The sequence below is a fragment of the Ruminococcus sp. AM43-6 genome (assembly GCF_003461785.1).
Taxonomy (GTDB): domain Bacteria; phylum Bacillota; class Clostridia; order Oscillospirales; family Ruminococcaceae; genus Hominimerdicola; species Hominimerdicola aceti.
This window is the reverse complement of the sequence record NZ_QTXU01000011.1, coordinates 1-57,671: the sequence shown is the minus strand read 5'-3', so window position 1 is coordinate 57,671 and position 57,671 is coordinate 1. Positions and strand designations below refer to the sequence as shown.

General features: G+C 42.9%; 46 protein-coding genes and 2 pseudogenes (1 of these 48 running past the window's edge). 17 read left to right on the top strand and 31 right to left on the bottom strand.

The genetic code is table 11. The features are described from left to right. Positions 1-1,634 carry the 3' portion of a hypothetical protein gene (locus DW938_RS07805; RefSeq protein WP_118124409.1) on the top strand. Its footprint begins 1,972 nt before the window's first position, so the window shows 1,634 of its 3,606 coding nt (coding positions 1,973-3,606); the start codon falls outside the window, past its left edge; its stop codon occupies positions 1,632-1,634. Positions 1,635-1,718: 84 nt separating this feature from the next. On the opposite strand, the gene DW938_RS07800 is transcribed toward DW938_RS07805, so the two are convergent. From DW938_RS07800 to DW938_RS07775, 6 genes are all read right to left on the bottom strand, one after another. Further along, positions 1,719-4,757, bottom strand: coding sequence for a DEAD/DEAH box helicase family protein (locus DW938_RS07800; RefSeq protein ID WP_118124408.1), 3,039 nt, complete (start codon positions 4,755-4,757; stop codon positions 1,719-1,721). Position 4,758: 1 nt separating this feature from the next. After that, positions 4,759-6,696, bottom strand: a complete 1,938-nt coding sequence (locus DW938_RS07795; RefSeq protein WP_242992449.1) for a site-specific DNA-methyltransferase — start codon at positions 6,694-6,696, stop codon at positions 4,759-4,761. A 13-nt stretch (positions 6,697-6,709) separates the two neighbouring features. Beyond that, positions 6,710-7,342, bottom strand: a complete 633-nt coding sequence (locus DW938_RS07790) for a hypothetical protein (protein ID WP_118124407.1) — start codon at positions 7,340-7,342, stop codon at positions 6,710-6,712. Beyond that, a complete protein-coding gene (locus DW938_RS07785) occupies positions 7,342-7,986 on the bottom strand; it encodes a DUF4391 domain-containing protein (protein ID WP_118124406.1) in 645 nt (214 codons plus the stop codon). The genes DW938_RS07790 and DW938_RS07785 overlap by 1 nt, the downstream gene beginning before the upstream one ends. Continuing rightward, positions 7,986-11,213 (bottom strand): helicase-related protein, encoded by a 3,228-nt coding sequence (locus DW938_RS07780; RefSeq protein ID WP_207660694.1) that lies wholly within the window; start codon positions 11,211-11,213, stop codon positions 7,986-7,988. The genes DW938_RS07785 and DW938_RS07780 overlap by 1 nt, the downstream gene beginning before the upstream one ends. Positions 11,214-11,356: 143 nt before the next feature. Beyond that, positions 11,357-12,442 (bottom strand): tyrosine-type recombinase/integrase, encoded by a 1,086-nt coding sequence (locus DW938_RS07775; protein ID WP_118124405.1) that lies wholly within the window; start codon positions 12,440-12,442, stop codon positions 11,357-11,359. A 311-nt stretch (positions 12,443-12,753) separates the two neighbouring features. On the opposite strand from DW938_RS07775, the pseudogene DW938_RS07770 reads away from it, so the two are divergent. Next, positions 12,754-13,914: pseudogene (locus DW938_RS07770) on the top strand (recombinase family protein); the annotation flags it as partial. 81 nt (positions 13,915-13,995) lie between these two features. Here DW938_RS07770 and DW938_RS07765 read toward each other — a convergent pair. The 3 genes from DW938_RS07765 to DW938_RS07755 all read right to left on the bottom strand — a co-directional run bounded on the left by DW938_RS07765 (position 13,996) and on the right by DW938_RS07755 (position 18,436). Further along, entirely contained in the window at positions 13,996-15,669 is a 1,674-nt protein-coding gene (locus DW938_RS07765) for a bifunctional diguanylate cyclase/phosphodiesterase (protein ID WP_118124404.1), read from the bottom strand. Between the two features lie 152 nt (positions 15,670-15,821). Continuing rightward, positions 15,822-16,757 (bottom strand): nucleoside kinase, encoded by a 936-nt coding sequence (locus DW938_RS07760; protein ID WP_118124403.1) that lies wholly within the window; start codon positions 16,755-16,757, stop codon positions 15,822-15,824. A 92-nt stretch (positions 16,758-16,849) separates the two neighbouring features. Next, positions 16,850-18,436 (bottom strand): MBL fold metallo-hydrolase, encoded by a 1,587-nt coding sequence (locus DW938_RS07755; RefSeq protein ID WP_118124402.1) that lies wholly within the window; start codon positions 18,434-18,436, stop codon positions 16,850-16,852. A gap of 209 nt (positions 18,437-18,645) precedes the next feature. On the opposite strand from DW938_RS07755, the gene spoIIID reads away from it, so the two are divergent. Next, a complete protein-coding gene (gene spoIIID / locus DW938_RS07750; protein ID WP_038671255.1) occupies positions 18,646-18,912 on the top strand; it encodes a sporulation transcriptional regulator SpoIIID in 267 nt (88 codons plus the stop codon). A 123-nt stretch (positions 18,913-19,035) separates the two neighbouring features. Here spoIIID and DW938_RS07745 read toward each other — a convergent pair whose 3' ends face one another. Then, positions 19,036-19,362 carry a helix-turn-helix domain-containing protein gene (locus tag DW938_RS07745; RefSeq protein WP_117877944.1) on the bottom strand — a complete coding sequence of 109 codons (327 nt, stop codon included), beginning with the start codon at positions 19,360-19,362 and terminating at the stop codon, positions 19,036-19,038. Positions 19,363-19,638: 276 nt separating this feature from the next. On the opposite strand from DW938_RS07745, the gene DW938_RS07740 reads away from it, so the two are divergent. Continuing rightward, the gene (locus DW938_RS07740) at positions 19,639-20,430 is read left to right on the top strand and encodes a hypothetical protein (RefSeq protein WP_118124401.1); all 792 of its coding nucleotides are present in this window, start codon (positions 19,639-19,641) and stop codon (positions 20,428-20,430) included. 71 nt (positions 20,431-20,501) lie between these two features. Here DW938_RS07740 and DW938_RS07735 read toward each other — a convergent pair whose 3' ends face one another. The 14 genes from DW938_RS07735 to thrH all read right to left on the bottom strand — a co-directional run bounded on the left by DW938_RS07735 (position 20,502) and on the right by thrH (position 34,289). Further along, entirely contained in the window at positions 20,502-21,971 is a 1,470-nt protein-coding gene (locus DW938_RS07735; RefSeq protein ID WP_117897684.1) for a TrkH family potassium uptake protein, read from the bottom strand. A gap of 10 nt (positions 21,972-21,981) precedes the next feature. Continuing rightward, positions 21,982-23,367, bottom strand: a complete 1,386-nt coding sequence (gene trkA, locus DW938_RS07730; protein WP_118124400.1) for a Trk system potassium transporter TrkA — start codon at positions 23,365-23,367, stop codon at positions 21,982-21,984. A gap of 294 nt (positions 23,368-23,661) precedes the next feature. Continuing rightward, the gene (locus DW938_RS07725; RefSeq protein WP_118124399.1) at positions 23,662-25,920 is read right to left on the bottom strand and encodes an ABC transporter permease; all 2,259 of its coding nucleotides are present in this window, start codon (positions 25,918-25,920) and stop codon (positions 23,662-23,664) included. 11 nt (positions 25,921-25,931) lie between these two features. After that, positions 25,932-26,630, bottom strand: coding sequence for an ABC transporter ATP-binding protein (locus DW938_RS07720; RefSeq protein ID WP_117865143.1), 699 nt, complete (start codon positions 26,628-26,630; stop codon positions 25,932-25,934). 177 nt (positions 26,631-26,807) lie between these two features. Beyond that, positions 26,808-27,185 (bottom strand): metal-dependent transcriptional regulator, encoded by a 378-nt coding sequence (locus tag DW938_RS07715; protein ID WP_022288586.1) that lies wholly within the window; start codon positions 27,183-27,185, stop codon positions 26,808-26,810. Positions 27,186-27,219: 34 nt separating this feature from the next. Next, on the bottom strand, positions 27,220-27,378 hold the full coding sequence (locus tag DW938_RS07710) for a FeoB-associated Cys-rich membrane protein (RefSeq protein WP_118124398.1): 159 nt from the start codon (positions 27,376-27,378) through the stop codon (positions 27,220-27,222). A gap of 51 nt (positions 27,379-27,429) precedes the next feature. After that, entirely contained in the window at positions 27,430-29,919 is a 2,490-nt protein-coding gene (locus tag DW938_RS07705; RefSeq protein ID WP_118124397.1) for a ferrous iron transporter B, read from the bottom strand. A 103-nt stretch (positions 29,920-30,022) separates the two neighbouring features. Then, positions 30,023-30,244 carry a ferrous iron transport protein A gene (locus DW938_RS07700; protein WP_022288589.1) on the bottom strand — a complete coding sequence of 74 codons (222 nt, stop codon included), beginning with the start codon at positions 30,242-30,244 and terminating at the stop codon, positions 30,023-30,025. Positions 30,245-30,313: 69 nt separating this feature from the next. Beyond that, a complete protein-coding gene (locus tag DW938_RS07695) occupies positions 30,314-30,526 on the bottom strand; it encodes a FeoA family protein (RefSeq protein WP_022288590.1) in 213 nt (70 codons plus the stop codon). Between the two features lie 296 nt (positions 30,527-30,822). Then, complete coding sequence (locus DW938_RS07690) at positions 30,823-31,230, bottom strand: flavodoxin (RefSeq protein ID WP_118124396.1); 408 nt, start codon at positions 31,228-31,230, stop codon at positions 30,823-30,825. Positions 31,231-31,242: 12 nt separating this feature from the next. Then, positions 31,243-31,815 carry a DUF3793 family protein gene (locus DW938_RS07685; protein WP_118124395.1) on the bottom strand — a complete coding sequence of 191 codons (573 nt, stop codon included), beginning with the start codon at positions 31,813-31,815 and terminating at the stop codon, positions 31,243-31,245. Between the two features lie 43 nt (positions 31,816-31,858). After that, entirely contained in the window at positions 31,859-32,158 is a 300-nt protein-coding gene (locus DW938_RS07680) for a DUF2325 domain-containing protein (protein ID WP_022288593.1), read from the bottom strand. Between the two features lie 257 nt (positions 32,159-32,415). Further along, positions 32,416-33,660 carry an SGNH/GDSL hydrolase family protein gene (locus tag DW938_RS07675; RefSeq protein WP_118124394.1) on the bottom strand — a complete coding sequence of 415 codons (1,245 nt, stop codon included), beginning with the start codon at positions 33,658-33,660 and terminating at the stop codon, positions 32,416-32,418. A gap of 26 nt (positions 33,661-33,686) precedes the next feature. Beyond that, complete coding sequence (gene thrH / locus DW938_RS07670; RefSeq protein ID WP_038673078.1) at positions 33,687-34,289, bottom strand: bifunctional phosphoserine phosphatase/homoserine phosphotransferase ThrH; 603 nt, start codon at positions 34,287-34,289, stop codon at positions 33,687-33,689. A gap of 240 nt (positions 34,290-34,529) precedes the next feature. Here thrH and DW938_RS07665 point away from each other — a divergent pair, with 240 nt between their 5' ends. The 4 genes from DW938_RS07665 to DW938_RS07650 all read left to right on the top strand — a co-directional run bounded on the left by DW938_RS07665 (position 34,530) and on the right by DW938_RS07650 (position 41,835). Then, positions 34,530-35,249: a TetR/AcrR family transcriptional regulator gene (locus tag DW938_RS07665; RefSeq protein ID WP_242992447.1), complete on the top strand. Its 720-nt coding sequence runs from the start codon at positions 34,530-34,532 to the stop codon at positions 35,247-35,249. After that, positions 35,246-39,823 carry an NPXTG-anchored protein gene (locus DW938_RS07660; protein ID WP_118124393.1) on the top strand — a complete coding sequence of 1,526 codons (4,578 nt, stop codon included), beginning with the start codon at positions 35,246-35,248 and terminating at the stop codon, positions 39,821-39,823. The genes DW938_RS07665 and DW938_RS07660 overlap by 4 nt, the downstream gene beginning before the upstream one ends. A 164-nt stretch (positions 39,824-39,987) precedes the next feature. After that, on the top strand, positions 39,988-40,563 hold the full coding sequence (locus DW938_RS07655) for a phosphate propanoyltransferase (protein WP_242992445.1): 576 nt from the start codon (positions 39,988-39,990) through the stop codon (positions 40,561-40,563). 255 nt (positions 40,564-40,818) lie between these two features. Next, positions 40,819-41,835, top strand: a complete 1,017-nt coding sequence (locus DW938_RS07650; protein ID WP_118124392.1) for a CPBP family intramembrane glutamic endopeptidase — start codon at positions 40,819-40,821, stop codon at positions 41,833-41,835. A 62-nt stretch (positions 41,836-41,897) separates the two neighbouring features. On the opposite strand, the gene DW938_RS07645 is transcribed toward DW938_RS07650, so the two are convergent. Continuing rightward, positions 41,898-43,316, bottom strand: coding sequence for an extracellular solute-binding protein (locus DW938_RS07645; protein WP_181982683.1), 1,419 nt, complete (start codon positions 43,314-43,316; stop codon positions 41,898-41,900). Positions 43,317-43,740: 424 nt separating this feature from the next. Here DW938_RS07645 and DW938_RS07640 point away from each other — a divergent pair, with 424 nt between their 5' ends. Together DW938_RS07640 and nrdR are read left to right on the top strand one after the other, a co-directional pair. Beyond that, positions 43,741-44,916, top strand: coding sequence for a glycosidase (locus tag DW938_RS07640; protein WP_117877916.1), 1,176 nt, complete (start codon positions 43,741-43,743; stop codon positions 44,914-44,916). 408 nt (positions 44,917-45,324) lie between these two features. Continuing rightward, positions 45,325-45,777, top strand: a complete 453-nt coding sequence (nrdR, locus tag DW938_RS07635) for a transcriptional regulator NrdR (protein ID WP_022288601.1) — start codon at positions 45,325-45,327, stop codon at positions 45,775-45,777. A 1,079-nt stretch (positions 45,778-46,856) separates the two neighbouring features. Here the strand turns inward: nrdR and DW938_RS07630 are convergent. Both DW938_RS07630 and DW938_RS07625 read right to left on the bottom strand, forming a co-directional pair. Continuing rightward, on the bottom strand, positions 46,857-48,635 hold the full coding sequence (locus DW938_RS07630) for a glycoside hydrolase family 44 protein (protein ID WP_118124390.1): 1,779 nt from the start codon (positions 48,633-48,635) through the stop codon (positions 46,857-46,859). Positions 48,636-48,651: 16 nt separating this feature from the next. Beyond that, positions 48,652-50,196 carry an alpha-amylase family glycosyl hydrolase gene (locus tag DW938_RS07625; RefSeq protein WP_118124389.1) on the bottom strand — a complete coding sequence of 515 codons (1,545 nt, stop codon included), beginning with the start codon at positions 50,194-50,196 and terminating at the stop codon, positions 48,652-48,654. 135 nt (positions 50,197-50,331) lie between these two features. On the opposite strand from DW938_RS07625, the gene DW938_RS07620 reads away from it, so the two are divergent. Further along, on the top strand, positions 50,332-51,222 hold the full coding sequence (locus DW938_RS07620; RefSeq protein WP_118124388.1) for an AraC family transcriptional regulator: 891 nt from the start codon (positions 50,332-50,334) through the stop codon (positions 51,220-51,222). Between the two features lie 42 nt (positions 51,223-51,264). After that, positions 51,265-51,720, top strand: coding sequence for a GGDEF domain-containing protein (locus DW938_RS07615; RefSeq protein WP_278278284.1), 456 nt, complete (start codon positions 51,265-51,267; stop codon positions 51,718-51,720). Between the two features lie 241 nt (positions 51,721-51,961). On the opposite strand, the gene DW938_RS07610 is transcribed toward DW938_RS07615, so the two are convergent. The 3 genes and pseudogenes from DW938_RS07610 to DW938_RS07600 all read right to left on the bottom strand — a co-directional run. Continuing rightward, positions 51,962-52,366, bottom strand: a complete 405-nt coding sequence (locus DW938_RS07610; RefSeq protein ID WP_207660693.1) for a hypothetical protein — start codon at positions 52,364-52,366, stop codon at positions 51,962-51,964. Between the two features lie 110 nt (positions 52,367-52,476). After that, a complete protein-coding gene (locus DW938_RS07605) occupies positions 52,477-52,779 on the bottom strand; it encodes a hypothetical protein (protein WP_147338325.1) in 303 nt (100 codons plus the stop codon). A gap of 55 nt (positions 52,780-52,834) precedes the next feature. Next, positions 52,835-52,966: pseudogene (locus DW938_RS07600) on the bottom strand (resolvase); the annotation flags it as partial. 2 nt (positions 52,967-52,968) lie between these two features. On the opposite strand from DW938_RS07600, the gene DW938_RS14650 reads away from it, so the two are divergent. The 4 genes from DW938_RS14650 to DW938_RS07585 all read left to right on the top strand — a co-directional run bounded on the left by DW938_RS14650 (position 52,969) and on the right by DW938_RS07585 (position 56,140). Then, positions 52,969-53,172 carry a hypothetical protein gene (locus tag DW938_RS14650; protein ID WP_147342165.1) on the top strand — a complete coding sequence of 68 codons (204 nt, stop codon included), beginning with the start codon at positions 52,969-52,971 and terminating at the stop codon, positions 53,170-53,172. 492 nt (positions 53,173-53,664) lie between these two features. Beyond that, complete coding sequence (locus DW938_RS07595; protein WP_207660692.1) at positions 53,665-54,210, top strand: DUF4367 domain-containing protein; 546 nt, start codon at positions 53,665-53,667, stop codon at positions 54,208-54,210. 337 nt (positions 54,211-54,547) lie between these two features. Continuing rightward, the gene (locus tag DW938_RS07590; protein WP_118124385.1) at positions 54,548-54,958 is read left to right on the top strand and encodes a hypothetical protein; all 411 of its coding nucleotides are present in this window, start codon (positions 54,548-54,550) and stop codon (positions 54,956-54,958) included. A 90-nt stretch (positions 54,959-55,048) separates the two neighbouring features. Further along, positions 55,049-56,140, top strand: coding sequence for a hypothetical protein (locus DW938_RS07585; protein ID WP_118124384.1), 1,092 nt, complete (start codon positions 55,049-55,051; stop codon positions 56,138-56,140). A gap of 95 nt (positions 56,141-56,235) precedes the next feature. Here DW938_RS07585 and DW938_RS07580 read toward each other — a convergent pair whose 3' ends face one another. Further along, complete coding sequence (locus tag DW938_RS07580; protein ID WP_117928528.1) at positions 56,236-56,616, bottom strand: hypothetical protein; 381 nt, start codon at positions 56,614-56,616, stop codon at positions 56,236-56,238. Between the two features lie 105 nt (positions 56,617-56,721). Between DW938_RS07580 and DW938_RS07575 the strand changes: the two genes are divergently transcribed. Continuing rightward, the coding region (locus tag DW938_RS07575; protein WP_147342367.1) for a hypothetical protein at positions 56,722-57,671 on the top strand (950 nt) is incomplete at its 3' end.

The following is a 57,671-nucleotide window of genomic DNA, read 5'->3' as shown; positions in this document are numbered from 1 at the left end:
AAGTTCATGCTTTGGATTATACAAATACACCGTACTTGAAACCTACTAATTCAGAATTGCAGCTTATTCCTGTTGAATGTGAAGATTCACTCTTGTATGAATTAGGCGATTATTTCACAAAGGTGAAACAGATTCAGAAAGGCACAAATATTCCCTCCAAAGAAAAGAATAAAATATGTAATGATGCAGTAGGTTACTTATTCAAAAAGTTGTGTGATTTTTCGCAGAATTATAAAACAGAACAACTAATATACAAACTTTGCAATGACCTTGAGACAACCTTGTTTTCAATGATGGTAAAAAGGGGCAGGTACGCATATCAGTTGAATTGCTATCCCGAAAAAACAAACGATTTTCAAGAGCAATTCAATCAAATCAATAAAGCATCACTATCTCAGAAATTTCTGCTGGAATACATATCAGCTCAGCCTCCAAAAGGAGATATAAACCTGGGTGAAATGGATTATGAGGAAATGTTGTCAATCTGTTCTGCAATTATTGATTGGGCAAATACCAGTGATTACTATAGATATAAAATTATCGATAGTGATATGTCTATCTTAAATTCAGGACGTATAGGTATAGATAAGACTGATATTGACAAACTTGCAACTGTAAACGGAACGGCTGCAATAAAGCGAATAAATGACCACTCAAATCCATATATTGATACTTATCATGCTGACATATTAGCTTTGCAACCACCTCAAGAATTAAATATTGCTTATCTTGAAGAATTTGGATTTACCTTCACAGATTTTATTAACTTCATTTATGCAATGTTAGAAATTGGAGATGAAATAGAGAGCAATGTAAAAACTATTACACATGACGAACTGCCTGATAAAATCAAAAAATATGTTAAATTAGATGTAAAGGTCATTTGGCAAGTAATGGATAGTTTGTCACTAAGTCAAAGAAACGACTATCTAACACCACCTTCAGGATTCTCGAAAAATGATATTTGGCCTTGGAAATTTAATAGGAGATTATCGGTTACAAGAAGGCCTATTGTAAATTATGACAACAAGTTTATATGGGGAAATAGGCAGTTATATCATTGTATGCTTTTTACAGTTGATTTGATAAATGATGCAAAATTACCTGTGTTTAATGAAAAAGGAAAACTAAAATCACTGCTTGGAAGAATAGCAAATTCAGGTGGAAATCATTTCAACGATGCTGTTGCCGATAAACTAAAAAAAATTGATGTGTTAATTATCGATTCCAAAGTCAAAAAAATCAATGGAATAAAAATAACGGATGATAAAAATCAAGATATAGGCGATATTGATGTCTTAATTATTTATCCCAAAAAGAAAAAAATAATTGTTGCCGAGGTGAAGGACTTTTCATTCACCAAATCTCCTTATGAAATGCATCAGGAGTATTTACGGGTTTTCTGTGATCAAAAAGGCGAATTGTGTTATATTTCAAAGCATAAACGTAGGGTTGCTTGGATTAAAAATCATATAGATGATATAATAAAGCATTATAATCTTTCACATGAAAAATGGAAAATTGATGACGTTTTAATTTTGAACGAACAGATTATAAGCAATGAATATTATCACATAAATCAAAAAACCATATTGTATGCTGATATTTCAAAGGAATCTATAAATAAGATATAGATCTTAACTCATCTATGCATTAACTAATATAACAGAAAACAACAAGCTGATACTCTATACAGGAATCAGCTTGTTGTTTTAATTTTATTTAGAAATGATTTCCCATAAAGAGCTATAGCTGTCCACCACATCATAAACAACATTATCACTGCTTATAGCCTTGAAATGCTCCTTAGCACAATGTATTTTGCCTTTTTCGATGTCACGGAGTTGCATAGAAGACATAGATCCTTTTGTTTCTGCTATGAAGTAGATATGCTTGACCTCACCCTCATAGAAAGCTATCGCCCAGTCGGGATTATACTTGCCAACCGGAGTTGAGATATAGAAACCGTTCGGCAGCTTGACATACACCGCAACAGCCTTGTTAGTATCAAGCTCCGTCGCAAAATCATGCTCATTTGTGCTGTCATATACGATATGATCGTAGAGGTGCTTCTGAGCTTTCATTGCATTGACGTTCAGCTTTCCCTTGATAGTAGGCTCAGTAAATACTTCCGTACCGTAATGATCATCAAGAGCGTGATAGGTGATATGCTCAATGATAGCTGTTACTTTCTGCTCATTGATAAGCTGAGCAGATTTGAGTATGAATTCTTCGGGGTTATACTGATACTGACCGAAAACCGCAGGCTCAATACCTGTCATGATACGGACAATGTCTTTTCTTGTAAGCCCTGTCTCTGCAACGAGTTTGCCTATAAGGTCATATTTCACGCTCTTGTTGGCGGTGAAAGTTCTTGTTTCGGTGGCGGACTCGTTTTTCTTCATAGCCTCGCCCTTTTCAAGAGCCTCCTTGGAGTCAATGCCCTCCATAGAGCCTGATTCGATCTTGTAGAATATCTTCTGCACCCTGAGTTTGCTGTTCAGTGCGTTGATAGCATTCTTGATAAGCTCATCAGTCTCAAAATCGACTACATATACCGATTTGGAATTTATTTTCTCCCATAACGCCTTAAATTCTGGCATAGCGAGCTTTTTGTCATCGACTTTAAGCTCAACATTATTCTTACGGGCATCTTCGGGCTGAATTGCTTTTTCATCATAAATGCTCTCAATGATCTCTATAACAGCAGGAGCGCTGTCAGCAACTTCCTCTGCTACCTTGATCTCATTGTTAGCCTTGTCCTCGTAGTATTTGTCGGTGAGCTGACCACGCTTGATATAGCCATTGGAGATCATATCCTCATAGATAGCCTGAGCAAGATCGTCATCAATGACCTGAGTGTTACCCTTGTCATCGCTGATCTCTCTGCCTTTGAACAACTCGGCAGTAACAGTTTTTGGTCTGTATGCGACTGCTTCTGCAATCTCACTCTGCAAGCCTTTTGCAAAGCTGTCATAGCTTTCACTTGCGATAACGGTCAGCACGTTGATATTATGCACTTCATTGCCAAGAACACCCGTATCCATTCTGTCTCCGTCCTCATTGACACAAAGTCGCAGACCTCTGCCGACTTCCTGACGCTTGCGGACTTCACTTGTGGACTGTTTCAGGGTGCAGATCTGGAACACGTTAGGATTATCCCAGCCCTCACGAAGAGCCGAGTGGGAGAATATGAAGCGCACAGGCGAACGCTTCGGATCACGGTCAAGGAGAAGCTCCTTGTTTTTCATGATAAGGTCATAAGCCGATACATCGTCCGAGGTTTTCTCTTTCTTGTCGATCTTGCCGTCTGTCAACTTGCCCTTTTTGTCTACGGAGAAGTATCCGGCATGGGTGCTGTTAGCAGAAATCGCATCAAGATAGCGGATATAATCGTCATCGCCGAACTCACGCTGATAATTCTCAATGACAGCCTTGTATTCTTCTTCAAACATATCCGCATAGATACCGTTCACAGGCTGTCCTGCTTCATCATACTGCTTGTACTTTGCGACTTCATCAATGAAGAAAAGCGACAACACTTTGATTCCCTTATGGAAAAGCTGTCTCTCACGCTCGATATGTGATACGATAGTTTCATGTATCTGGATACGGCGAATTTGCTCCTCGTCTATGCTGCCCATAATATCACCGAGGAACAGCTTTTTGCCGTTCAGGAATTCGATATGATCGTCCCTTGCGTCAATACGGGAAATGGTATAGCCGTTCTTGTATTCTTCGAGCTGTCCCGACTGATCGTAGAGGTTAAAACCCTCATTAACGGTTCGGCTGACCTGACGGACACCTGTTTTTCCCTTGACATCAAAGCGGATAGTAGCTGTCGGATTTGCACCCGAAACATTGATACTTTCAAGGAACACAAAGCCCTCTGTTGCCGTTGTTCCGCTTGCGCTGATACCCTTAACCGCAATCTTTTTAACGAGCTTTTTGTTATAGGCTTCCAGTGCGTCAAGGCGGTAGATCATGTTATAAATGCTGTCGGATTTATGCGTTGCGGAATAGCGGAGTGTCAGTATCGGGTGAAACTCTTTCAGACGTTCCTTTGTCTGCTTACCCTCAACCGACTGCGGTTCATCTATAATAAGCACGGGGTTTGTCTTTGCGATAATGTCGATAGGACGGCGGCTGCGGAACTCATCGAGCTTCATATAGATACGGCGAGCATCTTTGCCCTTTGCGTTGAACGCCTGCGAATTGATTATCATGACATTGATATTGCTGTCAGATGCAAAGCGGTCTATCTCGGTGAGCCTTGCAGAGTTGTATATGAAAAAGCGAATCTTCTTGCCGTATTCCTCTGCAAAATGCTCCTGCGTGATCTGGAATGACTTGAACACGCCCTCACGGATAGCAACGCTCGGCACGACAACAATAAACTTGCTCCAGCCGTAAGCCTTGTTCAGCTCGTACATGGTCTTGATGTAGGTGTAGGTCTTGCCGACACCCGTTTCCATTTCGATAGTGAGGTTATACCGCCCCTCCAGCTTGTCCGAGGGCTTTATCTGATTTGCACGCTGTATCTTACGGATACGCTCCAGTATCATATCATCGGTCAGGGCAGGGATAAGCTTCTGATTTGCCCAGCCTGTAAATTCCTCGTCTGTATCGGTCAGGCGAGTTTCAGAGCCTCTGTCGATCATGTATGTAGGCGTGAGATATGGCTGACCTGCGAACACATCAACAACAGCTTTTGCCGCATCAGCCTGGAATTTCTGGTGTTTGAATTGCAGTTTCATATCATATCACCTTAACCCTTGTATCCGGCGAGAGCATCTTGAATATCTCGCTGACATTGATCTTCGACGGGCTGTCTGCAAAGCTGTCGTCACGGAACACAACTCTCAGCGGCTGACGTTTTGCAATGGTCTTTATGACGCTTTCGGGGATAGCCTTGTCAAAGCAGGCGATAAGGTCGCCGTCATTGTAGGTATGCACCGTCACGCCCTCTATCTGCTCGGAACTGTACGGCATGGAAAGCGGCAGACCCCAGTCAAGCAGACAGCCGAACAGCAGGTCAAGGTCGGTGCGGTCGGGCTTGATGTTGCTCTCAAAGCCTAAAAGCATCTGCTGATCTGTTTCGGCAGGGGTGTAATAAACTTCCTGCATATTGGTGTCATCGAGTTTCAGCACACGGAAACCGTAATCAATATCCGCACCTGTTTCGGATTTTATCTTTGCGCCTGCCCTGCGGATTCGCTCTTTGCCTATCTCGCAGATATTCTTATAGCCTGCCTTGTATGCTTCGCTGCTCTCGTCAGTCTTTTCGGGGAGCTGAACCATGACAAACTTGCGGTGTCCGCCGTCCTCTGCGTTTAACTGCATTACGGCGTGTGCGGTTGTCGCACTGCCGCTGAAAAAGTCGAGGATAATAGAATCTTTATCTGTACTCATAAGTAAAGCTAAATGTGGTATTTCTATTGGCTTTGGGTAATCAAAAATGCCTTTACCTCCCATTATATCTCTAACTTGAACGGAACCATTTTCTGTACGAAATTTTTTATCAGTCCATGTATTTTTCACCATCACATTTTCATCTCTGTATTTTTCAACAATCATGTATGTTCCGTCCTGTTTCTTTTTTCCTTTAACATTTATGTTGAGATTTGGGCGTGATTTTTCATTCTTTCCCCAACGCCATACTGTTTGTATTCCATTGGAAACCAAAGGCATAACCTTAATAGAATGATTTTCATCAGGCTCTAATGCAAGATGATATAATCCAAATTCATCAACATTATTAGGGTCAAGATAAAACGGATAACACAGATTAGGTCTGTTCTTATCATTAAAAACGGTATTACGATTTCTTAACTCTCTCAATTCAAATGGTCCGATTTCGTCTTTCATTTCAAAAATATGGTTCTCGTCAGGTACTTTCTGTAAAACAGTGCTTTCAGACTTTGAATAGATCATAATATATTCTGTTGTTTTTGCTATTCCACCATAATCTCTTCCACCTGGATTCGCTATAACAGTTACCATACTTCTAAAATCTGTTAATCCAAATACTTCGTCACATATTTTTTTCAAATTATCATATTCATTATCATCAATCGAAATAAAAATAACCCCGTCATCACTCAGCAGATTTCTCGCCAGCATCAGCCTTGAATAGATCATACTGCACCAATCGGAATGGAATCTGCCGTTTGAATCGGTGTTCTTGAAAAGGCGGTTGCCGTCCTCGTCGAGCTGTCCGCTTCCCTCTGCGTAATCGTCAGCAGACACGGCGAAATCATCACGGTAAATGAAGTCGTTGCCCGTGTTGTAGGGCGGGTCGATATATATCATCTTCACCTTGCCGAGATAGCTTTCCTGCAACAGTTTCAGCACTTCAAGGTTATCGCCCTCGATGTAGAGGTTTTCGGTGGTGTCCCAGTTCACGCTTTCCTCCACGCACGGGCGCAGCGTCTTGCGGATAGGGCGGTTAGCTTCGGCAATAGCCGCCTTTTTGCCCACCCAAGTAAATTCATAGGCTTCATCGCCCTCGGCAATATCCTCGCTCAGCATTGCACGGAGCATTTCAAAGTTAATTGCCTTTTTCAGTTTGCCGTTCTCGTCAGCCGTTTCCGTAATGCAGTTCGGGAACAGTGCGGCAATCTTATCTATGTTCATATCCGTAATGTTTGCGGATTCCATTTTCATTTTTTCCATTATGAGATTCCTCTTTTCCATTATGAGATTCCTCCTAATCAATAACCTCTAATTTTGAGATATATTCTCGGACGCAATTATTCAATTCAAGCCATTTTTCTTTGATTGTTGTGGTTCGCTCATATTCTTTATCTGTATAGCTCTCTTTTTTCTCTTGTGAAGCGAAATACAATACATTGTACCTTCTTTGAAATGCATTAAGCTGTTGACCGCACAATGCTAATATCTCATTATATTTGTTATACAAGTCTTCCGAGATAAATGCTCCATTTGCATATAAAGCATCTTGTGCCATAACAATAGCGTTATTAGCATTCACATAATTATTGTTTTCATATTCTTTTCTTTTGTCTTTATCTGCTGGAAAATATGCCTTTCCGTCAGGAATCATTAAAATGATGTTTTTAACAGCCGTACTAAATCCTTTGCTTAATGTTCTATATATTTCAAATTCTGCATCAAATTTTACTTGGCTCACATACTCTTTTTTGCTCAATTCTGTTTTATATTTTTCTAAAGCCCGTTCTAACTTATTTTCATACTTAACAGATATTCTTTCAGCTATGATATTTGATGAAAATTTTATAACTGCAATAGCTATGCCTCCAACACCGCCAGCACTAACAATGCAGGCTGTCGCAATAGACAATACTTGGGATAAATCCATTATAGTTCCTCCAGTTGTTTCAAGAGTGTTTTCAGTTGCTTGTTCAACTCCACCTGTCGGTTGAACTGCTTTTCCTTGCGTATCTTCGCACGGAGCTTTTCAATCTCTTTTGTGAGCTTTTCCCGTTCCAGTTGCCGTTCAACAGTCTCTTTCAGGCTCTCGCTGTTTTCCTGTGCCAGCGTATCGCCTGCAATCTGACGAACAAGGTTCTCATAGACAGTATCCATGTTCAGACCGTCTATCCGCAGGGAGAAAGTATCTTCTGTAACCCAATCGGTGTGATAATAATTCCCGACCTTGAAAGCAGCATTTGTGCTTTCTTCCTTGTAGCCTGTCCAAAGTTGATACTGTTCCTCAAATTCCAGTATGAATATCAGATGATAGTGGAGCTGCCTGTCCATTTGCCGAAGCACATTCAGGTCAAGCTCGCTTGTTTTCAGCTTTATCAGAAAGACTTCGACTTCTTCAACAGTACCGCCTTTCTCCACATTCAGTGTATCGACGGACAGCTTATGCACCCAGCGTATCGAGTTTATCTGATCTATGAAACTGCGCTCCAGTTTCTTATCGATAGCGAGCTTGTCATAAAACTTATTCTTCGGAACGAGCTTTCCGAAATAGGTGCTTTCGGGCAGTCCAAACATTATTTGTCACCATCCTTTACCACAAGGAAACATATCAGTTCAAAGTCCGACAGTCCCGAAATGTCCGACACAAGCGCACTTGTGCCACCCGAACCGAACAAGCTGTCAATGTCGCTTTCAGCTTTCGTGTCGATGATAGAGTCGATAGCCATACTCAGCAGTTCGCTCATCTGCGACATATTCCTGCCGTCATCTGTCTCCTTATTGAACACCGCACACAGTTCCTTTATCGGCTTTGACTTGCCCCTGCACAGCAGACGCACATCGTCAAGCAGTTTCTTCGGATTGAGATAATCGCAGATCACTTCGCCGTCAATGCCGATATAAACCATATAGAACGGGTGTATGCGGTTCTGATTGCCGATATTCACGCTGTCATTCACATTCCGCAGAACGAATATCACACCCTCACCGAGTTCATCTGTTGCAGGCACAACAGCGTGAAGTCCCTTCGGCTTCTTTTCAATATCCTTATGTGTCTTAACATATTCCAGCAGGTCAAGGCGGTATTCGTTCAGCCCCAAGTCCATAATAGAAATACCATCGTTCATGTCTTCCATATCAACAACTTCATTCATCATCTTTCGGAGCTGAGAGCTGCGGTATTCCAAATCGCCCTTTTCTTCTGCATTGATAAGGTCATCATCACCCGTAGAGGTCATGACCGAGATTTTCATTCTTGTTTCAACTCTTGATTTCAGGTTCAGATAATCATCAAGGTTCATATCAGGCCAGAAGTTCACAAGCTGAATGACTTCGTTTTTACTGCCGATACGGTCGATTCGTCCGAAACGTTGGGTTATGCGGACGGGATTCCAGTGAATGTCATAGTTTACAAGGTAGTCGCAGTCCTGCAAGTTCTGACCTTCGGAAATACAGTCTGTTGCGATAAGAATATCTATCTCCTGCGTACTTCCGGGCATAAGCACATCTCTGCCTTTGGATATGGGCGAAAACAGCGTCAGCACATTATTGAGTGTGGCTCTTTTTAGCTTTATGGTTGTCCTGCCGTCCTCGCTGCCTGTAATCATAGCAGTATCAAGCCCGAATTGTTGCTTGACATATACGCTGACATTCTCATAGAGATACTCCGCCGTATCTGAGAAAGCAGTAAAGATAATCATTTTCTTATTGCCTGCGTTGATATGAGCATTCTGTTTTTTTGTGATAAGCTCAAACAGCGCCTGCAATTTGCTGTCATGCTCAGGTGTAATATCTCTTATCATCAAAATCAGCAGTTCGAGGGTGTCCTTATCCTTTTGCAGATCATCACGCCATGAGCGATAGTCCATATCCGCAAGGTCTATCTTGACTTTTTTGCCGACAGTAAAGTCGGTGTTGCTGTCATCAATGTCGAAATCATCGTCGGTCATTTCATACATATCGAGATTAGCGGCACCGTGCTTTTCAAAAGCATTGATAGCATTTATCGTAGTGGTTATAAGGTCTAAAATTCGCTGTAATGTAAGCGAGAACGAGTTGACCGAGCTTTCCAGTCTTTTCAGCAGATTTATCGCCATGAGCCTGCGGATACCAAGCTCACGGTTAGACTGTCTGAAATTATCGCTGGTGTCCATATATTTTGAGAGTTTGCTCTCAAAGATATAATGTGACGGCATATAGATACATAGTGATAATTCTATCAGACTGCTGTATATCTCATTGTAATTAATAGCATTGCTGAGGTCTGTAAGACACGGAGTAAGCGAGATAGGTTTCAACCTTTCGGGAAATTTGCCTATCTTTTCACTGTTATAATATTTCTGTATGTGCTTTCTTGAACGTGCAATAGTAACACTATCGAGCAGCTCAAAGAAATCAAAATCAAGCATACGCAGCAGCGAATCGGTAGTACGCTGTTCCTTCGGATAATCGCTCCATTCGTTGAATACTCTCTGCGCCTGACGGAATATTTCTTCTATGGTTTTCTTTGTATTCAGCTTTTCGCTCAGGTTCTCAGAACAGCCCTCATAAGCAAGTGCAAGCTGGTTTCGCAGATCGGTAAAACGGTTATTGACAGGCGTTGCCGACAACATAAGCACCTTAGTTTTAACGCCTGCACGGATAACCTTTTCCATTAACCTTTGGTATCTGTTTTCCCTTGTATTGGAATGTGTGCCGATACCGTTTCTGAAATTATGGGACTCATCTATAACGATAAGATCATAGTTACCCCAGTTCAATCTTTCAAGATCAAGCCCGTTGGAATAACCGCCGTCACGGGACAAATCGGTATGGAACAACACATCATAATTCAGGCGGTCGGAGGCGATAGGATTATTTACATAATTGTCCTTGTATGTATTCCAGTTTTCAGCGAGCTTTTTCGGGCATAATACAAGTACGGTCTTGTTGCGGTTCTCATAATACTTGATGATCGCCAGTGCCGTAAACGTCTTGCCAAGACCTACGCTGTCCGCAAGAATACAACCGTTATATTTTTCGAGCTTGTTGATGATAGCAAGGACAGCATCACGCTGAAAGTCGTAGAGCATATCCCATATCTTGCTCTGCTTGAAGCCTGTTGCTTCGTTTGGCAGTTCATCTTCGGAAATATCTTCAAGAAATTCGCTGAACACATGATACAGCGTCATGAAGTATATAAACTCCGGAGCATTTTCATTATAGGCGGTACTGATGCTCTCAATAACAGTTTCTGTTACATCTTCAAGTTTGGATTTATCATTCCAAAGATTATTAAAAAGTGAAATATACTGCTGAGCAAATGGTGTATCGAGACATTGAACCATATTATAGGCATTATTGCCACGATCACAACCTATATCGGTTGTAGTAAATCCAACAATAGGCGAATAAGCCGATGACTCAGTCTGATTATCGACAGTAACAAAACCAATCATTCCGTCACCGCTGACATTGGAACGGAATTTCACCTTAGCTTTGATCCAGTCGGCGCACTCCTTAGCAATAGCCTTCTGTGTCATTTCATTGCGAAGCTTTATCTCAAATTCCGTACCGTATAGTCCCGACTCTCTGTCCATACGGGGAATAAAGAACTCACGCTTCTCTTTTTTCGCTGATTCCTTTACAAACGTCGGTGAGGTGAATATGAAGCGGAGTTCCTCTATATTGTCGAGCTGTTTTTTTAGCTCTTTGTATGCGTACATGGAAAAGCAGGAGGCGGCGATCGTCATCTTACTGCCTTTCTTTATGTTTTCTATCAGTTCATCTTTTAACAGAGTGCTGATATTATCAATTACCTTCAAGCTGTTACCTCCCTTACTGCAAAGTAAGTACATAGGTCTGATTTTTCGCAAAATTATTGATTTGACGAGAAAAGCGTAATTTGTCCCGATAATATGCAGTTTTCAAGATGCTGACTGACGATACTTTTACGTTCCGCTGACGTTCACGCACACTTTGACAGCAGACTCATGCAAGTACGCTTGCGCTCCATATCGGAATGAATGTAGCGGTTGAGAGTGACTTCTACGGAACTGTGACCTAAAATCTCAGAGAGCGTTTTCACATCAAAGCCCAGCTCGACACAGCGAGTTGCAAATAAATGGCGCAGGCTGTGATAATGAAATGACGGCAAATTTGCGTTATGCAGTATCTTGACAAAGCGGTACTGCATAGTCCTCGGTTCAACGGGCTTCTTTCTGCCCGATACCACATACACCTCACCGTTATCCATAAACTGCCTGAGCAGAGGGAGCAGACAATCGGGAATGGGAATCGTCCTCTTGGAGCTTTCGCTTTTAGGCTCGGTGATGATGAGCTTGGTGTGCCTTGCTCCCGTCCTGCACTGTACACGCTGAATTGTCTTGCTGACGGTCAATGTCCGTTTTTCAAGGTCTATGTCCTTCCATTGAAGGGCGCAGACCTCGCCTATACGCAAGCCCATATACATCGAGATGGATATGCCCACGCTTGTGACAGACGGATGCTTATCAAGATATTTTTCAATCCTGAGCTGCTGTTCCTTATTCATGACAGCAATTTCAGGCTTATTCTTTTTCGGGAGAACGATACCATCAAGTACGTTACGGATACGATACTCACGGCTTGCATAGCGGAACACGGACTTGAACAGCACCATAATATCCGACAGATACCGCACCGACAATCCCTCTTTCAGCTTTCTTTCGATAAATGCGTATATATCTTTGGCTTTCAGCAAACAGCACTTTATCTCTCCAAAGGCAGGGATAAGGTGCTTTTCTGCTTTCATGGCATAGTTGGCGGCGGTTGACTCCTTGATGCGAGATGCTGTAACGTGAAGCCACTCGGTCACAAGTTCCCTGACCGTCATTTCCGTTACAGCGTACTCGTCCTCGCTGTGATCCAGTGCTATCATAGCCTTGTATTCTGCTTCCTCACGGCTCTTGCCGTAGAAAGACTTGAATACTCGCTTTCCGTTATCGTCTTTCCCCATAGAAATACGGCACTCCCAGCGCCCATCCCTGCGTTTATATACCGTTCCTTTGCTCATAATAATACCTCCGATATAGTCTTTATGATTATTTTACCAAACTGACAAAATCGCTTGATCTTTCCTTGACATACGGAGGGATTTTTGGTATAATTTATAATGTATAGGTATATCCCGCTACGGCATTTTTGCCCGTATCGTCAAATCAATAATTTTGCGAAAAGTTGTAGTGTTGGTTTTTTCTTAAGTTTGACTTATTTGTTTTTAAGCCATCTTGTTTTGACCATAGAAGATACTAAAACTTACTCTTTTAGTTGTTATTTTGTTTTGGGCGGTAAAGGTCACTTATGGGTTATCCATCTGTGACACTTAATATTTTTAATGACTGGTACGCCCGTGATACGAGTAAGAAGATCAGAGCCGTTTTTAAGGCTAAGGGGCAGTCGGGGAAGCCTTTATCTCTCCCGATTTACAGTTATAAAAAGTCCGAAGCTAACAAAAATTTGTGGCTCGTTGACGATGAAGCTGCTGAGGTTGTCCGAAGGATATTCAAGCTCTGCATTGAGGGCTACAGTCCGGTGCAGATTGCCCGCATTCTCACGCAGGAAGGTATCCCGACTCCTACAGCCTACGCTCTGTCAAAGGGTAGGGATAACGGTCACAAGAACGCTAAGCTGCACCGCTGGAGCGGAAAAACTATCAGTCACATTCTTGATCGACCCGAATACATCGGGCATACAGTCAATTTCAGAACACACAAGAAGTCCTACAAGAACAAGAAAACCGTGAAAAATCCGCAGGAAGAATGGCTCATCTTTGAGAATACTCATGAGCCTATCGTAACTCAGCAGGAGTTTGATTTAGTGCAGGAGCTTCGCAAGAACAAACGCCGTCCCACCAAACATGAGGAAGTCAATCCATTTTCGGGTATGGTCTACTGTGCCGACTGTGGAAAAAAGATGTATCTGTGCCGTGCGACAAGTCTGACCGCAGATCAGGAGCATTTGAAGTGTTCCACATATTCCTCAGACAAGGACGCTTGTTCTGCTCACTTCATCAGAACTATTGTACTGAATGAGATCGTGCTGAACGAGCTGAACAAACTGCTTGTCAGGGTTAAGGAACATGAGGACGAGTTTGTGCAGGCGGCTATGGACAATTCCGTTCAGAAACAGACCTCGGAGCTTTCCAAAGCAAAGAAAGCCATGAAACAGGCTGAAAAGCGTATTGCTGAACTGGACAGGCTGTTTACAAGGCTTTATGAGGACAATGTATCAGGGAAAATTTCCGATGAGCGATTTACTGTTATGTCATCAGGATATGAGGACGAGCAGAAGAAACTGAGGGATAGCGCTTCAGAGCTTACTCCTGAGATCATGCACGAACTGATCGAGAAGATTGTTGTTCATGCTCCCGATAAGAGCAGTGGGCACCGCACACAGCAGATCGACATTTATTATCGCTTCGATGTCGCAGTATCGACTGCGGTCGCTGACAGTATGAAGTACGACAAAAAGAGAAAGGTTGCGTAACCAAGGCGGTTACGCAACCTTATCTTCAAATCATAAAAACTTCTTTATTGGCGCTCCTCTAAATGTTCGTCCTTTTATTTATCAGTTATAACCGCAGGCAAGACGTTTCTCAAACTCAGCCGCAGGCAGAGGCTTGTCAAACACAAAGCCCTGAACAGCGTCACAGCCAACTTCTCTGAGATAGTCAAGCTGCTGCTCAGTTTCAACTCCCTCGGCGATAGTTTCCTTGCCAAGCTTTTTAACCATTTTTATAATGTAATAGAACATTATAAGATCTTTATCCTTGCCCTCATAATCCTTTTCAAGAGGAATAAAGGACTTGTCTATCTTTATTACCTGCAGATCAACATTCTTTATCATATTGAGCGATGAAAAACCGGTGCCAAAATCGTCCATAGATGTGACGATACCATTAGCTCTCAGACCATTCACGATCTCTGTGATAAGCTCAAAATTCTGATAATCCTCGCTTTCAGTAAGCTCTATTTCTATAAGCTGGTGATCAAGCTCGTATTTGTCGATCAAGGCAACTATATTACCTATCATATTTTTTTCTTCCAGGTGCTTCCTCGAAAAATTCACTGATATCCTCAAAGGTTCAAAACCCATATCTATGCGTTTTCTCAGCCATTTGCAAACTTCTTCAAGCACATAGTAGTCAAGCTTTATTATGCTTCCGTCATTGGTAAGAAGCGGAACAAACTCCACCGGTGCTGTTAACCTTCCCTTTCTATGCCAACGTACAAGGGCTTCTGCACCAAATATCTCCTTGGTTTCGATGCGTACCTTTGGCTGATAATACACCTCGAACTCACCTGCCATAAGCCCAGCCATGAAGTTTGACAGCACTCCCTGAATTTTCATCAGTTCTTGTTTTATATTTTCGGAATACTCCATTACATGGCCTGCACCAACTCGTCTTGCAGCAGCATATGCAATGCTTGCACGAGCCATTACTTCTCTTGGATATCTTATACCCACAGTTGACGAATATCCGATGGTTGCACTAAAAATAAAATCCTTTGATACTTTGCCATCATTATACCTTATGTTCATAAAGCTGAGCATATCAATATATTCTCTGAGCGATTCGTTCTTTACAAGCATAACGAAATTATCGCCGCCAAGTCTTGCGATCATCTCACCATCTGAAAGATTTCGGTATATTGTCTTTGTATAATTACGCAAAACAACGTCGCCCTGTTCGTAATTTAATGCCTTATTTACATATTTGAAGTTATGTATATTGAAAAAGATTATACTGAAATCCTCTATCCTGTTTTGCGCTATAAGCATACCGGCGTAATTTATCAAAGCGTCTAAAGTTGCTGCACCTGTTTCGATATCCGTTTTTATAACATGAGTAACAAGCTCCTGCATAACTACCCTGTTAAATTGGATAAAAACAGTGTTTGCGATTATCTCTACGATATTCCTTTGCTCGTTATCAAAGCCATTGGAATTACCAGAATAAAAGGTCACTGTTATAAAGCCGCCTTCAAACAAAGGAAAACTTGCCTCAAAAGGCTCGTTTTCCACGTCCTTCTCTCTGTCATAAAGCACCATGAGCATATCTGCACCATCCTCACAAAGCTTTGTTGCAGGCATTTTCACTGCAAGCTCCGCTCTGACGATGTCAAGCTTGTCTGCCACAGCAGCCACAGCATTTTTCACCTTGGCACTGCATTCGTCCATATCCGCCGAATCTTCATATATCGTTCGGAAGAAAAGCATCAAATCATTATCAAAATTCATTTTTATCCCCACTAATTTTTATTCATTTATCACGTTCAGGAAAACGTTTTCAAAAATACCTACACTTACCTTATTTCATTTTACTACTTTTTATAAAAAAAGTCAAGCAAGCATAGCAAAACGCCGTCCTTTTCCGACGGCGTTTTATCGTCTTAGTATCTATAGCTGCTCTCACCTACAAACTCCCTTGCAAGGGAATTTACAGGCACACTTTCGAGCATCACCGGCTCTATCTCCTCAAGGGCTTTTAGCATAGGCAAAAAGCGTTCAAAATCCTTATAGCTCCTGCTCTCACGTCGCAGTGTATCCAAAAGATAGTTCTTATACAAGGCGGGCTCATAAGCGTGAAAAGTATCCACTGAAAACTCAGCCCTGTGCTTGTATGGCATTATATACTTGTTCTCGCCAGCCTCAACGCTGTCGAACATATCTAGTGTTTCCGCTGTACTTCTGCCACGGAAAAATCCGTCCCTTATAAGTCTGCGCATAAGCCTGATATAGCAAGGATGCAGAAGCTCACCGTCTTTCAATTCAAGTCTGCTTCTTACACTGACGTACATACATCTTGCATAATCCCCAGCCGCACCTGTGACCTCTGGATTAAGGGCATGGATACCCTCAAAAACAACTATGTCGTTTTTGTTTCGTCTGAGTTTTTCTCCATCACGCCTGCATTGTTCTGAAAATTCAAACTTCGGCAGAACGACTTCCTCACCGCTGTTTATCTTTTCCATATGCTCATAAAGAAGCTTTCGGTCTATTCTGTCAGGAGATTCATAGTCAGGCTTGCCGTCCTCTCCTATAACAGCGGTGAAGCTGTCAGCAGGCAGAAAATAATCGTCCATAGAGATAGTGTGGGTGTGTATTCCCCTGCTGTCAAGTATTTCCTCTATTTTCAACGCTGTTGTGGTCTTGCCCGCCCCTGACGGACCAGCCAAAAGCAATATAGGCTTCTCCTTTTGATGCTCCTCGATGCTGTCTGCAATGGCAACGAGCTTTTCATTATATTTTCTGTCGCACTCTTCAACAAAAAGCTTTTCGTCATCTCTGACCTTTCTGTTTATAGCACTGACGTGTATCTTTTTCATTGTGTGGTTTGTTCCTTTCGTATGCATCAGGCAACACCACACATAAAGCGTGCAGTGTTGCCCTGTATCTCATATTATATGTGCAGCAAAAGCTAATCGTTCCACTTTGCACAGATATTATTTATGGTATCAGTGAGCTTTGCAAGGTCTTTATTCGTAAGACCTGAGCTTTTGTTCACCAAAGCCGTCAGCCTGTCAAGAGCGCTGAGCAGACGCTGATAGTTAGGCGACGCACCTGTCTTCTTGACTATCTTTATAGGGGTCGTGTTTTTGAACTCGCCGCTTATAAGGTCAAGTTCCGCACCGCTGTATGGTGCAAAGGCGTTTAGTCCGAAATCGTTACGCAAATGCTCCTTATACGCCTCGGCAACAGAATCCTCGCCGTGGTTGACAAAGACTTTCTTAGGCGGCTTTTCATAGCTTTTTATCCACCTGTCCAGACCGTCAACGTCAGCATGACCGCTCACGCCTGGCAGCACCAGTATCTCAGCCCTGACAACGACTTCCTCGCCGAAAAGCTTTGCCGTTTTTGCACCCTCCACAAGACTTCTTCCAAGGGTATTCATAGCCTGATAGCCCACAAAAAGTATGGTGTTTTCAGGTTTCCACAAATTGTGCTTGAGGTGGTGTTTTATTCTGCCTGCCTCGCACATACCGCTTGCGGAAATTATTATCTTAGGTGTGTCAATAAAGTTTATGGCTCTTGACTCGTCACTTGTGACAGCAATATTAAGTCCGCTGAAAGTGATAGGATTTATGCCCTTGTTCACATAGGACATTGCCTCTTCATCGAAACAGGAATTTTTGTTCTTGTTGAATATCTGCGTTGCCTCGATAGCAAGTGGAGAATCCACATACACAGGAAAATCCCCATGACCCGTCACCATATTCTCCGCCTTGATATGCCTTATAAAATAAAGCAGTTCCTGAGTTCTGCCCACTGCAAAGGACGGTATAACAAGGTTTCCTCCCCTATCAAAGGTCTTTTGAATGACCTCTGCAAGACTCTTTGCATAGTCCTTCGGCTTATCATGGCGACGGTTACCGTATGTGGACTCCATTACAACATAATCTGCCTCTGTTATATACTGCGGATCTCTGATAAGAGGCTGGTCAAGGTTTCCTATATCTCCCGAAAATACGATCTTACGTTCTTCACCGTTCTCTGTGAGCCATATCTCGATGCTTGATGAGCCAAGCAGGTGACCTGCGTCGATAAAGCGCACCTTTATGCCCTCGGATATCTCCGTCACCTCATTATATGGGTGTGGGCAAAGGCAGGCAATAGCCGCCTCTGCGTCTGCCATAGTATAGAGTGGCGACACCTCGCCTGTACCCTTACGTTTGCCCTTTCTGCTTCTCCACTCTGCTTCAAACTCCTGAATATGCGCTGAATCTCTCAGCATTATCTCACATAAATTACAAGTGGCCTCCGTTGCGTGTATCTGTCCAGCAAAGCCGCCTGCCGCCAACAGTGGAAGCAGACCTGAATGATCTATATGAGCATGAGTCAGCAATACAAAATCTATATTTCCAGGAGGACAAGGTATCTTCGCATTTTCAAAATAGTCAACGCCCTGCTCCATTCCGAAATCCACCAGAAATCTCTTTCCGCAGGCTTCTATATATGTACAGCTTCCCGTTACCTCATGTGTTGCACCGATAAAATTAAGTTTCATTGCCCTTATCCCCTCGTTTCGTTCATATTCTGTGACAGTATCTCTATCACACTTACATTATAGCACATTCCAAGTGTGATTTCAAGCATTTTGCATAAAAATATTTGATTATCGGCAATTATTTTGTAAAGTCTGAAAGAACGTCAAGTAATAATGAGGTAAGCAACAGCATATAGATTACTACAGAAAAATTTAATGGGGTGTGAACAATGAATGGATCCGAAAAGGAACGATGTGTGCTGCTTGGAGAATATGTTGCGGCACACAGAGCCACGGTACGCTGTGCGGCAAAGGAATTTGGCATAAGCAAATCCACAGTACATAAGGATCTGACAGAACGTCTGCCGAAAATCTCTCCTCAGCTTTTCAAAAGCGTAAAAGAGGTCCTTGAGGAAAACAAACGTGAAAGACATATAAGAGGCGGAATAGCGACCAAGCATAAATATGAACAGCAGTTCAAAAAGGCTGTAAAATAACAGGCGTAAAAAGCTAGCATTTTTAAATTTACAATTTGATCTTACAACAAAAGACTGCATTACGACCATTTTCAGGTCGATATGCAGTCTTTTGCATTTACTTATTCTGTATATTATTATAATTCAATTAAATGATGCCTTATATTCATTTCCCCACTTCTCCATAGCGTCTAAAATAGGACGCATGGTCTCGCCAAGGTCGCTTAGCGAATACTCTACTCTCGGCGGCACTTCTGCATAAACAGTGCGAACGATTATCCCGTCTGATTCCATTGCACGGAGATTTTCCGTAAGCACCTTCTGACTTATACCTGTCAGTGACTTTTGAAGCTCATTAAACCGCCATGGACGCATACGCAAATTGCGCAGGATAAGCAGTTTCCACTTGTTGCCGATAAGCTGCACAGTTGTTGCTATAGGACATTCAGGCAGATCTTCTTTTCTCAGCATATTATCACCTCAATAGTTTCATTTAGAATGTTACATTCATTATAGCATATTACAAGTCAAAAAGCAACATTAGTTTTATTCATATAATGTTTACAATTTTATTTTTACATAAAAACAGCGTTTTTGCGCAAAACTTACTTTTTGGTAACTACCTTACAAAAAAGTGCGTACTTTTCAAGGTAAAAACTTTGTGATATGATAAAGTCAAGGAAAGAGATCAAGCGCTTGTTCTTCCGAAAGTCAAATCCAAACGCAAAACTTTAGGAGGAATATATTATGAACAAAAATACATTTACATCTGTTAAGCTCGCAAAAGGCGAAGTGAACGTTTACGATTTCGGTGGCATAAAGCTTCACGCTTACAAGACCAACGATTTTCTCGACAACGAAGTTTTTATCGTCGAGAAAAACGGCAAGGCTGTCGTTATCGAGTCACCTTGCTTCTTTGACAACAATATCGAGCTTGCAGACTATCTCAAGGACGTTGAGGTAGAAGGTATGCTGGTGGCATATCACGGCGCAGGCGCAACGTTCCTGCCTGACGTGCCTAAGTATGCAACACAGAACGCTGTGGAATATTCAGAAAACGGTGGTGGAAAGGCTCTTATCAACAACTTCACAGGCGCATTCGGCGATATTTTCGACAAGTCAGTTCACAAGATAACGAACGTTATCAGCGAGGGCAAGATCGCTATCGGCGGCATTGATTTTGTTATCAAGCAGACTTCTGAGGCATTTGACGTTGAGATACCTGAGATAAATGCAGTTTACACTCATATGCTCGGTCACGATTGCCACTCTATCGTTGCAGGGGCAGGTCACGCTGACGCAATAATTGCACAGCTTCGTGACTATATCGCAAAGGGCTATGACCTTATACTCACTTCCCACTACACACCTGAGGATCTTAAAGACGCTCAGACAAAGATAGACTATCTTGAAAACCTTAAATCCATTGCTGCAAACTGCACAAGCGCAGAAAGCTTCAAGGCAGAAGTCGAGAAGCAGTATCCAAACTACAGCGGCGGAAATTATCTTGACATGACAGCAGGGTTTTTCTTTAAATAACATACCTTATAGAAAATCAAAAGACTGCACATCGTCCCTGAATGGGTCGAGATGCAGTCATTTTTATGTTATCAGAATTTTCTTGCTTCCGCCCTTTTAGAAATAAGATCTTTCCATGCAGAGGGGTGGAAAAGTATCAGCAGAGGGAAAAGCTCCAATCTGCCTGCAAGCATATCGAACATGAAAACGAACTTTGAAAAAACAGAGAAGTTTGAAAAGTTGCCTGTTGGACCTACCTCCGCAAGACCAGGTCCCATGTTATTGATGGTTGTCAGCACAGCAGTAAAGTTTGTTACAAGATCTTTACCATCAAATGCCACCATAAAAACTGATGAAGCAAAAATTATCACGAATGTTACGATATAAACATTTATAGAACGCACTATCTCATGCTCAACAGGTTTGCCGTCAAGGTTTACCTTTCGTATGCTCTTTGGGTGTATATATGAGTGAAGCTCCTTTATCATTGTCTTGAAAAGCACGATCACTCTTGATACCTTTATACCTCCGCCCGTACTGCCTGCGCAAGCTCCTATGAACATTATAAGTACAAGCACCGTCCGGCATATCTGAGGCCACAGATTAAAGTCAGTGCTTGAAAAGCCCGTACTTGTAATGAGCGACGCCACCTGAAATACTGATTTTGTAAGTGCGTCAAAAATGCTAACACAGCGGTCGAGGATATTTGCGAATATTATAGCTGTGGCAATGAGGATTATAGCAAAATAACACCGTACTTCCTCCATTTTGAATGCCTTTTTAAAGTGCCTGTATATAATATAATAGTATGCGTTAAAATTCACGCCAAACAGTATCATGAAAATGGCAACCACCCACTGCAAATATGGCGAATAGCTTCCTAAGCTGTCGTTCTTGACTCCAAAACCACCCGTGCCTGCCGTTCCAACGGCTGTACAAATGCTGTCAAACACAGGCATTTTGCCGATAATAAGGAAAATAAATTCCAATATGGTCATGCCAAAATAGATTATATAAAGTATCCTTGCGGTATATTTCATCTTTGGAACAAGCTTGCCCACTGATGGTCCAGGGCTTTCCGCCCTCATAAGATTTATATTTGAGCCACCGCTCAGCGGTATGATAGCAAGCAGGAAAACTAAAACTCCCATACCGCCTATCCAGTGCGTGAAGCTTCGCCAAAAAAGTGCAGTATGAGAAAGCGCCTCAACATTGGTAAGGATCGAAGCACCGGTTGTTGTAAAGCCGGAAACTGTTTCAAACATAGCATCCGTGAAGCTTGGTATCTCTCCGCTTATCCAAAAAGGCATACACCCAACAAGGCTCATAACTATCCAGCTCAAAGATGTTGCTATACAACCCTCTTTGAGATAAAACACATAGTTTTTAGGCTTTTTCCAAGCCATTACCACACCAATAGCAAGGCACACAATGGCTGTTCCAAGATAATAAAGTCCCACGCCTTCCCCATAAACCAGCGACACTATGCAAGGCAGCAGCAAAAAGCAGGCTTCCATTCGCATAACGTTTCCTAAAATATATCGAATGATCGAGCTGTTCATATTTCCTCCGCTATTTCAGAATATCAGTGATATCGTTAAATCCCGTATGAGTAGTGACGACCATTACAGTGTCGCCCCTCTCTATAGTATCCTGACCGCTCGGGATAATGATCTTGCCGTTTCGGTTTATGAATGCCACAAGCAAATGTCTTTTTAAATCAAGAGCCTGAAGCTGTGTACCTGTGACCTCTGACTCCTGATCCACCTTGAACTCGATAGCTTCTACTCTATGATCGAACAAATGATACAGCGTTTCGATATTGCTATCTCCCGATTCGTTCTTCGCACGGACGTAGGCTATTATCGCCTCAGAGGTGATATATCTTGGATATACTACGCTTCCAAGGTCCAGTCTGCTTATAACGTCCTTGAAGTTTATCCTGTTTATCTTTGTGATAGTCTTAGCATTTGACACCTGTCTGGCATGAAGAGTGAGCAGGATATTTTCTTCGTCTATTCCCGTGAGAGCCACAAATGACTCTGCATACTCTATGCCCTCTTCCTTCAGAAGTTCCTCGTCAGTGCCATCACCGTTTATTATTATCGCCTTTGGCAAAAGCACGCTGAGATCCTCACAGCGTTGTCTGTCATTCTCGATTATCTTGACGTTGATCCCCATGCCAATAAGACGTTTTGCAAGATAATAAGCCGCCTTGCCACCGCCTATTATCATTGTGTTCTTCACCTGATTTGTCTTCACACTGAGATCCTCAAAGAACGTTCTTGAAAAATTTCTTTGGGTGCAAAATGAGATAACATCATTCTTTTTCATTGTGAAATCGCCGGATGGAATATATATTTCCCCTTCTCTCTCAACAGCGCATATAAGCAGGTTTGTTGCCGTTTTACGGCTAAGCTCAGCGATCGTAGTGCCGACAAGAGGATTGCCCTCAGGTATCTTATACTTTATAAGCTCCGCCTGACCATTCGCAAAGGTGTTTACCTCAAGAGCTGTTGGCAGACAAAGTATTCTTGACGCTTCTCTTGAAGCCTCAAGCTCAGGATTTATGACCATTGCAAGGCCAAGCTTCTCTCTCAGATAGACTATCTCCTTGCTGTAATCAGGTGTTCTTACTCTTGCTATAGCCGAACACTTTGCTACTCTCTTGGCAAGTGTACAACAAAGCAGGTTAAGCTCATCAGACTCTGTGACAGCAATTATAAGGTCGGCATTCTCTATGCCGGCGTCCTGCTGAACGCTAAAGCTTGCACCGTTTCCTACGATGCCCATAATGTCATAAAGACTACTGAGTTCCTGTATTTTCTTTGCATTCTTGTCAACTATCGTGATATCGTGACCCTCTTTCACAAGCTGTTCAACAAGGGTCGTGCCTACTTTTCCGCAGCCCACAATGATAATATTCAAACCGCCTGCAGGCTTCTTTTGTTTACTCATATTTTTCCTCCCACCGAATGACATACTGCCATTCACAGCAGTTCTCTGCACTTCTTCTCTTCATTAAGCAGAGCCTTTTTATAAAAGCGTATAATTCCATATCATATAATGTATCACTATGCTGTTAATAATATGTTAAAGTATAGTAAAGATATTAATAAAATTTACGACGATTGCCTAACTCATTTTTCCAAATTAGCGATTTTCAAAAAAAGTTATAAAAAAGCACAAAAAACTGTGCCGCCGATACATACCGACAGCACAGCTCAATTAAGAAAGAATGATTTGGAAGAATTACTCTACATTTTTGAGTGCCTCATCAAGAGGTACTTTCTTTACACGTCTTGTAAGGATAAATGCTATCACCGCATATGAAACGATACCGAGCAACGGCACTTCAACAAATATTTTTGCTGGCACATAATATGGCATCCAGCCTGAATACTGAGCGAAAGCAACTTTGAATATATACTTCAAAGTGACATTTACTATAGGAACAGTCAGCAGCATTGAGGCTATAACGACTATGGTCGTAGTCGTTATATAAAGGCTGTTTATTTCCCTGTTGTTGTAACCCAGTATCTTTGTCATAGAAATAGACTGGCTGTTCTTTTCTATTATGACCTTTGAAAGAAGATAAACAATTAGCATGAACATTATAACACCCGCTGTCGCAAACATACTTATCATAGAGCCCATAGACAGTATGAGCTGTCGTGATGTTTTTGTCAGGTCGTCTTTCGTTATAGTTGTCGCAATATACAGATCGTCTATATCCTTTATCTTTGTATTGGAGAAATAACCATTAAAATACCCGTCCTCAAGTCCAAAGGTCTTTATGAAGTCGCTGTCTGTCAGATAAACTGCTATAGTTGCAGGATCGTCATAGATACCCTCTACCTTAAAATTGTATTTTTTATCTCCGTAAGACTCTTTCAGCGTCACTTCATCGCCGACCTCTATGTTATACTTCTGAGAATAACCATCAGAGATAAACGCTCCGCCGTCTTTTATATCTGCATGAACGAACTTGCTGTTTTCTTTAACTCCGTAAATTGTTGCCGTTTCCTCTTTTAGCTTGTCATCGACAGTTTTAAGAGAGCCTGAACAGTATTTCTCTACACCCTCTGTTTTAGTTTCAACAGGCATTTTCAGCACATACTGATATTTGCTTATCATATTATCTTCTATTATATCCTGATAATGAAGAAGCATAGGCTTCATGCCAAGGCCAAAGAAGATGATAACATTAGCAAAAAGAATGCCAACAAACACTGTAATATAGTTAGGAATGTTCTGGAAGATGACTCTAAGTCTGAAACGCTTTAATATGCCTATCCTTGTGTTGAGCTTAAAAGCCTTTTTCTTCTGACGCTTTTTAAGATCACGCCTTAAAAATTTAAGCGGTGAAAGACTTAGTTTATTTACAAGCATTACAAGGTTTATTACGAAAAGTATTATAAGAGGAACTACTGTCGTCTTTATAAACGCATCTGCGTTCCAGATCGTTTTGTATGTTGGCAGACTGTAGCTTCCATAGTACGCTTTGACCGCAAAATCCTTAAAGCAGGTGTAACCAAGTATGTTGCCTACAATGGCAGATACAAGCACGACTATCATAGGCGTTGCAAGATAATGTCTTACAAGCTCGCCCTTGGTGTAACCTGAGGCTCTGAGCGTACCTATAACGTTTGCTTCTTTTGCAATGGTGTTTCCCGTTGTTATAGCAAAAACAAATGCGATTATGACCATAACAAGATAAAGAAAAACTGTTATCATTGTGTTATCGCCCTTAATATCGTCGCCTGTAAAATGTATCGCCTGATTTGAGTATTCAGGAATAAACTGAGTGAGCATTGAGATTCCATTTATATGCTTCATGACCTTCTCAGCCATATTCTGAGCTTCCTCGTCGTTTGCCGGGGTTTTATCATATTTCCATGAGTAGCTGTAATGAAGATCAGCCTCACCATAATCGTCAAAAAGCGTATCGGTAACGATAGCTACACCGAACTTCAAAGCGTCAAACATCATATCAGACGGATTAGAATACAGTGCGCTGTAATCTGAAAGTGCAATAAGACCTGTTATCTTAAGCTTCTTGCCACCGACCGTCAGGCTGTCGCCAACTTTAAGCTTGTTATTGTCAGCATACATTCTGTCAATAGCGATCTCGTCATCAGCAGAAGGAAGCTCACCGTCCATTATACATATCTTGTCGATATCCTTACGATTTTTGAAAAGCCTGATAGTGCTGTCAACTTCTTTTGTTTCTTTGTCAAGATAAAAATTTTCGTATACCTTTATCTTCTCCTCACCGTCCTCTATCTTCTTGATAGCATCATCATCGGCTTTTTGAAGAAGTTCAAAATTTCCGCTTTCGATATTGTATTTCTCAAAGCTTTCGTCATAAGCAACAGACATACTGCCTGCCGCAACAAGAAAGCCTGATACTATGCCTATCATCATTGTGATGAACAAAAACAGAACGATGTATTTTCCTATTTCGCCCTTAAGTTCTCTGGGCAAACGCTTGATAAGAGGGTTTTTCATGCTGCCCCTCCTTACCAATCAAGCTCTGCGGCTGTGAGCTTAGTTTCATTAAGATAATTCTTTCTTATCATACCATCTCTGAGCTTTACAACTCTGTCAGCCATTTGCTTGATAGCGTCATTATGTGTTACCATTATGATAGTGTTGCCATACTTCTTGTTTACGTCCTCTATAAGCTGTAATATCTCCTTGGAGGTATTGTAGTCAAGCGCACCTGTGGGCTCGTCGCAGAGCAGGATATCAGGGTTCTTGACGATGGCTCTGCCAATAGCAGTTCTCTGCTGCTGACCTCCCGAAAGCTGATTAGGAAGCTTGTGACGATGCTCGTAAAGCCCAAGGGTTTTAAGCAGGTCGTCAACGTCAAGAGGGTTGTCGCTAAGATATGCGCCTACCTCGATATTCTCCTTGATATTCAGGTTAGGTATAAGGTTGTACATCTGGAAGATATAACCCAAGTGCTTTCTTCTGTAAAGGGTCAATGCCTTTTCGTTCATGTCGGCTGTTTTTTCGCCGTTTATTGAGATATACCCCTCGTCAGCGGCGTCAATTCCTCCTATAATGTTCAAAAGTGTTGATTTACCTGAGCCTGACGGTCCGAGAAGCACGCAGAACTCTCCTTTTTCTATTTCGATATCAATGCCCTTAAGCACTTCAACTCTGCTCTCGCCCTCGCCAAAATGCTTTTTTATGTTCTTTATTTCAAGAAACACATTCATTCCCCTTTCCAACTATTTATTTTAATAATATATCTTTGCCGTCTTTAAACGTCATATCATACATATTTGTATGCCATAACTTACTTTACATTGTGGTTAATTACAACTAACTGATATATCTGATAAATCCCGCCGAAAAAGGCGGGATCTAACGATATAAATATTACTGATTTAGCCGTTTGTCGTGCTTTGCAAAGCAAAGCTTACAAGCTTGTCGAGAGCGTCATCAGATATCTGAGAAACAATAGCCACCGAGTCATTCTCGGCATTTTTTCTCTCAACGCCCACACGGTTTTCAAGAAAATCCTGAAGTATCACACTTGGAGTATAAAGCTCATTAGCTGCCTTTATGCCCTCAGATGTCAGTGTGATCTCACGGTAAGGCTCTTTGATTATATAGCCCTCGTCTATAAGCTTCTGAGTCATCTTGACGGTGCTTGCCTTTGTCACGCCCAGAACAGAAGCTACCTCTGTGGACTTGACAGGTCTGCCGTTCTGACCCAGTCTGTATATGGCAAATAAATACCTTTTCTGTGATTTAGTCAGCATTCAGATGACCTCCCCGAAGTTTATTACTGTTTTATCATGATCTGTGACAGCGAGAAGAATTTGGACAACAGCCGCAGCTGCCACCGCAAGAGCTTTTGCCCTGTTTCTTATCCTTTACGAGCTTGTAAATTATAGCTGCCACGATAGCAATGAGAATCACTGCAATCAGAATCGTACCGCCTACTGTGTCCATAATTATCCTCCCAACTGTTTATGCAAGATCAGTGATGATATTTGCTTTTTATTATGCGTTTGCGCCTACCTTAACGTCCTTTTCAAGCTTTGTGCTTTCCTTATAAGGTCTAACGAGCATATAGATGATAAGAGCGATAAGAGCTATTGCAAAGATAAGACCAATAACATTCACATTACCAGTGAAGAGGTTGCCAAGCTGATTTACGATAAGTGCGATAACATAAGCAAAACCACACTCGTAGCCAATAGCGAACCAGAACCACTTTCTGCTGTTCATCTCACGCTTGATAGCTCCCATTGCTGCGAAACAAGGTGCGCAGAGGAGGTTGAAGATAAGGAATGACATACCTGTGATGCCAGTGAATGCAGCACCGATAGCAGAGTAAACTGAACCATCTCCGCCGCCGTAAAGGATACCCATTGTACCAACGATGTTCTCCTTAGCAACAAGACCTGTAACAGCTGCAACAGTTGCCTGCCAGTTGCCCCAGCCAAGAGGTGCGAAGATCCAGCAGATAGCCTTACCAATGTGAGCCAGAATACTGTATTCCATCTGGTCTTCTGTGAGCATACCGAACGAACCGTCTACCCAGCCGAAGTATGAAGTGAACCATACGAAGATAGTTGACAGTGTGATGATAGTACCAGCCTTCTTGATGAATGACCAGCCACGCTCCCACATTGATCTGAGTACGTTGCCTACTGTAGGGATATGGTAAGCAGGAAGCTCCATAACGAATGGTGCAGGATCTCCTGCGAACATCTTTGTCTTTTTCAGCATGATACCTGAAATGATGATAGCTGCGATACCGATGAAGTATGCGCCTGTTGCTACCCAAGCAGAGCCGCCGAAGATAGCGCCTGCGATCATTGCAATAAATGGCGTCTTAGCACCGCAAGGGATAAATGTTGTTGTCATGACAGTCATACGTCTGTCACGCTCGTTCTCGATAGTTCTTGAAGCCATGATACCAGGGATACCGCAACCAGTACCGATAAGGATAGGAATAAATGACTTTCCTGAAAGACCGAACTTTCTGAAGATCCTGTCCATTACGAATGCGATACGAGCCATGTAACCGCAAGCCTCAAGGATAGCAAGAAGAATGAAGAGTACGAGCATCTGTGGTACAAATCCAAGAACCGCACCAACACCGGCAACGATACCGTCAAGGATAAGACCCTTGAGCCAATCTGCGCAGTTTACTGCGTCAAGACCGCTTTCGATAAGTACAGGGATACCTGGTACCCATACGCCGTAATCAGCAGGATCCGGATCAGCGAAGTTATACTTCTCAGCGGCTGCAACTGCAGCTTCCAGATCAGCATACTTAGCTGTTTTTGTTGTTTCTTCAAGTGTTTCCTCGTCCTCTACTGTATAATCAGCAGTTGCGGACTTATCTACTGTAGCAAGCAGATTGTCTGCTGTTGTCTTTGCAGCGGCAGCATCAAAGTCATCAGCCTCGTTGTCGATAGCCTCGCCGCCCTGCTGCTCGATAAATGCGTTGATTATGTCAAGCGAGCTGCCATATTCGTCAGCAGCGTCCTCAGCGTCAGATGAACCGATACCGAACAGATGCCAACCGTCACCAAAGAGTCCGTCGTTTGCCCAGTCAGTTGCGGCTGAACCTACTGTTACCATTGAGATATAGTAAACAAGGAACATAACTACTGCAAAGATAGGAAGACCGAGCCAACGGTTCGTTACGATCTTATCGATCTTATCTGATGTTGTAAGACCACCCTGATTTTTCTTTTTATAGCAATCCTTGATTATTGAAGCTATGTAAATGTATCTCTCGTTTGTTATGATACTCTCCGAGTCGTCGTCCATTTCTTTTTCAGCAGCGCAGATATCCTTTTCGATATGAGCCTTTACCTGCTCAGACATACCGAGCTGTTCAATGACCTTCTCATCTCTCTCGAATATCTTTATAGCGTACCATCTCTGCTGTTCTTCAGCAACATCATGAAGAAATGCTTCCTCAATATGAGCAATAGCGTGTTCAACAACGCCGTTGAATGAATGCTGAGGTACCATTGGAACTTTTGACTCAGCAGCCTTTACTGCAAGCTCAGCAGCTTCCTTGATACCAGTGCCTTTAAGTGCGGATATCTCACAGACCTGACAGCCAAGCTCCTTAGCAAGCTGATCTGTATTTATCTTGTCGCCATTCTTTTTAACAACGTCCATCATGTTGATAGCAACAACAACAGGGATACCAAGCTCAACAAGCTGTGTTGTAAGATAAAGGTTTCTTTCGAGGTTTGTACCGTCGATGATATTGAGGATAGCGTCCGGACGCTCGCTTATAAGATAGTTTCTTGCAACTACTTCCTCAAGTGTGTAAGGTGAAAGTGAGTAGATACCGGGAAGGTCCATGATAACTACGTCCTTATGACCCTTGAGCTTACCCTCTTTCTTTTCAACTGTTACGCCCGGCCAGTTACCTACGAACTGGTTTGAACCTGTAAGAGCGTTGAAAAGAGTTGTTTTACCGCAGTTAGGGTTACCTGCGAGAGCAATTTTGATCTCCATACAATTTGATCCTTTCAGAATTTCGGCACTCTGATATATCCTCATCTTCTAAGTACACATCAGCTCTGCCGATGAAATTTTTGCTGTTTGCCTGAACTATGTATCAGACCGTTTCGATCATCTCAGCGTCAGCCTTTCTGAGCGAAAGCTCATAGCCTCTGACTGTTACTTCGATAGGGTCGCCCAAAGGTGCGACCTTTCTTACATGGACTTCAACACCCTTTGTGATGCCCATATCCATGATCCTTCTCTTTACAGCACCAGTGCCGTTGAGCTTCTTCACGGTAACTGTTGAACCGATCTTAGCTTCTTTCAATGTTGCCATAACCTGTTCCTCCTAACTATACAAAATATCTTCAAACATATTTATCATGGCTTGACCGCCAAATGTTTCCTATACCATTATCTTCGCAGCCATTTCCTTTGAAACAGCTACTCTTGATTCTTTGACCTTAACGATAACGTTTCCTCCGATAGTGCTTACTACCGTTACCGTTCCACCTGCGACAAAACCAAGATTTTCAAGAAACTTTCTTGTTTCAGGTTTTCCGCCTACTTTCTTTATCATGTTTTCTTCCCCTACGTTTGCAAATGTCAGCGGCATCATTCAGACCCTCCTGTTCTTTTGTCAGTATCCAAAGTTAGATTCATCTAACTTTCAGGCTTATTAAAAAGGTTAGCATTTTCTAACCCGTAATATAGTTTAGCACGGCTAACCGAATTTGTCAAGACTAAATGTGCCGTTTTTTCAATTTTGTAAGCTTGCACAAAAACATAAGTTAGTTAAGTATAACTTTAGTTAGTTTTTAATAACTCGATTACTGCACAAACGCAGACAGAAAAGCAAAACTGCCTTTTTCCGCCTGCGTTTGCAGTTGACATTATTACATTAGAGATATATGCTTACTTAGCAAGAGCCTCGCCCAAAGTCTTGCAGCTTGCGAGAGCGTCGTCGTCAGGAGTTTCGTTTACAATAAGTCCCTCGCCATTTACAAGCGTTGCACCATCGTCCGTAACTCTGTCCTGCCACTGACGCATCCACTCGCCGTCACCCCAGCCGTACGAGCCGAAGAGTGCTACCTTTTTGCCTGAGAGCTTGCCCTCGATACCTGCGAAAAATGGCTCGAACTCACTGTCCTCAAGCTCCTCTGCTCCCATTGCAGGGCATCCAAGAGCTATTGCGTCATAATCCTCAACATTGCCGCTGAACTCAGAAACTGCGAAGCACTCTGCGCCTGCACCCTCTGCAACTGCCTTTGCCATAGCCTCTGTGTTGCCTGTACCGCTCCAATAAATTACTGCTGTTTTCATTATGATTACCTCCTAAGAAATTTTCAGGGCTTGGTAAATGCTTTCGCCCTGAGCAAGTTTATTACACAGATAATTTCTGCACTTGTCATAGTTATTAAAAATACGTCTTGCTCTGTTCTCGTCAGAATAGACTTTCCAATATCCGCAGAGAAGATAGTTTCTTCCCTTGTTCCGTATGAACCCTGTCACATCATCAACAGGATAGCCAAGAAACAGACCTATCTCATGAGGAAAATCCTCACTTGCGGATATTCTTCCAGACAGCCTTTCAAGCTGCTGTTCAAGGGTCATACGGCTGTCATAGCCAAAGCTTTCAAGAAGCTTTCTTACTCTGTTGTCTGCAAGTCTGTCAGATAAAAGCTTTTCGTTATAGAGAAAAAGCAGCTTTCTGCTTTTGCACTCGCAAAGCACTGTTAGCTTCATGCCCTTTGTATATGCCCTGCTGTTGAAAAGCTCGACATTCTCTTCAAGCCCATCCTTGTTCTTTTCCATTGACATAAGACAGGCAGGCTTTATTCCAAGCATTGCAGGGGCAAGATGATAAGCCATGCTTTTTTCAAAATTTCTCAGCTCAGACTGTGACATAGTCCCTCCTTTGGTTAGAAATTCCTAACCTATACATATAGATCTATGCGTTTACAACGCCTTTAGTACAATATTTTTCAAGCACGTTCTTCAAAGCCGAACAGCTTGATGAATGGCATATAGCCACGGGAAAATCAAGTTTGCTTGCTCTTTGGTTAAGACCATTGAGCATTTTATGTGACACTGTATCAGTAAACACCACTGCCAGATCAGGACTGCCTATCTTCTTATCAAAACCTGTAGGATATTTGATGAACACCTTAGCCTTGCAATCATATGATTTGCAGATATCCTTATAGCGTGTTGCCATACGGTCATTTCCGCCTACTATTATAACGCTCATACTTTTCTTAACTCCTCCTTTACAATAATTTAGGTTAGTATTTACTAACCATATTCATATTAGCATAAACTAACCACGTTTGTCAAGGGAAACTTATGTCAGAAGTATAAACTTTTCACATGATAAAATATTCACGGCAAAAGCGAAGATACTATATATAATATGCGTTAAATATCGCAGATTATGTTTGGTATTATTTTGCAAAAAAAAAAAAAACGGCGAAGTGTCAAAAGACACAACGCCGTAAAAAACAAATATTATTTGCTTAAAAGCTCTGCGAATTGTTTCATGAATGCCTCGCACACAACCTTGCCGCCTTCGCCATTTGGGTGTCCGCCATAGAGCGCACCCGCTGGGTTTTCAGGTGTTGAAAGCTGTGACGCAAAGTCAAAATACTCTGCGCCGTATTTGTCAGCCGTCTGCTTTTCAGTATCGTTAAGTGCGGTTCTCACCGCTTCGTGTTCCTCGTCATAATCCTGTGGAGGAGCATTGAACAAGATAGTCTTACAGCCTGCCGCCTGAGATTGTTCAAGGATAGTGCTTATATAGCCATTCACCTCGTCGGCATTGTTTCCGCCGTCGCCGCCGTATTCGCCCGAAACGATGTCATTTGTGCCGAACGCAACTATCATGATGTCACTGTTGAGCGCTCTTCCGAGCCAATTGCCTTTCTGTGAGCAATCGCTCGCTCTCGCCCAGCCAAGACCGCAGTTCCAGAAAGCATAATCAGAACCAAGCTCTTTTGCAATGCGTGCCGCCCAGAACTCATACGCCATGAAGTCTGTCATACAGCCCTGTGTGATAGAGTCGCCGATAGCCGTAACACGATATTTCACATCACGCTTTGCTCCTATAAGAAGCGGCAGTGGCACATCGTCACAATAAGTGAAATCGCTGCCGTTTTTCGATGATGTGGTAGACGTGAGGTTTGACATCTTGTTGCATGGAATATCTCTTCCCGTCACCGTCCATTCCCACACGAGATAATGATCCTCAGGGATATTCAGGGTAACAGGGTCGCTCCAAAAAGTTTCCGCAGGTGCGACTTTCTTTGAGCCTGCACCGTCAAATGTTACCTCAGTGCGTGAGGTTATCTCGTCATCCGGACCTGTTCCGCCGTCACAGACATAAGCCGAGGAAATCTCATACTCTCCGCCCTCTTTGCCTGCAAAAGCCTGCTTTCCGTCAGCGTTGTATGTAGAATCCACAGTATTTGAAAAATAGAAAGCGTATTCAAGCTCTCCGTATTCCTCCAGTGGAAAATATGCTCTGTATGTTACCTCGTTAGCTTTCTTTACCACAAAATTGTTTCCCGTGGCAACGTAAGTGTTCGACACATATGTATCGAACTTATCATCAGCTATCTTACAGCTTTCCACCGCAGGCTTTTCATCAGCCTTTGAGCTTGACTTATCAACCACGCTGCTGTCAGCGCTTTGACCGCAGGCTGCCGCAGACAGTGACAAAGCCGCTGCCATTATAAGTGATATTACCTTTTTCATCTATGTTTTTCCTTTATTAAAGACTATTAGTCCATAGCAGCCTTTATTGCAGCCATAAGCTCATCATATGTTTCATAAGCAGGAAGCTCAGGATATTCAGCCTTTATGCTGTCGGTACTTCTGAAAAGGAAGCCTGCCTTGCTCGCCTGAATCATGCCAAGGTCATTGTGGCTGTCACCGCTTGCGATAGTTTCAAAGCCGATAGACTGGAGAGCCTTTACAGTTGTGAGCTTTGACTTTTCACATCTCATCTTGAAGCCTGTGATCTCGCCGTTGTCAGCAACTTCAAGTGTGTTGCAGAAGATAGTAGGATAACCAAGCTTCTTCATAAGAGGACCTGCGAACTGCGAAAATGTGTCGCTGATGATTATTACCTGAGTGAAGCTTCTCAGCTCGTCAAGAAACTCCTTTGCGCCTGGCATTGGGTCGATAGTTGCGATAGTATCCTGAATTTCCTTAAGACCAAGACCATGCTCCTTAAGAATGTTGATACGGTATTTCATAAGCTTGTCATAGTCTGGCTCATCTCTTGTTGTTCTTTTAAGCTCAGGGATACCTGTAGCCTCAGCAAAAGCTATCCATATCTCAGGAACGAGAACTCCCTCAAGGTCAAGACAAGTGATATACATACTCATAATTATTTCCTCCTTAGAAATATACAAAAAATTCGTAATTTGATTATACCATACTTTTTATAATAATACAAGAGTTTTGCTTTAAATCATTAAGGCAAAAATAATACAAAAAAATCGTTGCCCATTGTAAAATTGCGCTGTTACCCCTTTCTGACACTTGACAAATTGTGTTACATATGCTGTAACTAATACATATACTAATTATAAATCATTATTAATAAACAATGAAAAGAGGTGATACATATTTCTACAAGAAAAGACGGTATCGAAACGAAAAAAAAGATACTCACTGTATGCGTCCAACTGTTTCTGGAACAGGGGTATAAACAGACAACTATCTCACAGATAGTGAAAAAAGCTGGCGTTGCAAGAGGAAGCTTTCAGAATTTATTCTCCACAAAAGACGCTATTCTAATGGAACTTGTGGGCACGATGTTCAGCGGACAATTTGGAGTGGCAAAGAACATTGTTGGTGATAATATGTCGCCGATATACACATATGCTGTGGAAACTGCCATACAGATAACCCTCACTGAGCTGAATGAAAATCTCCGAGAGATCTACATTGAGGCTTATACTATGCCTGAAACGGCTGAGTATATCTATGTTCACACTACGTCGGAACTGAAGCAGATATTCGGTTCGAATTTTCCGGGCTATACCGAAAGCGATTTCTATGAAATGGAAATCGGAACATCAGGAATAATGCGCAACTATATGGCAAGAAAATGCGATATCCATTTCCCGCTTGACCACAAGCTTAGACGTTTTCTTACGGCGGCAATGCGAGTGTATAAAGTACCGGAGGAAGAACAGGCAAAAGTGCTTGCATTTATCAGATTGCTTGATATTAGAGCTATCGCCACAGAGGTCATGTATAAGCTGTTTGCAATGCTGGAAATGACATTCGATTTTAAACTTTCAAAAGATGATGAAGAGGGGGAAACAAGATGAAAAAACGGTTATTGAGCATCATACTTACTCTATGTATGGTAATGTCCATTACACCATTGAACGCATTTGCGGTCACAGAATATGGCATATGGATAGGCGAAGAACAGGTAACATCTGATAAAACATGGAGCAAACAGGGCTGGAAATACGATATACAAAGCAAGACCCTGACGCTTCTTGGTTACAATATGGCGACTATAGGCAAACGTATAAACGGCAACAGCGAAAGACCCAGCCGATTTGGTCTTATATACGTTGAAGGCGAACAAGATCTGACCATAAAGCTTGTCGGCAGCATTGATCTTGGCGACAGCCCATTTTCAAGCCAAGCCGCAACAAAATACAATGAGAGCTACAGCGGAATTTACGCTCCTGACAGTAATATCACTATCATTGGCGACGGAACATTTTCAGCAGTAACACATGACGCAGCAATATACTGCTCAAATCTTACTATCGGCGACGGAACTGAACAAAATGCTACTAATGTATCGTGCGAAAGCTTCGGCGCTTGCATTATCGTAAAGTATAATATGATAGTTAATGACTACAGCACTGTCTGGGCTTGCGCAAACGGACCAACTGTGGGCATGAACGGCATTTATGTTGAGGGTTCGCTTTATGTAAACGGCACTAATACCACCGTAGAGGGTCGTGCTACATACAGACCTGTTAAGGGAGAGTGCACCAATTACACACACTACAGACCAAAAAATCTCACTTCAGGCGGATATTTCAACAATGCAGGTTCAACTATTGCAGGAATAATGGTATATGGAATTTTGACAGTTGACGGCAGTAAGGTCGAAGGTAACGTCTTTAAAGAGATATACAAACCACAAGAGTATGATTCAGAATACACCTCAGGCCTTGAAGCAGGCGGTATCGTAATAAAGAACAACGCCACAGTAGAAGGCAGAAACATTAATCCGTCCACGCCGGGATTCATGGAATATGGCGTACAAGTTCACCATTACGCCATAAAATTTTTAGGAAAAGGACGTGTCCGTGCCGGAACAGAGTATGTGGATTATGAAAGCGTCAATCGTGGTTTCCGTAAATCAGGCGGCAACGAAATAACAGTTTCGGGACGGCTGAAACTCTATGAAAGCGATACTTGTCCCGCTGACTTCAAGAAGTTTGCGCAGTATGGCTTCGGAGGGTATACAGAGTATTATACAGAAAACATGGATGACATCTATATAAAAGATGATAATGGCCGTGGTAAAATGTCATATTTCAAGGATATGCATGATTATGAAACATTTTATTTAGCAAGCGGAATAGATCTAAAAGATATATATGAAATCGATCTGGACACCAACGTTCCATTTGATGTAAACATACTTTCAGGCGATATCAAAATGAACATAGATATCAAAAGCGGTTTTGAGCTTCCGAAGATCATTGTCTATGACGGCGCAACTTTAAAATTAAAGACCTCCCCTGATAAAACATATAATTTCACTTATCCTATCGAGCTGAAAGGCGGCACGATAGAATTTACAAACAGTGCGATCGTGCGAGGACTTAACATTGTAGGAGAGGGCAAGGTCATCATTGATAGCGGAAACTACTCTGGAACGCTTGGTGACAACGTAATCTTGCAGATATCAGGCGGAAGCGCTGACTTCAATGACAACGGCAAGGCTGTGGACGCAAAAGGAAACTCGGTACACAAGTACACCTATGTTGCAAGGGGTGCAGATGGCAATGAGTTTATAGGCAGTGCTAACACACGTCAGCCGCCATATGACGATTTTTATGGCTATAACCGCTCAGAAATATTCCATGACGGAAACAAGCTTCATCTCTGGCTCAAGTCACAGGATTCCATTTATGGCGTGAATGCTTTTAAAATAAAAGCTGACGGCACTCTTGAAGATGAGAACACCTATTTTAATCTGCGTTATGGAACGAATATCTTAGAGCATAGGATACCTTTTGATCCTATAACATTAAAATACTTTGTTGTGAAAAAGAACGACGTCGTTACGCTGAAAACAATGGAAAACGAGCCGTCCTCACTGCAAGACAGTGATATCCGAGTAGAATGGTACAGTGTTGAAAACGACAAGCGCACAAAAATAAATGCCCATGGCACAAGCATGTATGTGGGGCGTATGGGCAACAGTGACAATGGTACGCATTATCAGGCAGATGTATATTATTTAGGCTGGGATTCCAAGCTCAATCATTCATATACCTATGACGCATATATCTTCATTGACGAACCGGTATTTACTGCTCCTGACAAATTCCACTTGGATAAAAAGGCAAAATTCGAGGTCACAAACAATACGCCAAATGGCGCAGTAAGGCTCAAATATCTATGGGAAGTGAGCAAGGACGGCGGAAAGACTTTCACCGCCATTGACGGAGAAACTTCTTCTGTTTACGAGCCTACTATAGAAAGCCAAATGAACGGCTGGCAGATAAGATGCAAAACATGGGTATCAACAGGCGACGGACAAAAAACTGAGCCGACCGTTTTCGGCCCTGTTACGATAAACTTCTCCGAAAAAGCACCGGTCATAGTAAAACACCCGCAAAGCGGTGCAACAAACGCTCCTAGCCAGCCTAAACCTGTTAAGCCCGGAGAAATAACTATCGTAATTGAACGTTACTATTTCTTCAATGTAGAAGCAACAGGCAGTGAACCGCTCCAATATCAGTGGCAGGAAAGCAGCGATAATGGAGAAACTTTCGTTGATATCCCACATACCAACGACAATTCACATTCATTAAAAGTGCGAAAAGAAAACAACGGAAAGCTTGTGCGCTGTGTTGTATCAAATGAATACGGCTCTGTAGTTTCAAATGCGGCAAAGCTTACAATATATTATTCTCCTGAGTTTACAGCCTCACTCGGCAATAAGACCATAAACAGCGGAGAAAAGGCTACATTCACACTTCCTATCGCTCAGGGAAATCCTTACGGAGCTGAGGTGATATGGCAGGTGAGCAAGGACGATGGAAAGACTTTTGCAGACGTTACCGAAGCTGACGGAACGTTCTCTCTTGATTCAAAAGTCGTGGACGGCAAAGAAAAATGGTCGACTACATTCACCACCTGTGCAACGAACATAAGCTTTAACGGATATATGTACAGATGTACGGTCAAGAACGCTGAAAATGCGGACTATGTGGGTACTTGGGTATCGGAAAAAGCAACGCTTACAGTAATAAGAAACTGCGCAGTAGACGGACATATATTTGACGAGGAAACGATAATCTCCGAGCCGACTTGCATCGATAAGGGTGTGAAGAGGTTTAATTGCTCCGAATGTTCACAGTACAAAGATGAGCCTATAAACCCATTGGGACATGATTGGAAAGAAGCGACCTGCACAGCTCCAAAGACCTGCAAACGCTGTCAGGCTACTGAGGGCGAGCCTATCGAACACAGCTTCGGCGATTATATATCCGACGAAAACGGACATTGGAAGCAGTGCAGTGAGTGCGGAACTGACAGCCAAAAGGAACTTCACGCCTACAAGTGGAATACGGAAGACGGCGAATATTGGCAGAAATGTACAATTTGCGGATATGAAACGAAAAAATCAACTATTTTGAAGATATCCATAAACGGAACTGACGAGACCTGTCCTTTAGGTGATTATGAATTTACATTTGCTCTGCCTGAGGGCTGTACTGACGTGACAGCAGGCTTCAGATTTGCAGGCGACGGTACGGAATTGGCGTTTACCGCAAAAGACGATCTTTACACCGCAAAGGTAAGTGCGTCAGATCTTGAGAGCGGAACAATGACGGTTTACGCTTCGGCAAAACTCAAAGACGGTTTTGTCATCTCAGGTGAAAAAGAAGTAACCGTGCTCGAAAACCATGTGGGCGGCACTGCGACTTGTACTGAAAAAGCAAAGTGCAAATTCTGTAATAAAGAATACGGCGACCTCGACCCGACAAATCACACAGGCAAACCTGTTTGGGACTTTGACAGTAAAGAACATGAAAAAAAATATGATTGCTGCGGCGAGGTGACTATCGAGAGAGAACCCCACGAATGGAACGCAGGCGAATGTACAGAGTGTGGATACAAGTGTACACATTCCGGCGGCAAGGCGACCTGCACAAAGAAAGCCACCTGCGATATCTGCGGCAGTGAATACGGCGATATCGACCCGAACGATCATGGAAAGCTCACACATATAGATAAAGTTGACGCAACACATGACAAAGAGGGAAATATCGAGTATTGGTACTGCGAAGAATGCGGCAAGTATTTTGGTGACAAGGACGGCACAAAGGAGATACAAAAGGCAGACACTATTACAGATAAGCTGAAAGACACTCCAAGTGATGACAAAAAAGATAACTCAAAGCCAGATAAAACGAAAGGCGATACTAACGAGAGCAAGACAGACAGCTCTACAGCAGAAAAGCCGAAAAACGATTCAAGCGAAATCAAGGCAGACAGCTCCACGGCTGATAAGCCTAAGAGCGAGCAGAAAAATCCACAGACCGGAAGCGGCAGTGGTATGAGCCTTTGGCTTGCAATGCTGTTGATAAGCGGCGGTGCGGCAATGGGAATAAAGAAAAAACACAAGAAATAACTGATCTCTTAACTGCACACAGCGGTTGTCTCAAACGGCAGCCGCTGTTTTTTTGATCAACATGACAAAAAATTTGTTACCCAAAGTTAAATTACCCCTTGACCTGTGGCGAAAATAGTAGTAAAATAGAAATGTAAATACAATAATTGAAAGGAATGTTCATCATGCCAAAGTTTATCGTTGAAACATCTGCACGTCACGTTCACGTTACTCAGGAAACTCTTGAGATACTGTTCGGAAAGGGTGCAACACTTACAAAGAAGAAAGATCTTTCACAGCCTGGTCAGTTTGCTTGCGAGGAGAGAGTTACAGTTGTAGGTCCTAAGAGAGAGCTTGCAAACGTATCTATCCTCGGTCCTGTAAGAAAAGCAGACCAGATCGAGCTTTCAGCTACAGACGCACGTTCTATCGGCGTTACCGCTCCTATCAGAGAGTCAGGCGACACAGCAGGCTCAGGCGCTTGCAAGCTTGTTGGCCCATGTGGCGAAGTTGAGTGTTCTGAAGGCGTTATCGTTGCTAAAAGACATATCCATATGACACCTGCTGACGCTGAAACATTCGGCGTAAAGGATAAGGATATCGTTGCAGTAAAGATAGAGTCTGCAGAAAGAACAGCTATCCTCTGCGACACTGTTATCAGAGTAAGCGACAAGTTCGCTCTTGCTATGCACATTGATACAGACGAGTCAAACGCTGTAGGCGCAGGCAGAGAGCAGTACGGCGAGATAGTAAAGCTCTAATATCGCAGTACATACAACTGTTGATTTGTAGGGGCGAACAGTGTTCGTCCACCTTTTAAAAACTTTCAACCAAAAGACCGCTCATCATAGGGCGGTCTTTTTTTCATATAAAAAAATCATCGCCGCAGGCGATACCATAATTCCTCACTCCTCACTCCTAATTCCTCATTGACAACAACGTTTCGATTGACACAAAACTCCACCTGTGATATAATTTTCTTGTAAAACACATAACGCAAATATGGAGATCATAAAATGAATAACGATACAATAAAACTTATACGGAAAACCTCAAACGTAAACTCACTTATGGTGATAATTTTCTATATGCTTGATATCGCACTTATAAGACTTGGCGACTTGTCGGTGTACCATATCGCAGGAAAGTCAGCCTACTATGAGGATATCGCTCAGCTTGTGAGCTACTGCATACAGTATCTCGTGGTTGTGCCAATAGTTCTTGTCGTATTCAGACTTGTGAGTGGCAAAAAAGAGGGGCTTAAAATAACAGCCTGTTTCAGAAAGCCCTCAATGCCTGCAAAATGGGTCGCAAAATGGATCGTCATATCATTCGGTCTTATCTATGCCTCAAATTATATCAACACATTTATTTTCTCATATGTGCAGAAAGCTTCGGGAACGAGCCTTAAAGGCGTTGACTTCACTTCAAGCGGCACTGCCCTGGGCGGCGTAACGAGTGTGCTGGCAATGTCAGTGCTTGCACCGTTTTTTGAGGAGCTTATGTTCAGAGGTACGCTTTTCAGAAATGCTGAAAAATGCGGTCAGCTCACAGGCATTATAATGGTGGGGCTGACATTCGGTCTTTGGCATGGAAGCTATCAGCAGATACTCTATGCGGCTGTTATGGGAATGTGTGCCTGCTTTATGGTTGCAAAAACAGGATCTATCTTCCCGTCTTTGATACTTCACTTCACCATGAACACTATCGGAGCAGTCCAGAGCGTCGCACTTGGTTCGATAGACTTTGACAAGTTTGCCGCAGACCTTGAAAAAGGTCAGATCACAGGCACAGCACCAATGATAATAATTTCTGTCGCACTGCTTTCATTCGGACTTATGATAGCTGGTCTTGTACTTTTTGTAAAAGAGCTTAGATATCATCGTGAAAGTTTCAGGCTCATAAACTTCTGCCCTGACGTTTCACAAGGCAAAAAGATAGTCATCTATCTCACCGCACCTGTTACCATACTCGCCTTTGCCGGTCTTATCTTCATCACAGTCCGCACAGCTTTAGGTCTTGGGCTATTCTAAAATACGCATAAAAATAACGCAGACTTTTTACAGCCTGCGTTATTTTTATCAGGAGTTATTTATTATGATTTAAGGCTTGCGATCTTCTGGTTTAGTTCCTTGATCTCGGAATCTACAGTTGCAGAATACTTCTCACGAACCTGCGTCCATGTGGACTGTACACCCTCTTCATTAACATTTGAAGCATCACTGTAGAGTGCGTCAACCAGGCACTGGTTTCCGTCAAACTGCTTTCTGTCGCCGAGAGCGGAAGATATACCGTAAGCATAGTCGAAGAGCATAAGGTAATCGTCAGAAACAACGTCCATTTTCACATCATACATCTCGTCTGTCCAATTAGGGTTGTTCTCCATGAACTTGTCCTTGTTTGTCTGCTCATACTTAGGATCTGTCTTTGAAGCTCTTACGCACTCGAACCAGCACTTAACAGCTTCGCTTCTTGTTGAACCTTTTACCCACATGAAAGCTGTCATATCAGACGTTGTTATCTTCTGCTGATTATCGTCATACTGAGGAATAGGAACAACGCCCCAGTTCTCGCCCTCCTTTGGAGTTTGGTTGCCTGTGTAAGCCCACTCGCCCATTGCATAGAACAAGCAGTTCTGATTGAAGCAATCTCTTGCAGAGCCTACCCAGCCGTTGAGGATAAGTCCGTCCTTCATCATATTATAAAGGAAGTTCTGAGCCTTTTCGATATCAGGGTCGTTAAGATTGCTTGAAAACTCGTTTGTTGCAGGATCATAGTTTACAAGACGCTTGCCCGTCTGCTGAACAACGTGCGCTCTGAAGAAGCCGTTTACACCGTAACGCTCAGTATCAGCCGGTGCGTTGCCAACATATGAGGACATGATATCCTCCCAATTCTTCCAAGTCCACTCATTGTTTACATAAAGCTCATATGGATCGTCAAGACCCTCTGCGTCAATGATATCCTTATCATAGCAGAGCATAGCAGAAGCAGAATAGCCAAGAGGCGCAACATAGTGCTTTCCATTGAGCATGAACTGATCTGCTGTATCCTTTGTTGCAGACCACAAAGGCTGGCTGAAATCAACTATGCTGTCGATAGGCTGATACATATCCTTTACTACCTGTGAAGGGAATGCAAGCCACTCATACTTGAATATATCAGGAATATCCTTGTTAGCTGTGATAGCAGCAGCAAGATTATCAAACCTGTCCTCATTTGAAGTCTGCTGGAATCTTATCTTTCCGCCCTTGCTCTCAAAAAGCTGAAGCTCTGTGCTCTTCTCAGGACTGCCCTTAGTAGGGTTAAGGTCGCCCTCACCGAGATAAAGTATCTCTTTTTCAGCACCCTCAGGGATAGCCTCGATAGATTCCGTGTCAGCTACCGCAACGTTCTCTGTTGCAGAAAAATCGTCCTCCGCCTTGCTTGAAGAGTTTGATGAGCTTCCGCAACCCGCTACTCCTGTTGCCATTGACAAAGCCATTACAGCCGCTATGTACTTTTTGTAATTCATAAAATATTCCTCCATAATTAAATATTTTAGCATCAAAGCTGTCCGTGTGTAGTTGATGAGTTCATATATTAAATCTTGCTATAATTATACAACACATATAAAGCTATTGTCAATCACCATTATAGCACAATTATCAGCAATTTCATTGTACACTTTGCACAATGAAATCCATGTGTATTGTTAAAACACAATATTACAATCAATATCGTATAAAATATGCATATAAAGTTCAAATATTTAATGTGCAGTTTGAAAGCCTTTTGTAGAAAACATTAACACAGGCGGTAAAAAATGCACCGTATTTATGCAGTTCGTAAAACTTTTTTCATGTAATCGTTTGATGTTTTCAGAGGTACTTGTAATTGTCGGAGCATTATAGTATACTTGTTTAAGAAGATTTTTTACCGAAAGGAAATTGCTTGATATGACAGATTTTGAAAGAAACAAAGCAAGGGTGACAGCCAAATATGAGGCTCTCATCAACAGAAAAAACATTGTGTCAGACAGCTACAACGGAATTTATGACAGATACGTTTACCCTGTTCTGACAGCCGCACACGCACCTATTATCTGGAAATATGACATGAACCCTGAAACAAATCCATACTTCATGGAGAGATTGGGCATAAACGCAGTACTGAACTCAGGCGCTATTTATCTCAACGGCAAGTATTACCTTGTTGCAAGAGTTGAGGGCAATGACAGAAAGTCATTTTTTGCAGTAGCAGAAAGCGACAGCCCTGTTGACGGCTTCCGTTTCTGGGACTTCCCTGTTCAGCTTCCTGACACTGAACCGGAGGAAACAAACGTATACGATATGAGACTTACTCAACATGAGGACGGCTGGATATACGGTGTATTCTGCTCAGAGAGCAAGGACAAGACTTCAAACGATCTTTCTGCCGCTACAGCTCAGGCTGGAATCGTAAGGACAAAGGATCTTAAGACATGGGAAAGACTTCCTAATCTCAAATCCAAGTCACCACAGCAGAGAAACGTTGTGCTTCACCCTGAGTTCGTTGACGGAAAGTACGCTTTCTACACACGTCCACAGGACGATTTTATCGAAACCGGCTCAGGCGGAGGAGTATGCTTCGGTCTTTGCGAAGACATCACAAACCCTGTTATCTGCACAGATGAAGTTGTTATCTCACCAAGGCAGTATCACACAATCACAGAGGTAAAGAACGGTGCAGGCGCAGTGCCTATCAAGACACCAAAGGGTTGGATACACATTGCACACGGCGTAAGAAACACAGCCGCAGGTCTTAGATACGTAATTTATGTATTTGCAACTGACCTTAAAGACCCTTCCAAGCTAATCGCTTCGCCGTCAGGACTTTTCATTGCACCACACGGCAGTGAAAGAGTGGGCGACGTATCAAACGTTGCATTCACAAACGGCGCGATCGTTCGTGAAAACGGTGACGTGTATATTTACTACGCTTCATCAGACACAAGACTTCACGTTGCGGCAACAACGATCGACAAGCTTATGGATTACACATTCAACACTCCGTCAGACCCACTGCGTTCTGTTGACTGCGTCAAGCAGAGATGCGAGCTTATCAAAAAAAATCTCGAATATCTTAACAAGTAACATATCAAACACAAACAGACGGCTTCTGCTGTCTGTTTTTTTGTACACTAAAACTTCCTTTAAGTCTGCCATATCCGTGCATAAATATTGCACTACCCATGTAGGGGACGTCGTCCTCGACGTCCCCTGGTTGTTTGCCCGACGAACTATACGTTATCCGCATGGCATGTCTACACAAATCTGTGACAAAGCCAAAACTTTGACGCTACCAGAAACGGGACGTCGAAGGCGCCGTCCCCTACAATTATGCTATGGTTTGTCTGCCGCAAAACTGCTGAATCCCTTTACCGCAACTTTTTTTATATACCCTCTTGCAATCGTCCACAATCTATGGTATAATTAATTAATAAAAGCACAATATATGCAATATCACGCACAAAATTTTCTCTTAACTAAGGAGTGTTTATAATGAGATGTCCTTTTTGCAACTATGAAGATACAAGAGTAATAGATTCACGTCCAAGCGAGGGAAAAAAGCGTCGCCGCCGTGAGTGTCCGAAATGTGGAAAGCGTTTCACTACTTACGAGGTGGTCGAAAAGCCACAGCTTATGGTATACAAGCGTGACGGCTCATTTGAGCCTTTTGACAGACAGAAGCTTATAAAAGGCATTCAGAACGCTATCAAAAAGCGTCCTGTCAGTGTTGATGATATGAAAAACCTTGTTGACGATATAGAGAACACCTTTGCAAACAAAATGCAGACTGAAACTACTACAAGTGAGATAGGCGATATGGTGCTTATGGGTCTGAAAAAGCTTGACCACGTTGCATATGTGCGTTTTGCTTCCGTTTACAAAGACTTCTCTGACGTTGATTCGTTCATTCAGATAATCACTGAGCTTTCTGACAAAAAGAAATAAAAAAAGAGCGTTCCGATATTTTTCGGGACGCTCAGCCTGTCGCAAAACCCCTAGATTCATCTCGAATCAGGGGTTTTGCTTTTATGCAATCAATAAACCAACAATAAATGTAATCATTTTTCGTAAAAAGTGTCAAAACAAAGCGATCTACACTCCGTGGAGAGATTCATATTGTAAAAGATCTGGTTGAATCTGTTCCGAGCAATATAAAACAGCAAGTAAAAAAATGAAATTTGGTCAAAAGAGCCAGCCTGCTCTAACTGAATACACGTTTCACATATATAGGACAGAACTCGGGTGAAATTTGCACTCGTTTACAAAAGATTCAAAAAGAATCTGCAAGCTGCATGATCAGGCATAGGCGATATATTGCCCTGTCCGTTAAAATGACAATGGGCAGCATAGTGATGATCTTACGCCTGTGATCGACACCAAACAGCCGAACCTGATGACAGATGTGCTGACTGCTCTCATTTTTAAGTATAACTGAAAAAATATCGCTGTGACGTATATTCCAAAATCAGAATTATCTTTGCTTTCAGCTCTGGAAATTTCATATTTAAAATAGAGTTCTAACAGACATTATCTGTCTTATGAAAGCAGAAAGGACTCCGTAACCGTTTGGTTACTGAGTCCTTATTCTTCTTATTGTATTTTTCATACAGCAGTCTGTTGCCGAGAAGGAAATGACGGAGATGATTTTAGAAAGAGGATATTAGCACGCATAGTTAAAGTGACTTTTTATAATCATTACCACCACAAAAGTGGTGGGTTGCTCTGCTCCAAAAAGGAACTGTTACTGGCTTTGCCCCTCAAGAGACTCCGAGGGTTCAGCACCGCATTACATTCACTGGCAGCCCTTATATGTTAGGTGCTTAATTTCATTTGTTTATAACCTCGGTGTATTTTAATTTAGTAATGCAGTCGCCAAATTACTACTATTTTATCATATTCGGAGGTTATTTTAAAGCGTTCGCTAAAGCTTTTTTATGTCCCCGGTAGAACCGGACGTTTAATTACGCTAAAGCGCCCAAAAGAGCCCTCGAAAACGCTTTCAGGGCGTTTCCGAGAACCTGCGATCAGTGTTGATTTTTCTTTATCCTGAATACAGCAAACACTATAGCTGCCACAAGAGCCGCTGCCCCTCCGACTATCCCCAAGATAAGCGGGAGACTGCTTTTTCCCTCTCCCTTTTCGGCAGCGGAGGAAACAGCTTCTCTTGTATCAAGAGCTTCCTTATCCTTGGCAATTACCAGAAGCGATACCGTCCTTGGCTCCATTTCAAGAGTCAGGCTGCTGCCGTTCAGTGTCACAGCCGGGTTTGAATCGGTCATATCAAATAACTGTGCTGACATACTGTTTATCCCGTAAAGGTGAGCGTACTTGTACTCGTTTCCAAGCTCGATATTTGCGGTCGTTTTGTCGTCAAACGCCTTGTTTGTCACTACGAGGGTGATGACGTCCTCGTTATCTCCGTTAATTGCAGCATAGGCGGTCGAGGTCTCGATATCGTCCGTGGTACAGGACACAAGCGTATCGCCAAAGCCGCTTCCGCTGCCGTCATAGTTGGTGTACAGATTGATCGCGGCAAGCTGATACTGTGCGTCCATTGTAAACAGGTTGGCAGCATAGACCCCGTTCTGTGCAAAAATGCCGAGGGTGTCCGCCTCCATTATAGCACCGCAGACATCGTAAGCTCCCTGAAAATCATATTCAGTGATGGCAAGCTTTGTGCCGGGGTAATAGGTATCTATTGACTCCTTAAGTGCCGGAAGTATCGGCAGGAACTCTGCGCCTGCGTCGGTTATCCAGCTGTCCTCGGTGTAGGTATCGTCCCAGAAGCTTCGGGTCGAGTTCAGCTTATTGTAAACACAGTCGGGATCGCCATAATGCTCGCAATAGCGCTTTCCGCAGGCGCCCTTTGCCTCGGTGTAAAAATGCACATCGAGCACATCGAGCAGTCGCCTGCCGTTCTCGTCCTCTGCCTTCTTCATTTCGTCAAGATAGTAATCTATAAACCATTTGTACTCGGGGTTGTCGTTTTTTATCTCTTTCCAGTCAGGCGCATCAGCGAAATTCGTAAACGCCCCGTAGCCGAAAAGCGCAGGACCGAATATCTCGGCATTCGGGTCAATATCCTTTACTGCCTTAGACATAGTTACCGACTTTTCAACGATCTCAGCGCAGGTGGTTTTTTCGGGATGAACGAGTGAGTGAGTGCTGCTCCACAGCCCCGGCTCATTGTCGAGAGAATAGCCCCTGATGCCGCCGTTCTGTGAGTCGCCAAGGGTGTTCACAAGGTAGTTTACAAACTCGTCCATATAAACAGTGCCGTCATTCAGATCGGGCGTCAGGCTGAATTCATCGCCCTTTACAAGTTCAACCTTTTTCCAGCGGTCAGAGGGCGCTCTCTCAGCCTTGCTGACCTCGCCGTTCATGTCGGCAGAAACGTAGCCCGCAAGCTGCAGCGTCATAAGAGGGTATGCGCCCTTTGCGGTGCAGACCTCATTCAGCTTCAGAGCGGCACAGCCCGGCTTGTCCTTCATATCCTCCGGAACATTCTGCTGAAAATATCCGTCGGAGATGTTTTTCCAGTCAGCTCCTGCATTTGAAGCGTTCGTTTCCCAGTTGTAAGCGCTGTAGCGGTTGCCGCCCGCACGCACCGCCTTATAGGAAACGTCATTTTCCATAAGCTCCGCATTAACGCCGTAAATATAGGGAGAGATCGCTTTTCTGTCCTTGCCCGTATCAACGGTTATGTTCACTGTTCTGCCCGATGAAGTGCCGCTCACCGAAAGCGTGCAGCTGAGCATTATGGACATTGCTGCCATAAAAGCCGCAAGATTTCTTATTCGCATAGTATCACTGTCCTTTTTAATCAAGCTTCACAAACGCTGCCGAGCCTGCTTCGATAACGCAGCTGTTGCCGCTTATCTCTGCACCGCTCCCGAAGCTGTATATAACCTCTCCAAGTGAGCCGCCGACCGTCAGCTCATAGGCGGAATCGGTAGGGTTTACTGCAACGAGTATTCTCTCGCCGTCAAAGCTTCTGACATATGCAAGAGGTCTGCCCTTTGCGCCGTCGCAGACAAACTCGATATCTCCAAGGCTTTGCAGAGCTTTGTGCGCCTGTCTTACTGCAATTAGCTTTTTGACCTCGCTGCGCAGCGAATTATTGACGGCAATCTGCTTCTCCGCAGTCGGTCTGTCGGGGTCGGGGTCAAGGGGGATATAGAGCTTCTCTGCCGGAGCGGAAGAAAATCCTGCATTCTCCGAGCTGTCCCACTGCATAGGTGAGCGCGAGCCGGTCCTGCCGTAACCGCCCTCAACAGAGTTCAGCCCCTCAACGTAATTCATGCCGATCTCATCGCCGTAGTAGATGTAGGGTGCTCCCGGCATCGACAGCAGGAAGGCAAAGGCAAGCTTTCTGCGCTCTCCTTTGATGTGACGGGCGAGTCTGTCCATATCGTGATTGCCCGAGGGTATGCAAATCAGTCCCTTACGCTCCGAACGCTCATAGCTGTCCATATATTTGGACACAAACGCCGATGCGTCACCCTCTCCGCTGAAGAAGGGCTTTTCATTTCTGAACAGGTCGTTGTAGTGGGAAGACCCGAAGTGCAGCAGGAAGTCCATATGAAAGCCACCTGCAAGACTCTGGTAAGGCTCTCCCCACTCGGAGACCATTGCGGCCTCGGGGTATTCCTCGTCAAGAAATGCCCTTATGTTCTGCCAGAGGGCGATGTTGCCCTTCTGATCCTCATCGTTTTTGACAAGTGAACCTGCCATGTCCACACGAAAGCCGTCACAGCCCCGTGAAAGCCAGAAGCGCATGACGTCCTTGAGCGCCTCCCGGGTAGCTACAGCGCCCTCGGAATCCATAGACTGCTGCCAAGGAGCGTTCGGCTTGTAGAAGCCGTAATTAAGAGCAGGCTGGTGGGTGAAGAAATTGACCGCACAGCTGCCGTCACGTTCGGATATGCCCCTTATTGACGGGTAGCCCGCAGGCTCCTCCCAAACGCTGTCCGTCCAGACATAGCGGTCGGTGAACTCGTTGCGGTCGGCCTTCATGCTTTCTTTGAACCAGGGGTGCTCCCATGAGGTGTGCCCCGGCACGAGGTCAAGCAGAACGTGCATACCCAGCTTGTGAGCCTCCTCGAACAGACGGACGAGGTCGTCATTTGTGCCGTATCTGGGGGCTACCCTGCAATAGTCCGAAACATCGTAGCCTGCATCCAAAAAGGGCGATTCAAAGCAGGGGTTTATCCATATCGCCGTACAGCCCAGCTCCTTGATATAGGGCAGCTTTTCGGTGATGCCGTTTATATTTCCGATGCCGTCACCGTCCGTGTCCTTGAAGGACTGGGGATAGATCTCATAAAATACTGCGTCATCGAGCCAGTCAGGTCTTTTTGCCATAATAATTACCTCCGTATAAATATTCGTCAAGGGGTTGATTTGCTTGCTTCTGTATGATATAATACTACATATTGGAGAAAAAATCTACGCCGATAATATCATAAACCGATACTATAATACTTTTATGGTGATAATATGGAAAAAGCCGCATTAAAGGAACACCGCCGGCACAGCACAGCCGACAAGCCGTTTTCTTACTATATCTCGAATATTTCCGAATACTTTCCCAATGTTCCGCTGCACTGGCATAAGGAATTTGAGCTTAATGTCATTCTGGAGGGTAAGGGTGATTTTGTAACGGGCGATAAACACTTTACAGCTTACAAGGGCGATATTGTGCTGACGCCGCCTGACATGCTCCATGCTGTTTATCAGCATGATGACAAGAGATGTGTCTACGATACCCTTGATCTTGACGGCTCCATGCTGGGCAGCCGTGACAATGACCGTGCCGCAGACGCGTTTATCGCACCTCTCATTTCAGGAGCGTACAGTATAGAAACTCACATTACCCCCGAGCATTGCTATTACAGCGAGCTTCTAACCACGGCGGAAAATATGATAAGCGCTGCCAAGGGTGACACGCCCCTTCTTGATATGCTGATAAAAAGCGAGCTGCTGCGGTTCATGTTCCTGCTCTATGAGAGCGGCAGCATTTCAAGGAACGGTTTTGTAAAAAAAAGCTCACTGATGCGCCCCGCGATAGAGTACATCAATGAGCATTTTACTGAACCCCTCACCATAGACCAGCTTGCGGGCGTTGTTCACCTGAGCAAAAGCTATTTCATGGGTGCATTCAAGAGGGAAACCGGCGTCGGAGCAATGGAATATATAGCCCAGCTGCGCCTGAAGCTTGCAAGAGAGCTTTTGAGAGACACCGACAAAAGCGTTGCAGATATAGCTTTTGAATGCGGATATCATAACCTCTCGAACTTCAACAGGCAGTTCAGATCCGCCGGCGGCTGCTCTCCCAAGGAGTACCGCTCACGCTGCACAGACTCAGATCAGACAGTACAGAATGATTGAAAGGTTATCATTAAGCTGTACAGCCGTGTTTTCACTGTAGGTTTGTCAGACCGCTGCGGCATGAAAAGCTGGCTGCACGAAAAGGCTCAGAATGCCGCCCCTGACGATACTGCAATGGTACTTAGAACAGATATGGGCGGCTTGAAGGCGATAAATGACACCTTTGGCCATGCTGAAGGAGACTATGGGATCAGAACCGTCTCGAATGTTGTTCAGAGCATTGCCAGTAATGAAGAGATATGTGTACGCACAGGCGGTGATGAGTTTTGTCTTATAGGGATAGGAAAATACGCTGATGATGAACCGCAAAGACGGACAGAACGCTTTTTAAGAACACTCGAAGCTGTGGGCCGAAGTTCCGACAAGCCCTACGAGATAACAGCGAGCATAGGGTGGGCAAGTGCTCCTTACAGTGAAAATGTTGTAAGCGAGCTGCTCAAGACCGCTGATGAGCGAATGTATGAAAATAAGCTGATGAGAAAGAAAAACAGGATATGACATACAGTCATATCACTGCTTAGGGGTAAAAAATCTGATATCATTTGCGTACTTATAATACCTACCTTAGCTGCCGAATACACTCAGACACGGATAACCGTCCTGCTTCAGACGGCTATCCGTGTCTTATTATTACAGCTTTTCCAAATAGAAAATTCAGCCCTCAAAAGTTGGATCGCCGACCCCTCCGTGATATTATTTCTTGAATTTGCTGCTTATCTCGGCAAACTGTGATGCGATCTTACTCCTGCGCTCTTGCAGCTTCATCGACCTCTGCTGCTACCTCAGCCGCATCGCTCCAGTCCACAGCACTGCCGATCAAGGCACCATAGCCGCCCATGATCATCATTCCAAGCGGTCCGCCTGCGATACTGAGGAGGAAACCGATAAGACCACCGACAGCGGTATCATTCGATGTTTGCGCACCCGTGTCGAAGCCGTCAAGTGTCTTGATCGAGCCCTCGGTATTCTTTGCGATGATAGCCTGAGATACGACATAATCATTTGTCACTGACCTTGCTTTAAGCTCTGAAAGCGCTTGAAAGCCCTCGCTTTCAACGCAAAATTTACGATAATGATGTTTTCCATAAAATATCCTCCTTGTTAAAACTAAAATCGCCTTTGCACCGCAACTGATCGTAAGCATTACGTTCATTCGGCTTACTATCATCATAGCACAAAAGCGATAAATTTACCACTACAGAAATGCAAAAAGTGTTCGGACTTTAGAGTATCTCAACAATATTATCCATGACCTCAAAGATGATCTCTTTCAGGTCTTTGGTGCTGACCTTGTCCGGTGAGGACAGCCAGAAAGGTGTATGCACCGTTTACAGCTGAAGCCACCATTTCAGCGATAAGGACATAGTTTTTTATTGTGACCTTTTCGGGATAACGCAGTTTGAATTTGAGCTTGGTACAGCTTTTCCATTTTTCAATAAAGCATAGATCCGGCTGAGTTATCATAAAAGCATGAAAGACGCTCCAATGCTCCTTGAGTAAAAGCTCTATATCTTCAAGAGCTTTATCCATATCTGCCATTGACAAAGGTCTGTTCAAATTTCCGCCGACAACATTCATAAGTCCACGGATCAGCTCATCCTAGATCTCAGCTCTTACCCTCCTCGATGTCCGTCATCATTGCTTTGAATCCGTCACGCTCGAAAGTTGTTCCCAAAACCACGTCATCGACATAGTAAACGGTATTACTAAAACCATTATCCGCTGCATACATCTTGAGGATAGCCATTGACGGATTTTGAAATCTTTGGTATAGTGAATATGGGGAATCGCAGGAGCGACGATGAGAGGGAACCAGAAGAAGTCGCACAGCGACTTTCACATGATACAAGGCTTGGCAGAGGGCGCTGCCACTACGATCCCGAATTGAGAAAAACAGAAAAAGGAAAACTGAAAAGATCAAAAACGAGAACAAGCGTGATCTGTACCTGAAATGTCTTTTTGACGCTTTTTTACTACCTTTGGTTCAAATGCCTTTGCTGTCTTAATATCATACATCTAAAAAATCAACCTCCTGTGTTATTTCTATTTTACCGCAGCTTGCTGACTTTTTACAGCTTTTTCAGAGTGGCGATCTTGGCCGCTTTTGTTATGCAGGTTTAAGTCGGCATCCGACAGAAGTAAAATGTTAGAGAACCTTGTTGCACGGTGTATGAAAACATGATATACTTAATTTGGAAACGGATAATATTCTGAAATGGAGATAGGAAGGGAGTGACTGTATGCTGCCGATATATATGGCATTGATCGATGATGAGGAAGATAAAAGCGATTTTGAAAATATAGTAAATAAATATGAACGAAAATGAAAATTTCTGCAAAGCGATCGAACAAGCAGTTGTGCTGCCATGTGCAAAAGAAATGCAGCTGATATCTGATGAAAAATGTGATTTTTCATCAGCATACAGAAGAAGGATCCGCAGATTGACCAAAGATCAAGATAAAACACCCCATTCATTGATAAAGACGACCTTGCAAAAGATGATATTCATAATTGCCGCAGTGCTTATGATCGGATCGATAACAGTAGCTGCTGTTCCGCCGTTAAGAGAATGGTTTGTTGGTTTGTTTACAAGCAGCAATGATAATAATACTGATGTCTGGAATGTACATGTGGATATTCCTGCCGATGATCTTACAGATGCGTTTGTGTATTGTGAGCCAACATATATCCCGAATGGATTTGCTGAACAGGGCCGAACTCAAGAAGAAACTATGCTTATCATTGATTATTCTTCTAATAATGAATTTATCGAGTACACTCAAAGCAGTATATTAACGAATAATCAGATAGATACGCAAAACAGGACAACTGAAAAGGTATCGATAAATGACAATGACGCTCTGCTGTCTTACGATGCCTATACATCAACTATTGTATGGACTGATGGCAGATATTCTTATACAATAACCGGAGATTTGTGCAAAAGTGACATAATTAAGATGGCTGATTCGGTAAACTCTACATAATAAAATATTTTTCTGAAAAAGTGTGTACATATTCACTCAAGCTTGTATTTTACTATATGAGGAGGTAAAATCTTGAGGATAGGAGTGCACATTTTTTATGCAATAACAATAAAAACAAGTACGTGCAATTATGGAAACATACAAACTTTTATTTTGCAACCAGCCATTTTTATCGTTTTTTCAGTTTATATAATTGAAAGCTGCTGATTCCAATGAAGATATGAATATTTATTATGCACAATTCTCCGTTGCAATAATTGTGTGATATGATGAAGTTAAATTACTCTGCAACAAAACTTAAAGAAAATTACACTTACATTGAGAAAGGACGTTTAATATGAAAAAGATCGTTAAGAGAATCGCAGCTATGGGTGCTGCTGTTATGATGATGAGCTCTATGGCTATTGGGGCTAGTGCGGCAGATAGTAAAGCATTTAGTCTTCGCAACACGCCGGGAGCACCTTCAAGCGATAACGTGACTTCAAAAACACTTAATTTTAAAACAACACAATCTGGTAAATACACTACATATACCAAATTGACTGCAAGTAAAAATACTACAGTTACGACCAAGGGTTATGTTTGGAAAAACAACACTTGGAATTTGATCACAACATCTACGGGTACACAGAAGACTACAGGCTCGTGGTATCAGATAATAGTTGGCATGAATGCTAAAAACGTTGTTTCTATAACTAAAAATGCTTCAAAAGCAACATCTGATTCTGGAAGTACTTCTGGTTATTAATATATGCACTTAAAATAACATATGAGCGACATATTGTCTGAAATTTATCAGCCGATAGTCGCTCATAATATTAGTAAAGGTCGTGAAATAATGAAAAAAAATTATGGCGTTGTTATATCTCTGCTTTTTCTTTTCCTTTTTGGTTGTTCATCTCAGGACAACAAATCCAATAACCACAGTACAGATGATGCAAGGCTTGAGCCTGTGGAACAGGCTTATGACGGCTGTGATAAGTTGCTTGGCAGCGATCACGGCAGTTTTAAGCTGCCAGAAAAGATAAGCAAAGTGGACTTTAATAAGGTATATTCTTTGTCCTGCAATACTTTGAAAAATGATGATATGACCAATGCTGAAAAGTTATTCAAGACTTTTTATGGTGACGATTTCGACGAAAGTGCACTTTCAACTGACAATGGCGGAATAGTTTATCAGGCTGGAATGAACACCTCTGCATACTGGGGTATGGATATTGCACTTTATTCCGCTGACTATGAGTTTCAAGAAAACAGTAGCGGACAGACTTATGTTGTGGGGCTTGACGAGGGCGGCATTACTTTGGGTGGCAAAGCCATTGATGTGACTGATATCGACAGTGGATTAAACAATTATCTTGCTGATTTTTATAAGGATTTTACGATCAATACCAAAGAGTTTTCGGTGAATGACACTGTGGGCAGAATTGATTTTGCGGCAAGTCTTGACTATGAAAATGTGCCTTTTCAGTATTCGCCCTCTGCATACAGTCGGGCAGACAACGAGAATAATATGAGTTACTGGACGTTTTTGCAGGTGACAGGCTCTATTGGGGCGGACGGCAAATTTGATTTTATCAACGCAAATGCGCCACTTAACATACTTGATAAGACGGAGAAAACTAAGATGATACCATTTGACGAGGCGGTGAAAATTCTTGAGACGGAGCTTGCAAAAGGGTCTTATTATGAGTTTTCAAATGTTGAGCTTATGTACTGCTGTCTTGCAAATCAGCCAGCATTGGATATGACCGAAGAGGACAATGTTGCTAAGGCTGAACAGTTGGCGGAGGAATACAACAAGACACCAAAAACCTTTGAGCCTATGTGGTGTTTCGAGATAAATGGCGGCGATGGCGCAAGCGAAGGCGCAAAGGAATATATCAAAGTCAATGCGCTGGACGGCGAGGTCTTTGTTGATGTTTCGTAGTTTCATAGTGCGGAGCTTTTGGGAGGAAAATCGGGCATAAAAAATCACAGCATTCGTTTGAGTGCTGTGAAAAATAAGTGTAGATAAACGGGAATTTAGGCTGTTGTACCCCAATTATAAAATATATAATTACTCTTAGTTTCTATTATAACAGTTATATCATTCCATCTCGGTTTAACAAGATATTCCGCTCTTATAAACGGCTCTAAAATTATGTTTACTGAATTATTCATATCAGAAAAGCGAGATCTCAAAAAATTCAATTCTATGTCTGGAACTGGCTCATAAATACGTTTTTTATAGATTTCATCATAGTTATCTGCAAATTCAGGATCTGTGTTCATAAATTCAAATACTGCATCAACAAAATGATCTAAAGACTGGTAGTTTTGTTTTGGTGCGATCACAAATTCAATGCCTTGTTCTCTATCGGCGCTTCTATTAAAACATAAGTTTCCAAAACTAATCGCAAACATTTTAACACCTCTAAATTCCGATCTGTCGAGCAGAAAGCTCAACATATTTTTCCCATTATACCATATCTACATAAATAAATCAACAAAAACCGAAAGGACAGTTGTATGAAAATAAACAAAAATACAGACAAAATCACAAAGCGGCTTTTTGGTATTGCTGTGATAGGCGGAATCATCTGTCTGACGGCTTGTGGAAATAGTAATAATAACAGCGGGAATAATTCATCTGCGGTGGTGGTATCGGCTGAGGAAAGCAGGGCTGGCAGCCTTTTGGAGAGCAGAGTGACATTGCAGGCTGAGGCTGTGGGTTATGATAACGGACAGCTCACCTTTGTTTATGACGGCAAGGAATACACGCTTGCAATGGACAGCGAGCTTTTTGAGCACGATGAAAAATATGTGAATGGAAAAAGCTTGTCGCAAGCCATAATAAACAATAACATTTGTGAGGACATTTCGGCGGAGATAGTAGCAAGCGAGGGCATAACCAAAATATACAGCTGTGATGTTGTAAGTCCTAACGGCGAAAAATACGCTTCGGGAATGTATGAGGATATCAAGGCGGACGTGCCTGCGGAGGAGTATGACTACAAGCTTTGCCACAAGAGCGGCTCTGTCTATGAGCTCAGCAATGCGAATAAGACTATCACGGCTGACTTCAACGATCTTGAGGAGTGGCAGAAAGGAAAATATCCCGAAAGTGCTGATGATGTTATGTTCGGCGGCTATCTTTTTACCGACGGCAAGTTTATTATTGAGGATATCAACTTACTTGTTGCGGTAAATGATGACGGCTCAAAGACGTATGAGCCGCTCACGACCAGTGACCTCCCCAGCTTTTTCGGCACAGTACAGACCATAGGCGACAACATGGCCGAAATTAAGCTCACAGACAAAAAGACAGTATGCACAGTGCCTACATATTATTGCGACGGTGAGCTTAACGAGGGGCTTGAAGTCATGGTGATACTCGACAGCTCCACAGATCTTTTCGGGAGCGGAAAGTCGGAGAGTTTTGATTACGCCGTTATCTGCACAGACCCTGCGGAGTATGA

Excerpts from the sequence above, each read along its gene's own strand:
- DW938_RS07800 (WP_118124408.1), bottom strand. The coding sequence starts at position 4,757 with ATGAAACTGCAATTCAAACACCAGAAATTCCAGGCTGATGCGGCAAAA.
- DW938_RS07795 (WP_242992449.1), bottom strand. The coding sequence starts at position 6,696 with ATGGAAAAGAGGAATCTCATAATGGAAAAAATGAAAATGGAATCCGCA.
- DW938_RS07790 (WP_118124407.1), bottom strand. The coding sequence starts at position 7,342 with ATGGATTTATCCCAAGTATTGTCTATTGCGACAGCCTGCATTGTTAGT.
- DW938_RS07785 (WP_118124406.1), bottom strand. The coding sequence starts at position 7,986 with ATGTTTGGACTGCCCGAAAGCACCTATTTCGGAAAGCTCGTTCCGAAG.
- DW938_RS07775 (WP_118124405.1), bottom strand. The coding sequence starts at position 12,442 with ATGAGCAAAGGAACGGTATATAAACGCAGGGATGGGCGCTGGGAGTGC.
- DW938_RS07765 (WP_118124404.1), bottom strand. The coding sequence starts at position 15,669 with ATGAATTTTGATAATGATTTGATGCTTTTCTTCCGAACGATATATGAA.
- DW938_RS07760 (WP_118124403.1), bottom strand. The coding sequence starts at position 16,757 with ATGAAAAAGATACACGTCAGTGCTATAAACAGAAAGGTCAGAGATGAC.
- DW938_RS07755 (WP_118124402.1), bottom strand. The coding sequence starts at position 18,436 with ATGAAACTTAATTTTATCGGTGCAACACATGAGGTAACGGGAAGCTGT.
- spoIIID (WP_038671255.1), top strand. The coding sequence starts at position 18,646 with ATGAATGGATCCGAAAAGGAACGATGTGTGCTGCTTGGAGAATATGTT.
- DW938_RS07745 (WP_117877944.1), bottom strand. The coding sequence starts at position 19,362 with ATGCTGAGAAAAGAAGATCTGCCTGAATGTCCTATAGCAACAACTGTG.
- DW938_RS07740 (WP_118124401.1), top strand. The coding sequence starts at position 19,639 with ATGAACAAAAATACATTTACATCTGTTAAGCTCGCAAAAGGCGAAGTG.
- DW938_RS07735 (WP_117897684.1), bottom strand. The coding sequence starts at position 21,971 with ATGAACAGCTCGATCATTCGATATATTTTAGGAAACGTTATGCGAATG.
- trkA (WP_118124400.1), bottom strand. The coding sequence starts at position 23,367 with ATGAGTAAACAAAAGAAGCCTGCAGGCGGTTTGAATATTATCATTGTG.
- DW938_RS07725 (WP_118124399.1), bottom strand. The coding sequence starts at position 25,920 with ATGAAAAACCCTCTTATCAAGCGTTTGCCCAGAGAACTTAAGGGCGAA.
- DW938_RS07715 (WP_022288586.1), bottom strand. The coding sequence starts at position 27,185 with ATGCTGACTAAATCACAGAAAAGGTATTTATTTGCCATATACAGACTG.
- DW938_RS07710 (WP_118124398.1), bottom strand. The coding sequence starts at position 27,378 with ATGGACACAGTAGGCGGTACGATTCTGATTGCAGTGATTCTCATTGCT.
- DW938_RS07705 (WP_118124397.1), bottom strand. The coding sequence starts at position 29,919 with ATGGAGATCAAAATTGCTCTCGCAGGTAACCCTAACTGCGGTAAAACA.
- DW938_RS07700 (WP_022288589.1), bottom strand. The coding sequence starts at position 30,244 with ATGGCAACATTGAAAGAAGCTAAGATCGGTTCAACAGTTACCGTGAAG.
- DW938_RS07695 (WP_022288590.1), bottom strand. The coding sequence starts at position 30,526 with ATGATGCCGCTGACATTTGCAAACGTAGGGGAAGAAAACATGATAAAG.
- DW938_RS07690 (WP_118124396.1), bottom strand. The coding sequence starts at position 31,230 with ATGAAAACAGCAGTAATTTATTGGAGCGGTACAGGCAACACAGAGGCT.
- DW938_RS07685 (WP_118124395.1), bottom strand. The coding sequence starts at position 31,815 with ATGTCACAGTCTGAGCTGAGAAATTTTGAAAAAAGCATGGCTTATCAT.
- DW938_RS07680 (WP_022288593.1), bottom strand. The coding sequence starts at position 32,158 with ATGAGCGTTATAATAGTAGGCGGAAATGACCGTATGGCAACACGCTAT.
- DW938_RS07675 (WP_118124394.1), bottom strand. The coding sequence starts at position 33,660 with ATGAAAAAGGTAATATCACTTATAATGGCAGCGGCTTTGTCACTGTCT.
- thrH (WP_038673078.1), bottom strand. The coding sequence starts at position 34,289 with ATGTATATCACTTGTCTTGACCTTGAGGGAGTTCTCGTTCCTGAGATA.
- DW938_RS07660 (WP_118124393.1), top strand. The coding sequence starts at position 35,246 with ATGAAAAAACGGTTATTGAGCATCATACTTACTCTATGTATGGTAATG.
- DW938_RS07655 (WP_242992445.1), top strand. The coding sequence starts at position 39,988 with ATGCCAAAGTTTATCGTTGAAACATCTGCACGTCACGTTCACGTTACT.
- DW938_RS07650 (WP_118124392.1), top strand. The coding sequence starts at position 40,819 with ATGAATAACGATACAATAAAACTTATACGGAAAACCTCAAACGTAAAC.
- DW938_RS07645 (WP_181982683.1), bottom strand. The coding sequence starts at position 43,316 with ATGAATTACAAAAAGTACATAGCGGCTGTAATGGCTTTGTCAATGGCA.
- DW938_RS07640 (WP_117877916.1), top strand. The coding sequence starts at position 43,741 with ATGACAGATTTTGAAAGAAACAAAGCAAGGGTGACAGCCAAATATGAG.
- nrdR (WP_022288601.1), top strand. The coding sequence starts at position 45,325 with ATGAGATGTCCTTTTTGCAACTATGAAGATACAAGAGTAATAGATTCA.
- DW938_RS07630 (WP_118124390.1), bottom strand. The coding sequence starts at position 48,635 with ATGCGAATAAGAAATCTTGCGGCTTTTATGGCAGCAATGTCCATAATG.
- DW938_RS07625 (WP_118124389.1), bottom strand. The coding sequence starts at position 50,196 with ATGGCAAAAAGACCTGACTGGCTCGATGACGCAGTATTTTATGAGATC.
- DW938_RS07620 (WP_118124388.1), top strand. The coding sequence starts at position 50,332 with ATGGAAAAAGCCGCATTAAAGGAACACCGCCGGCACAGCACAGCCGAC.
- DW938_RS07610 (WP_207660693.1), bottom strand. The coding sequence starts at position 52,366 with ATGCTTACGATCAGTTGCGGTGCAAAGGCGATTTTAGTTTTAACAAGG.
- DW938_RS07590 (WP_118124385.1), top strand. The coding sequence starts at position 54,548 with ATGAAAAAGATCGTTAAGAGAATCGCAGCTATGGGTGCTGCTGTTATG.
- DW938_RS07585 (WP_118124384.1), top strand. The coding sequence starts at position 55,049 with ATGAAAAAAAATTATGGCGTTGTTATATCTCTGCTTTTTCTTTTCCTT.
- DW938_RS07580 (WP_117928528.1), bottom strand. The coding sequence starts at position 56,616 with ATGTTTGCGATTAGTTTTGGAAACTTATGTTTTAATAGAAGCGCCGAT.